Below are 57671 nucleotides of genomic sequence, written 5' to 3'. Positions count from 1 at the left end.
GTTGCCGCCAATGATGGCGACAAACGCCATGATGATCCCGATAAGGCTCAGTACATCCATCAGATACACGCCTCGACCAGGTGCTTGCCAATATCGTCGAGGCCGTACACCGCATCGGCGAGTTCGGCTTTGACGATGGCCATCGGCATGCCGTAGATCACGCAGCTGGCTTCATCCTGAGCCCAGATCGAGCTACCGCCCTGCTTGAGCAGACGCGCACCTTCACGGCCGTCGGCGCCCATGCCGGTCAGTACGACCGCCAGAACTTTGTCACCGTAGGACTTGGCCGCCGAACCGAAGGTGATGTCCACGCACGGCTTGTAGTTCAGACGCTCGTCGCCCGGCAGGATTTTCACCGCGCCACGGCCATCGATCATCATTTGCTTGCCACCCGGCGCCAGCAACGCCAGGCCCGGACGCAGGATGTCGCCATCCTCGGCTTCCTTGACGCTGATGCGGCAGAGCTTGTCGAGACGTTCGGCGAACGCCTTGGTGAACGCCGCCGGCATGTGCTGGATCAACACGATCGGGGCCGGGAAATTGGCCGGCAATTGCGTCAATACGCGCTGCAGGGCAACCGGGCCGCCGGTGGAAGTGCCAATGGCAACCAGTTTGTAGGCTTTGCGTTTCGGTGCCGGCGACGACGGAGCGTGCGCAGGTGCACGGGCCGGGATCGGTGCCGGACGTGCAGGCGCGCTGCTGCCATAACTGCTGACACTGGGAGGTGCAGGGGTCGGGGCTGGCGTCGAGACCGGCGCCGGTGCCGGCGCGCTGTAGGCGCTGACCCGACGGTTACTGCGCGAAATGCTGAGAATCTTCTCGCACAGCAGTTGCTTGACCTTCTCGGGATTGCGCGAGATGTCTTCGAAATTCTTCGGCAGGAAATCCACCGCGCCGGCGTCCAGCGCATCCAGGGTGACCCGGGCGCCTTCGTGCGTCAGCGAGGAGAACATCAACACCGGTGTCGGGCAGCGCTGCATGATGTGCCGCACTGCCGTGATGCCATCCATCATCGGCATCTCGTAGTCCATGGTGATCACGTCCGGCTTGAGGGCCAGCGCCTGATCGATCGCCTCTTTTCCGTTGGTCGCCGTACCGACGACCTGGATATTCGAATCCGCTGAAAGAATTTCCGAGACGCGGCGGCGGAAAAACCCCGAATCGTCCACCACCAGGACCTTGACTACCATAAACACTCCGTTAGGCGGGGGCGAGGCTCAGTCGCCCCGCTCCCCCAGAATCAAATACGCCGTGCGGCGTAACGCTTGAGCATGCTCGGAACATCGAGAATCAGCGCAATACGGCCGTCACCGGTGATGGTGGCGCCGGACATGCCCGGGGTTCCCTGGAGCATTTTGCCCAATGGCTTGATGACCACTTCTTCCTGGCCGACCAGTTGATCGACAACGAAGCCGATCCGCTGGGTGCCTACCGAAAGGATCACCACATGGCCTTCGCGCTGCTCTTCGTGAGCGGCGGAGCTGACCAGCCAGCGTTTGAGGTAGAACAGTGGCAGCGCCTTGTCCCGCACGATCACCACTTCCTGGCCGTCCACCACGTTGGTGCGCGACAGGTCGAGGTGGAAGATCTCGTTGACGTTCACCAGCGGGAACGCGAACGCCTGGTTGCCGAGCATGACCATCAGCGTCGGCATGATCGCCAGGGTCAACGGCACCTTGATGACGATCTTCGAGCCTTTGCCCTTGGTCGAGTAGATGTTGATGGTGCCGTTGAGCTGGGCGATCTTGGTTTTCACCACGTCCATGCCCACGCCACGACCCGACACGTCGGAGATCTCGGTTTTGGTCGAGAAACCCGGCGCGAAGATCAGGTTGAAGCAGTCAGACTCGCTGAGTCGGTCCGCCGCATCCTTGTCCATCAAACCTTTCTTGACCGCGATGCCACGCAACACGTCGGCATCCATGCCCTTGCCGTCATCGGAGATGGACAGCAGGATGTGGTCGCCTTCCTGTTCAGCGGACAGGATCACTTTGCCGCTACGCGGTTTGCCCATCGCTTCACGATCAGCCGGCTCTTCAATACCGTGGTCGACCGAGTTGCGCACCAAGTGGACCAGCGGGTCGGCCAGTGCCTCGACAAGGTTTTTGTCGAGGTCGGTTTCTTCGCCGACCAGCTCCAGGTTGATCTCTTTCTTGAGCTGGCGAGCCAGATCTCGAACCAGACGCGGGAAGCGCCCGAAGACTTTCTTGATCGGTTGCATCCGGGTCTTCATGACCGCGGTTTGCAAGTCAGCCGTGACCACGTCGAGGTTCGACACGGCCTTGGACATGGCCTCATCGGCGCTGTTGGCCCCCAGGCGAACCAGGCGGTTACGCACCAGTACCAGCTCGCCAACCATGTTCATGATTTCGTCGAGACGCGCGGTATCGACCCGCACGGTGGTCTCGGCTTCGCTGGCCGGTTTTTCCGCCGGTGGTGCAGCCGGTGCACGGGCTGGCGCCGGTGCAGCGGCGGCAGCAGGCTTCGGCGCTTCGGCTTTTGGCTCGGGCGCTTTGGCCACTGGTGCCGGGGCTTTGGCGACAGGTGCCGCTACCGAAGAAGCGGCGGAACCGGTGCCGACTTCAGTGAACTTGCCTTTACCGTGCAATTCGTCGAGCAGCGATTCGAACTCGTGATCCGAGATCAGATCGCTGCCGGCCGCTTTAGCGGCAGGTGCAGCGGCGACCGGGGCCGAAGCAATGGCCGATTCCAGCGCGTCCACCGCAAAGTTGCCCTTGCCGTGCAGCTGATCGAGCAGTGCTTCGAATTCGTCGTCGGTAATGTCGGAACTGTCGCCTGCCGCTTTCGGGGCAGCCGGTGCGGCGGGTGCAGCAGGTGCTGCCACCGCGTCGACGGCGAACTGACCTTTGCCGTGCAATTGATCGAGCAACGACTCGAATTCTGCATCGGTGATTTCGTCGCTGGCCGCGGCATCGCCGGCAGGCAGCGGAGCAACCACAGGCGCCTCGGCCTGAGCCTTGACGGCGTTCAGCGAGTCCAGCAGTTGTTCGAATTCGTTATCGGTGATGTCGCCTGATTCGGCTTCGGCAGCCGGTGCTTCCACCACTTCAGCCACAGGTGCGGCTTCATCGGCGGTTTGCGGCTCGGCCAGACGGGCCAGGGCCGCAAGCAATTCAGGCGTGGCAGCCGTGATCGGGCTGCGTTCGCGGACTTCGCTGAACATGCTGTTCACCGCGTCCAGCGCTTCGAGAACCACGTCCATCAATTCCGAGTCGACGCGACGTTCACCCTTGCGCAGGATGTCGAACACGTTCTCGGCGATGTGACAGCACTCCACCAGCTCGTTGAGCTGGAGGAAGCCGGCGCCCCCTTTTACAGTGTGAAAACCGCGAAAAATTGCATTGAGCAAGTCCGCATCATCCGGTCGGCTTTCAAGCTCGACCAGCTGTTCGGACAGTTGCTCTAGAATCTCGCCGGCCTCAACCAGGAAATCCTGAAGGATCTCTTCATCGGCGCCGAAGCTCATTAAGGGTGTGCTCCTACAGGTCTAAAAACCTAAAATACCTAAAATTCTAAAACCCTAGGCTGGATAGCAAATCGTCCACATCGTCCTGACCGGACACAACGTCTTCTCTTTTATCGGCATGAATCTGCGGACCTTCACCCTGAGAGAGATGTTTTTGCGGATCTTTTTCAGCAAGCATCGCTTCACGGTCATGTTCGATGCCCGCAAAGCGGTCCACCTGACTGGCCATAAGCACGAGCTTGAGCAGGTTGCTTTCAACTTCGGTGACCAATTGGGTCACACGCTTGATCACTTGACCTGTGAGGTCCTGATAATCCTGAGCGAGCAGAATGTCGTTGAGGTTGCTCGACACCGCGCGGTTGTCCGCGCTGCTGCGTGTCAGGAAACCGTCGACACGCCGTGCCAGCTCGCGAAACTCTTCAGCCCCGACTTCGCGACGCATGAACCGTCCCCAGTCCGTGCTCAGCGCCTGGGCTTCATCGCTCAGGCTATTGACCAACGGCGTAGAGTTTTCGACCAGGTCCATGGTGCGGTTGGCTGCGGCCTCTGTCAGCTTGACAACGTAGCCCAGACGCTCGGTGGCATCTGTGATCTGGGACACTTCCTCGGCTTGCGGCATGTGCGGGTCAATCTGGAAATTGACGATCGCGCTATGCAGCTCGCGAGTGAGCTTGCCCACTTCCTGATACAGGCCGCGGTCACGGGTCTGATTGAGCTCATGGATCAATTGCACAGCGTCGCCGAACTTGCCTTTTTCAAGGCTTTCGACCAGTTCGACCGCGTGTTTTTTCAGGGTCGACTCAAAATCGCCCTGTGAAGATTCGTTGTGGTCCATAGCTCCCCCGTGGCGCAGTTTCTCAACCGATGCGTTCGAAAATCTTCTCGATTTTTTCTTTCAACGCCTGGGCCGTGAAGGGTTTGACCACATAGCCGTTAACACCGGCCTGGGCCGCTTCGATGATCTGCTCGCGCTTGGCTTCAGCGGTTACCATCAGCACCGGCAGGTGCTTGAGCTTTTCATCGGCGCGCACGTGACGCAGCAGATCGATACCGGTCATGCCAGGCATGTTCCAGTCCGTTACCAGAAAGTCGATGCTTCCGCTGTTGAGAACCGGAATGGCAGTAACGCCATCGTCAGCCTCGACCGTGTTGGTGAACCCAAGGTCACGCAACAGGTTTTTTATGATCCGCCGCATCGTTGAGAAGTCATCAACGATGAGGATTTTCATGTTCTTGTCCAATTCGACCTCCAAGCAGTCTTAAACGCGCCCAGCACCTGGACGCGCCATTTCAATCAATCCGGCAAAGCACTCAATGACTGTCTGGAGCACAACAGATCGAGACCGGCGCAGTTCAACACCACACCAGCCACGTTCGCAGTGTCCCCACACTGCCTTCAGCGCGCTCGCCACTCCCCCAAACGCCCCCGCAAACGGGCCGCGCACTGGCTGTGTAACTGGCTGACTCGAGATTCGCTGACCCCCAGGACCTCACCGATTTCCTTGAGATTCAACTCTTCGTCGTAGTACAGCGCCAACACCAGTCGCTCACGCTCCGGCAAATTGGCAATCGCGTCCGCCAGCGCCGCCTGGAAGCGTTCATCTTCCAGATCGCGTGACGGCTCGAGATGAGCGCTCGCGCCATCCTCGTGCAGCCCTTCGTGTTCGCCGTCCTGCAACAGATCGTCGAAACTGAATAACCGGCTGCCCAGGGTGTCGTTCAAAATCCCGTAGTAATCATCGAGACTCAATTGGAGTTCGGCCGCAACTTCGTGATCTTTAGCGTCACGGCCGGTTTTAGCTTCAATCGAGCGAATTGCGTCGCTGACCATGCGGGTATTGCGGTGGACCGAACGTGGCGCCCAGTCCCCCTTGCGGACTTCATCGAGCATCGCGCCGCGGATTCGAATGCCCGCGTACGTCTCGAAACTCGCGCCTTTGCTGGCGTCGTATTTGGTCGATACTTCAAGCAGGCCGATCATGCCGGCCTGGATCAGGTCTTCGACCTGGACACTGGCTGGCAGTCGCGCCAGCAAGTGGTAGGCAATGCGTTTGACCAGTGGCGCGTAACGCTCGATCAGCTCGTACTGCGCGTCACGTGCCGATTTCTTGTATAGGTTGTAACCGCTGGCTGTCATAGCACGGGTCCTGCCGTTTGTTGCACGAGGCGCTCGACGAAAAACTCCAGGTGCCCACGCGGGTTGGCAGGCAGCGGCCAGGTATCGACCTTTTGTGCGATGGCCTTGAAGGCCAGGGAGCACTTGGAACGCGGGAAAGCTTCATAGACCGCGCGCTGCTTCTGAACGGCCTTGCGCACGCTTTCGTCGTACGGCACCGCACCGACGTATTGTAAGGCGACGTCGAGGAAGCGATCCGTGACCTTGGTCAACTTGGCAAACAGGTTGCGACCTTCCTGCGGGCTCTGGGCCATGTTGGCCAGGACGCGGAAACGGTTCATGCCGTAGTCGCGGTTCAGCAGTTTGATCAGTGCGTAGGCGTCGGTGATCGAGGTCGGTTCGTCGCAAACCACCAGCAAGACTTCCTGCGCGGCGCGAACGAAACTGACTACCGAGTCACCGATGCCCGCAGCGGTGTCGATCACCAGGACGTCGAGGTTGTCGCCGATATCGCTGAACGCCTGGATCAGGCCGGCGTGTTGTGCCGGGCTCAGATGCACCATGCTCTGAGTGCCGGACGCGGCCGGGACGATGCGGATGCCGCCTGGCCCCTGCAACAACACGTCGCGCAGCTCACAGCGGCCTTCGATGACGTCGGCCAGGGTGCGTTTGGGTGTCAGTCCCAGCAGGACGTCGACGTTCGCCAGACCCAGATCGGCGTCCAGCAGCATGACGCGCCGGCCTAGCTCAGCTAGAGCCAGGGACAAGTTCACTGACACGTTAGTCTTCCCGACGCCACCTTTGCCGCCGGTCACCGCGATCACCTGTACGGGATGCATGCTGCCCATGTTATTTCTTTACCTTGTCTTGCATAGACGGAGGCCACATTACTGGCTGCGCGTTCACAAACGGAACAATGCATGGCAGACCATCGATGTAGGTACAAAAACTGTTCATTAATACCTCAGCCAACCTGCTTGGTCGGGCTGTGGTAAATATCAGCGAACATGTCAGCCATGGCTTCTTCGCTGGGTTCTTCCTGCATTTGCACGCTGACGGCACGGCTGACCAACTGATGACGACGCGGCAGATGCAAATCATCCGGAATCCGCGGCCCATCGGTCAGGTAAGCCACCGGCAACTCATGACTGATTGCCAGGCTCAGCACCTCGCCCAGGCTTGCCGTTTCATCCAGTTTAGTCAGGATGCAGCCAGCGAGCCCGCAGCGCTTGTAACTGTGATAAGCGGCGGTTAGAACCTGTTTCTGGCTGGTGGTTGCCAGAACCAGATAATTTTTTGATTTGATGCCTCGACCGGCCAGGCTTTCGAGCTGCATACGCAGTGCCGGATCGCTGGCCTGAAGACCCGCGGTATCGATCAGCACCACACGCTTGCGCAGCAATGGGTCCAGCGCCTGCACCAGGGACTGGCCCGGGTCGACGTGGGTGACCGACACGTTGAGGATCCGGCCCAGGGTCTTGAGTTGTTCCTGAGCGCCGATGCGGTAGCTGTCCATGCTCACCAGCGCGATGTTCTGCGCGCCGTACTTGAGCACGTAACGGGCCGCGAGCTTGGCCAGCGTGGTGGTCTTGCCCATGCCGGCAGGGCCGACCATGGCAATCACGCCGCCCTCTTCCAGTGGCTCGACTTCCGGTGTGGCGATCATCCGCGCCAGGTGCGCCAGCAACATGCGCCAGGCCTGACGGGGCTCTTCAATGTCGGTAATCATTTCCAGCAGATCGCGGGACAACGGGCCGGACAGGCCGATGCGTTGCAGGCGACGCCAAAGGTTGGCCTGGGCCGGACGACTGCCTTGCAGCTGGTTCCAGGCCAGGGAGCCGAGTTGTACTTCCATCAGTTCGCGCAGGCTGTTGAGTTCGAAACGCATCGAATCGAAAGCCCGCGGGTCGACACCGCCGGAGGCTGGCGCAGGGGCCGGCGCAGCACGACGGGGTTCAGTGTAAGTCGGTTCGATCAGCGGTTCGGCGGCGGTGAGTGGCAGACCGGCGAACAACTGGCGATTGGTGGACTTGTCGCTCTCGCCCTCGCTACGCAGGCTCAGTTCGGCCTGGGCGGTCACGATCCGCGACTGGGTCTTGCGCAGCTCGTCCTCGAGTTCCATGTTCGGAACACGCGGGGCCAGCGCCGACAGTTTGTAATCGAGGGCAGCCGTCAGCTCGACACCACCGGCGATCCGGCGGTTGCCAATGATGGCGGCATCAGCGCCCAGCTCATCACGAACCAGTTTCATGGCCTGACGCATATCGGCGGCGAAAAAACGCTTAACTTGCATAAACCACTACCTCAGCCGTTGGGCCCTACTGTCGCAACGATGGTCACTTGCTTGTTGTCAGGGATTTCCTGGTAAGCCAACACATGCAAACCCGGGACTGCCAGTCGGCCAAATCGCGACAGCATCGCGCGAACCGGACCGGCCACCAGCAGAATCACCGGTTGACCTTGCATTTCCTGACGCTGCGCCGCTTCGATCAACGAGCGTTGCAGTTTTTCAGCCATGCTTGGCTCCAGCAGAACGCCCTCTTCCGAGCCTTGTCCTGCCTTCTGAAGACTATTGAGCAATATTTGTTCCAACCTTGGCTCAAGAGTGATAACTGGCAGCTCCGACTCAGTCCCCACAATGCTTTGGACGATTGCACGGGATACGCCGACGCGTACGGCGGCCACCAGCGCGGCAGTATCTTGACTCTTGGCCGCATTGTTCGCGATCGCCTCGGCGATGCTGCGAATGTCCCGTACGGGCACCTGCTCGGCCAGCAACGCCTGGAGCACCTTGAGCAGCTGCGACAACGACACCACGCCCGGCACCAGCTCCTCGGCCAGTTTAGGCGAGCTTTTGGCCAGCAACTGCATGAGTTGCTGTACTTCTTCGTGGCCGATCAGCTCACTGGAGTGCTTGTACAAAATCTGGTTCAAGTGGGTTGCCACCACTGTACTGGCATCGACCACGGTATAACCGAGGGATTGCGCCTGCGCACGCTGGCTGATTTCGATCCAGACCGCTTCCAGCCCGAAAGCCGGATCTTTGGCGGTGATGCCGTTGAGCGAACCGTAGACCTGACCCGGGTTGATCGCCAGTTCCCGATCCGGATAAATCTCCGCTTCGGCCAGGATTACCCCCATCAGGGTCAGGCGATAGGCACTTGGCGCGAGGTCGAGGTTGTCACGGATATGCACAGTCGGCATCAGGAAACCCAGGTCCTGGGACAGCTTCTTGCGCACGCCTTTGATACGCGCCAGCAACTGACCACCCTGGTTGCGATCCACCAGCGGAATCAGGCGATATCCGACTTCCAGGCCAATCATGTCGATCGGCGTCACATCGTCCCAGCCAAGCTCCTTGGTTTCCTGAGCGCGAGCCGGCGATGGCAGCAGCTCCTGCTGACGCTTGACCTCTTGCAAGGCCTGAACCTTGACGATGTTCTGCTTCTTCCAGAACAGGTACGCGCCGCCGGCCGCAAGGGCCGCCATGCTCAGAAAGGAGAAGTGTGGCATGCCGGGCACCAGGCCCATGACCGCCATCAAACCCGCCGCCACGGCCAGCGCCTTGGGCGAGGCGAACATCTGGCGATTGATCTGTTTGCCCATGTCTTCCGAACCGGAAGCACGGGTCACCATGATCGCGGCGGCTGTCGATAACAACAGTGATGGCAATTGCGCCACCAAACCGTCACCGATGGTCAACAGCGCGTAAACCTTGCCAGCATCGCCGAAGGTCATGCCGTGCTGGAAAATACCGACCGCCATGCCGCCGATCAGGTTGATGAACAGAATCAGCAAACCGGCGATGGCGTCACCGCGTACGAATTTGCTGGCACCGTCCATGGAACCGTAAAACTCGGCCTCCTGGGCCACTTCCATCCGGCGCATTTTGGCCTGGTTCTGATCGATCAGACCGGCGTTCAAGTCGGCGTCGATCGCCATTTGTTTACCGGGCATCGCATCGAGGGTGAAACGCGCGCTCACCTCGGAAATCCGCCCGGCACCCTTGGTCACCACGACGAAGTTGATGATCATCAAAATCGCGAAGACCACGATACCGACCACGTAGTTACCACCGATCACCACCTCACCGAACGCCTGGATCACCTTACCGGCGGCGGCATGGCCGTCCTGACCGTGGAGCATCACCACTCGTGTGGAGGCCACGTTCAGCGCCAGTCGCAACAGCGTTGCCACCAGCAGAATGGTCGGGAACACCGCGAAATCCAGCGGCCGAAGGGCGTAGACGCAGACCAGCAACACGACAATCGACAGCGCAATGTTGAATGTGAAGAACACGTCCAGCAGGAACGGCGGCACCGGCAGCATCATCATGGCCAGCATGACCAGCAGCAACAACGGCACACCCAGATTGCCCCGACTCAGGTCGGCGACGTTTGTGCGGGCACTGTTGATAAACTGAGAGCGATCCACCGGTATTCCCCGTTCCTTTAAAGCAAACTTTTGACGCCCGAAGCAGACGCAGAGCGGCTACTGCAAGAAGCCTTCCAACTTTTGCAGGGGTTTGGAACAGAGGGGTTTATCGAGGGGATTTGTGTTGTTTGCGCTGACGCCTTCGCGGGCAAGCCTTGCTCCTACAAGATCGTGTCATGCGCAACTCGCGGACGACGTGACCTGTAGGAGCAAGGCTTGCCCGCGAAGGCGTCGGTACGGCTAGCACAAAAATCAGGAATCGCGCCGCAAATCCGGTGGAATCGGCAAATCATCCTTGAGCGGCTCGGGACGCTTGCCCTTGCCGGCTCGGTGCTGGCGGATCTGGTAGACATAGGCCAGCACCTGGGCGACGGCAAGGTACAGCCCGCCCGGAATTTCCTGCTCCAGCTCCGTGGAGTAGTAGATCGAACGCGCCAGGGCTGGCGACTCCAGCAGCAACACTTCATTGGCCACGGCGATTTCGCGGATTTTCAAGGCCACGAAGTCGCTACCCTTGGCCAGCAGCACCGGAGCACCACCTTTTTCCGCATCGTACTTGAGGGCCACGGCGTAGTGAGTCGGGTTGGTAATGACCACGTCGGCCTCGGGAATCGCTGCCATCATCCGCCGCTGGGACATTTCGCGCTGCAACTGGCGAATCCGCTGCTTGACCTCTGGTTTCCCCTCCTGATCCTTGTGCTCGTCGCGCACTTCCTGCTTGGTCATCAGCAGTTTTTTATGGCTCTGGTAAAGCTGCACCGGGACATCCACTGCCGCGATCAGAATCAGCCCGCACGCCATCCACAATGTGCTCCAGCCCACCAGCTGAACGCTGTGGATGATCGCCTGCTCCAACGGCTCATGGGCAATGCGCAACAAGTCGTCGATGTCCGCGCGCAGGACGGACAATGCAACAAACAAAATCAGCAGAAATTTAGCCAGCGCCTTGAGCAGTTCGATCAAAGCCGTGCTGGAGAACATCCGCTTGAGCCCCGCCGCCGGGTTCATCCGGCTGAATTTGGGCGCCAGGCTCTTGCCGGCAAACAACCAGCCACCCAGGGAAATCGGCCCCAGAAACGCCGCCAGCAGAAGCAACAGCAATATCGGCTGCACTGCCAGAAGGGCGATCTTTCCCGAATGCATCAGGTACTGACCCATTTGCCCCGGATCAAGCAACACATCCCGCGGCAGGGAGAAGTTCAGACGCATGATTTCCAGCAGATCCACAGCCAGACCGCCGCCATAGATCAACAATCCCCCGGCACCCGCCATCATGGTTGCCAGGGTATTGAGCTCTTTGGAGCGGGCGATCTCGCCCTTGTCCCTGGAGTCTTTTTTGCGCTTCTCCGTGGGGTCTTCTGTTTTGTCCTGACCGCTCTCGCTCTCGGCCATGGCTAGCGCGCCTGCGCCATGTCACGTAACAGCTGCAGGGCCTCGGTGGCCAAGGGCTGATACTGATTGAGAATGTCGCCGAGACCGACCCAGAAAATCACCAGACCCAGCACCAGGGTCAGGGGGAAACCGATGGAAAAAATGTTCAACTGCGGCGCCGCCCGCGTCATCACGCCGAAGGCGATGTTAACCACCAACAACGCCGTGATCGCCGGCATGACCAGGAGCATCGCCGCGCCCAGCACCCAACCCAGCTTGTTGGCCAGTTCCCAGAAGTGGTTGATCAGCATCGCACTGCCGACGGGCATCGTGGTGAAACTCTCCGTCAGCACTTCGAACACCACCAGATGCCCATTCATGCCGAGAAACAGCAGGGTCACGAGCATCGTCAGGAATTGCCCGATGACCGCCGCCGACACGCCGTTGGTAGGGTCGACCATCGAGGCGAAACCCATCCCCATCTGTACCGAAATGATCTGCCCGGCGACGACAAACGCCTGGAAAAACAGCTGGAGCGAGAGCCCCATCAAGGCGCCGATAATGATCTGTTCAGCGATCAGCAGCAGCCCGCTCAGGTCCAGCGCATGAACCTGCGGCATCGGTGGCAGGCCGGGCACGACAACCACTGTGATTGCCAGGGCGAAATACAATCGCACGCGGGTCGGCACCAGAGTCGTGCCAAAGATCGGCATGGTCATCAGGACGGCGCCGATGCGAAACAGCGGCAATATGAACGAAGCAACCCAGGTACTGATCTGGGTGTCGGTCAGCTGCAGCAGTGACATGGCTTAGCCAATGACCCGAGGAATATTGCCGTACAACTGCAGGATGTATTCCATGAAGGTCTGCACCATCCACGGACCGGCGACGATCAACGTCACCAGCATCACCAGCAGGCGCGGCAGGAAGCTCAGGGTCTGTTCGTTGATCTGGGTGGCGGCCTGGAACATCGCCACCAACAGACCCACGAGCAAACTCGGAATCACCAACACGGCGACCATCATGGTGGTCAGCCAGAGCGCTTCCCGGAAGATGTCTACCGCGACTTCCGGCGTCATGGCGAGACACCGCCGAAGCTGCTCGCCAACGTACCGATGATCAGCGCCCAACCATCTACCAGCACGAACAGCATGATCTTGAACGGCAGGGAAATGATCAGCGGCGAGAGCATCATCATACCCATGGCCATCAGCACACTGGCCACCACCAGGTCGATGATCAGGAACGGAATGAAGATCATGAAGCCGATCTGGAACGCGGTTTTCAATTCAGAGGTGACGAAGGCCGGCACCAGAATGGTCAGCGGCGCCTGATCCGGCGTCGCGATGTCGGTGCGCTTGGACAGGCGCATGAACAGCTCAAGATCGCTGCTGCGCGTCTGGGCCAGCATGAAGTCCTTGATCGGCACCTGGGCCTTGGCCACGGCATCCTGGGCGGTGAGTTTTTCCGCCAGATACGGTTGCAAGGCATCCTGGTTAACCCGGTCGAACACCGGCGCCATGATGAACATCGTCAGAAACAGTGCCATGCCGGTAAGGATCTGGTTCGACGGCGTCTGCTGCAGGCCCAAAGCCTGACGCAGGATCGAGAAGACGATGATGATCCGGGTGAAACTGGTCATCAGCATGACAAACGCCGGAATGAAACTCAGCGCGGTCATGATCAGCAGGATCTGCAGGCTGACCGAGTATTCCTGAGCACCCTGGGCATTGGTGCCCAGGGTGATCGCCGGGATCGACAACGGGTCGGCGGCGAAGGCCAGCGGCGCGGCCAGCATCAGGGCCAGCGTCAAGATGATGCGTAGCGCACCCATTACTTCTTATCCTTCTGATCCTTGCCCATTAGCTCCATCAGGCGCTGGGCAAACTCCGGGGTCGCTTTCTCGGTGACCGGCACTTGCACCGGCTCCTTGAGCACATGCAAAGCGGTGATGGTACCGGGACTCAACCCGAGCAGAATCTGCTCGTTGCCAACCTGCACCAGCATCAAACGGTCACGCGGGCCCAGCGCGCGGGAGCCGATCAGTTCGATCACCTGTCCCTTGCCGGCCGGCCCGGCCTGCTGGACCCGGCGCAACAGCCAGGCAAGGAAGAAGATCAACCCCAACACCAGCAACAAACCGAGCACCAGCTGCGTCAATTGTCCCGCCACACCACTGCTGACAGCAGGTGCCGCGGCAGCAGTCGCCACCGGCTCGGCCGCCAGAACACTGAACGGCAAGGCCAGCACTAACCCCAGAACCTTTTTCACTCAGCGCAGCTTCTTGATACGTTCGCTTGGGCTGATCACGTCGGTCAGGCGAATGCCGAACTTCTCGTTGACCACCACCACCTCACCGTGAGCGATGAGCGTGCCGTTGACCAGCACATCCAGCGGCTCACCGGCCAGACGATCGAGCTCGATCACCGAACCCTGGTTGAGTTGCAGCAGGTTGCGGATGTTGATGTCGGTGCTGCCCACTTCCATGGAAATCGACACCGGGATGTCGAGGATCACGTCGAGGTTCGGACCGTCCAGCGTGACTGGATCGTTGTTTTTCGGCACGCTGCCGAACTCTTCCATCGGCAGACGGTTGGACGGCGAGCTGGCAGCGTCGGCGGCCAGCAAGGCGTCGATGTCGTCCTGCCCGGCGTCGCCGGTTTCTTCCAGGGCCGCAGCCCATTCATCGGCCAGCGCCTGGTCGTCCTGGGTATTCATGTCGTTAGCCATCATGTGTCCTCGGCGGGCAACCCTTGAACGGGCTGCCGTCAGTTAATAGCGAATGGGGAGCAGCGCCGCTTAACGGCGCTCGATCGGCTCGATCACTTGCAACGCGAGGTTGCCTTTGTGCGAGCCCATCTTGACCTTGAATGCAGGCACGCCATTGGCGCGCATGATCATTTCTTCCGGCATCTCGACCGGGATAATGTCCCCCGGCTGCATGTGCAGGATGTCGCGCAGGCGCAACTGGCGACGGGCAACCGTGGCACCGATCGGCACGTCAACGTCCAGCACGTCCTGGCGCAGGGCATTGACCCAGCGCTCGTCCTGATCGTCGAGGTCCGACTGGAAGCCGGCGTCGAGCATTTCGCGCACCGGCTCGATCATCGAGTACGGCATGGTCACGTGCAGATCGCCGCCACCGCCATCGAGTTCGATGTGGAACGTCGACACGACAATGGCTTCGCTCGGGCCGACGATGTTGGCCATGGCCGGGTTCACTTCCGAGTTGATGTACTCGAAGTTCACTTCCATGATCGCCTGCCAGGCTTCCTTCAGATCGACGAAGGCCTGCTCCAGCACCATGCGCACCACACGCAGTTCGGTGGGGGTGAATTCACGCCCCTCGATCTTCGCGTGACGGCCGTCGCCGCCGAAGAAGTTGTCCACCAGTTTGAACACCAGCTTGGCGTCGAGGATGAACAGCGCGGTGCCGCGCAGCGGTTTGATCTTGACCAGGTTGAGGCTGGTCGGCACGTACAGCGAGTGCACGTATTCGCCGAACTTCATCACCTGCACGCCACCGACGGCAACGTCCGCCGAGCGGCGCAGCATGTTGAACATGCTGATGCGGGTGTAGCGGGCGAAACGCTCGTTGATCATTTCCAGGGTAGGCATGCGTCCGCGGACAATGCGATCCTGGCTGGTCAGGTCGTAGCTTTTGACGCTGCCGGGCTCGGCAGCGGTATCGGTCTGTACCAGACCGTCATCGACGCCATGCAACAGCGCATCGATTTCATCCTGGGACAGCAGGTCCTGCACGGCCATGTCGTGTTCCTACTGCAGTACGAAATTAGTGAAAAGCAACTGTTCGATGACCACTTTGCCGAGCTCTTTCTGCGCCACTTCCTGGACGCTCGCGGTCGCCTTCTGACGCAACATTTCCTGACCGACAGGCGACGCCAGGGTCGCGAAGTCCTGCCCGGAGAACAGCATGACCAGGTTATTGCGGATTACCGGCATGTGGACTTTGAGCGCTTCCAGATCGGCCTGGTTGCGGCCCTGCATGGTGATGCTCACCTGCATGTAGCGCTGACGGCCGTTCTGGTTGTAATTGGCCACGAAGGCCGGCGCCATGGGCTCGAAAATCGCTGGCTGCTTGCCGACCGGGGCGACTTCAGCCGCGGCGGCAGGTTTGCTCTGGGCGCTGTGCATGAAGAACCAGGTCGCCCCCACGGACAAGCCGATCGCCAGCAGCAGGGCCACCACGATCACAATGATCAGCTTGATTTTGCCTTTGGTTGCGGGGTCTTTTACTGCTGCTTCGCTCTTCGCCATGCCAATAATCCGTCACTATTCGGGTTTTCACAGTCGCACGGCAAGGCAAGAGCAAGTGTTATGCCAGAAGTGTCGGGAGGTATTGGAGACAGCGAATGATCGGTGAACACCGCACTTGTAGGAGCAAGGCTTGCCTTGCTCCTACAGCGTTTTGCGTTGGGTCAGGCGTAGTAGTCGACCGCGCTGGAACCGATGACGCTCGTCGTGCCGGCCGCCACTTCGGCAACAGTCGGCGCGAGTTCTTCGTCCATGCCGTCGAGACGACCGCCGCTGGCGTTGGTGCGTCCGCCCTGACTTTGTCGAGCCTGGTCCTGACCTTGCTGAGAACCGCGAGACTGGTCGGAGACGTTGACGTCAACCTGCCCCATGCCCTGCTGCGCGAACATGTCTCGCAAGCGATGCATCTGGCCATCCAGCGCTTCGCGAACGCTTGGGTGCGCACTCATGAAGGTCACCTGGGTCTGCTGGTCCGGCACCATGTTCACCCGAATATCGAGGCGACCCAGTTCGGCAGGCTGTAACTGGATATCAGCCGCCTTGAGGTTGGCACTGGACAGGTACATGACCCGGTTCACCACCTCTTCGGTCCAGCCGCTCTGATGCATGGCAATCGGCTGATTCACCGGCACGGCATTAGCGGTTTTCGGCGTGGCAGCCTGGGTCAGTGCAGCCAGACGGTTGGCGAAATCATCGACGCGGGTATCGCTGGTGGCAGACTTCAAATCCTTGAGGCCGTCATCGATCAGCCCACTAAAGGCTTTCTCGCCACCCTGACTGGTGCTGTCCTTGTCGGCCTGCACATCGAGCATTCCAGCCATGCCGGCGGCAAAGTTCTGCGCCGAGGTAGGCTCGCCATCAGCCTGGGTCTGGGCCGGCGTCGGCGTCGGTGCTGCCTTGGGCTGTGCCTGGCTGGCAGCTGAAATATGGCCGCCCTGCTCCATGGCCATGCGCACAGCCGGGAGAGCATCGAGCGGATCGGCCTCGGGATCGAAATCGCTATCCGCCGCCGCAACAGGAACCTGCGCCGTCGTCGTCGTCGTCACTGCTGGAGCGACAGGCATTTCCACTGGTGGTTGCTCAGCGACCACCACGGGCGGCGCCTCCACAACAGGGGCCGTCACAACGGGTTGCAACTCTGGCAGCAATGAAGGATCAAGGGCCGGATCGGCCGGGACAGTGTCGGCCACTGGCGTTTCGACGGCATCCTCGTTGGCGGCCTTGTCGTCGCTCGGCGCCGGTTTATCGGCGGGCAAGGATTTGCCGCTATCGGCAACCGTCGGTTCCGGGGCGGCAGGCTTGTCGTTGCCGACGTCCTTTTTGCCGGGGCTGTCCGGGGTTTTATCGCGCACCGGTTTTGCCGGCGCATCGGTGGCCGCAGAGGGCTTGCTCTGGGCCTGAGTGGCGTAAACCTGAGCGAAGCTGGACGCCTTGTCCCCGGGCTCAGCGGACAGCGCCGGTGTATTGGCGGAGGCGGCTTGAGTCTTGGCCTGAGCGGCGGCCTGAAGAAGAATATTGGGGGTAACGGGCATGAAACGGTCTCCGCTGCACTGGGATCGTAGGTACAGTTGCGCTGATACCTGCAAGGCTTGAGCCAGTTTTTCTCAAGCGGCGTTAAAAACGCCGGACGGTCGCACCGTCAGCGAGAGAGCGCTGGCGCTCTGCTTCGTAGAGGGGACGGATAATGGCGAATTCGCCATCGATTTCTCCGACCAGTTTCTCGATGCCGCTGAGGGGCATCTGCTTGCTGCGCTGCTCGAGTTCATGGCACAGCTCGGCGAGGCGTATGGCGCCCATGTTGCTGCAACTGCCCTTGAAACTGTGCGCCGTGGCACCGAGCGTCTCGGCATCGCCAGCCTTGTGCAACTGACTCAAGCGCTCTTCGGAATCGGCGAGGAAGGTATCCAGCAAAATTGAATACTCATCCTCCATGACCTCTTGCAACGCGCTCAGCACGTCGCGGTCCAGATGTGTGTCAGCCACTTGCTCACTCCTTGATCAAGAATGCGCGGATTATGCCAGAGCCTCCCAGAAAAATTCCACGCGGGCACTTCGACCTTCGTCGGACCAGTTGGCGTTGCGGCTCAACTGGCGGATCAGACTGACACCACGTCCCGACAGACGGATGCCATCAACCGGGCGCGCCATTACCCGCTCGACATCAAAACCTTTGCCACTGTCTTCGACCCGAATCGTCAGGCAACCGCCGTCGTCCTTTGGCGCGACCTGCAAATGCACCCGAACATAGCCGTCCTGAAGCTCATCCAGACGCGCATTGCGTTGCTGATAATAGCGGGTAAAACCCGAAGCATCGCGCTTGAGGCTCGAATCCAGACCCAGCACGCCGTGCTCCAGCGCATTGGAATACAGCTCCGCGAGCACACTGTAGAGCGCCCCGCTCTGCGCGCGCAAACCATGGACCTCCAACAGCAACTGCAAAAGATACGGCAGCGGATTGAAGCGTTTCAGGGTGGCGGCGCGGAACTCAAAACTCACCGACCAGTCCAGCGGGCAGGACTGGCCGCTATCGGAATAGACGGGCGCCGGCGGACTCAGTTGCTCCGCTTCAAGCAAGCTGACTTCGACCATGCTGACATCGTCGCGGGCCTCGCCACGAAAATCCCGCAGCGCCTGCTCGATCTCTTCGAAAAGCTGGTCAGGCTGACGGTTGGCCGCAAACACCTGCTGTAACCGCTCGACACCAAACAACTGCTCACGGGCGTCGCAGGTGTCGATGACCCCATCGGACAACAGGAACACCCGATCGCCGACAGCCATCGGAAAGACTTCAGTGCGGTCATCGAAAGTCTGCGGACTGAGCACACCGAGCGGCAAATGCCGGGCCGTCAGCGGCGTGCGCTCGCCGCTCGCAATGTTGTGCAGATAACCGTCCGGCATTCCGCCGTTCCAGACTTCCACCGAGCGTCGCTGAAAGCTCAGGCACAGCATCGTTGCACAACAGAACATGTCCACCGGCAGGATGCGCTTGAGCTTGGCGTTCATCTCGCGCAGGGTTTCCGACAGGCCGTAGCCCTTGGCGGTCATGCCGTAGAAGACTTCAGCCAGCGGCATGGCCCCGACGGCGGCCGGCAAACCATGGCCGGTGAAATCGCCGAGCAGCACGTGCATGTCGCCGGCCGGGGTGAATGCCGCCAGCAAAAGGTCGCCATTGAACAGCGCATAGGGCGATTGCAAGTAGCGGATATTGGGGGCGTTCAGGCAGCCGGAATGGGCAACCTTATCGAAAACGGCCTTGGCCACACGCTGTTCGTTGAGCAGGTAATCGTGATGCCTGGAGATCTGGTCACGCTGCTCCAGCACGGTGGCCTGCAGCCGCCGCAAGCGGTCCATCGCCTTGATTTTGGCGGCGAGGATCACCTGGTTGTAGGGCTTTGCCAGAAAGTCGTCGCCGCCAGCCTCAAGACAGCGGGCCAGCGCCTCGCTTTCGGTCAGCGAGGTCAGAAAGATGATCGGCACCAGGGTTTCCCCAGCCAACGCCTTGATCTGCCGCGCCGCCTCGAAACCATCCATCACCGGCATCATGGCGTCCATCAAGACCAGTTGCGGTCGTTGCTGGCGAAACGCTTCGACCGCTTCAGCGCCATTGGCCGCCGTCAGTACTTCATGGCCTTGGCGGCGAACGATACTCGACAGCAGCATGCGATCGGCCGCGCTGTCTTCAGCGATCAGTATCGTCAGCGGTTCGAACAACGATTGCATGGCCGTCACGCCACGTCGAAGATCTGTTCGAAGTTGGAGATGGCGAGAATCTTGCGCACATCGGCGTTGGCGTGGGTCAACGTGATCTCGGCGTTCTCTCCACCGGCGTGATCACGCAGCAGCAACAACATGCCGAGTGCTGAACTGTCGAGGTAAGTGGCGTCCTTCAGGTTCACTTCAAAGGACTCGGGTTTTGGCTCAAGGTTTTCGTAGGATTCACGAAATTCCTGATGCTTGGCGAAATCGAATCGTCCTCTGATCGATATCGTCAGTTTTTGTCCATCCTGGGAGACTTCTGTAACGACTGACATTGAACGGCTTCCTTGTCATGGGCGAACGTACGTGTACAAGGTTTAGCACTTGGCGGGAATGGGGGCAAGGCTGGAAATTTGTGGAATATTGAAGGACGCCTTCGCGGGCAAGCCTCGCTCATACAGGTTTTGTGTCGTTCGCCGATTAGAGGAGTGACACAAAACCTGTAGGAGCGAGGCCTGCCCGCGAAGAACGATAACGCGGTTTCACTGACTCAATACGGACTTTCGCGCGGCAACCGCTGCGACAACTCGTCCAGCAGCTTCTGCTCGCGCTTGTCTTCCAGTTGCCGCGCCTCGTCCGCGTAGCGCTGAACCAGCTTGCGCAAGCCTTCGACCCGGGCAAACGCCTGCTGCCAGGTGTCCCGCGCCTTGTGCAGGTTGTTCTGATGCCACGCCAGGCTTTGCCGCTGCTGATCGATGGCGACGCCCAATTGCGCAAGAAAGCCCTGATACCCCAGCAACCACTGGCCCGAAACGCCGCTACTGCCGCGAATGATCCACTGTTCCTGGTAGTCGAGACGAAAGGCTTCAAGGTCAGCAAGCTTGCTTTCAGCCAGGCGAACCTGCCCCTGAAAATGGCCCAATCGCTGGACGGCGGTTTTCTCAGCCTTCTCGGCCATATCGACCACCGGCGCCAGACGCCCTGCCCGACTCTGGGCCATGATCGATTAGCCGCCAGCCGCGGGCGCGAAGATCGAACCGAGATAGGATTCGCTTTCGCCCAGGCTGATCTTGTCGTTAAGCCCTTGACGCAGGTATTTGACCAGCTGCGGCTGCAGGGAAATCGCCAGGTCGGTTTCCCGGTCACCGCCGGCGACGTAGGCGCCCACGCTGATCAAGTCCCGACTCTGTTGATAGCGCGACCACAGCTGCTTGAAATACTGCGCGCGGGCCATGTGTTCCGGCGACACCACCGACGGCATGACCCGGCTGATGGACGCTTCGATATCGATGGCCGGGTAATGCCCCTCTTCGGCCAGACGCCGGGACAGGACGATGTGCCCGTCGAGTACGCCCCGAGCCGCATCGGCGATCGGATCCTGCTGGTCATCACCTTCGGACAGCACGGTGTAGAACGCCGTGATCGAACCGCCGCCCTTTTCGGCGTTACCGGCCCTTTCCACCAGTTTCGGCAACTTGGCGAACACCGATGGCGGATAACCCTTGGTCGCCGGTGGTTCGCCGATGGCCAAGGCTATTTCCCGCTGGGCCTGGGCGAAACGGGTCAGGGAGTCCATGAGCAACAGGACGTTCTTGCCCTTGTCGCGGAAATACTCGGCAATCCGCGTGCAATACATCGCGGCGCGCAGACGCATCAGTGGCGCGTCATCCGCCGGGGACGCCACGACCACTGAACGCTTGAGGCCTTCTTCACCGAGGATGTGCTCGATGAATTCCTTAACTTCTCGACCCCGCTCACCGATCAGCCCGACGACAATAATGTCGGCCTCGGTGAAGCGGGTCATCATGCCCAGCAGCACACTCTTGCCGACGCCGGTACCGGCGAACAGCCCGAGCCGCTGCCCGCGACCGACCGTCAACAAACCATTGATGGAACGAATGCCCACGTCCAGCGGCTCGCTGATCGGGTGACGCTTGAGCGGGTTGATGGTCGGGCCGTCCATCGGCACCCAGTCTTCAGCCTTCATCCCGCCTTTGCCGTCCAGCGCACGACCGGCGCCATCCAGCACCCGCCCGAGCATGCTCATGCCCATCGGCAAGCGACCGGTGTCAGCCAAAGGCACCACGCGAGCGCCGGGCGCGATGCCGGCAACGCTGCCGACCGGCATCAGGAAGACTTTACTGCCGGAGAAACCCATGACTTCAGCTTCGACCTGCACCGGGTGATAACTGTCGTCGTTGATCACCATGCAGCGACTGCCCATGGCCGCGCGCAAACCCTCGGCCTCAAGAGTGAGGCCGACCATGCGCAACAGGCGGCCTTCAAGGATCGGCGCGCCGGCCAGCTCCGTGGCCTCGGCGTAACCGCCCAGGCGTTTGGCGAAGCTGGTGCGGTCAAGGCGCATCGGGATCTTCCGGTTCGGCTGCGACGGCAGACTTGGCGTCGATCGGCAGTTCCAGGCTCAGGTCCGGCGCGGCCGGGTGCAAGGCCTGTTCGTGCAACTGATCGAACAGCTTGTCCATGACCCTGGCGATCCGGGTTTCGACCGTGGCGTCGATGCGACTGTGCTCAGTCTCGACCCGGCAACCGCCAGGCAACAACGCTTCGTCCTCGACGATGCGCCAGGTTTCTTCATGGCGCTCGCGCAGGGCTTTGACCTGTTCGAAATCCTGCGGATTGATGTACAGCCGCACATTGCCCACGCCCAGCGGCAACAGCTTGAGGGCGTCGCGCATGACGTGTTCGATCTGAGTCGAGTCGATGGCCAGTTCGCGCTGAATCACCTGTTTGGTGATGTGCTGAACAAGGTCGACCAGCGACTTTTCGATTTGCGTGTCCTGCTCGGCGATAGGCTCGAACAGGTTGGCCATCAGTTGCTCAAGTGCCGCGACTTTCGGTGTAAGGACTGCTTCGGCTTCCTGACGAACCTTGAGCGTGGTGCTGTGAAACCCTTCTTTCTCGCCCGTCGCGAAGCCTTCGTTGTAGGCCTCCTGGCGAATGCTTTCGAGCTCTTCGAGGGTCAGTGGCTGGACTTCTTCCAGCGGCACTTCTTCCATTTCCGGTGGCTCGGGCTCAGGTTCAGGCTCGGGCTCCGGTACGTGCGGGTCGAAACTGGGCAGCGACCAGACATCGAAACCACCGACGTCCTTGGCACGGATCAGGTCGGTCTGGGACTCATCATGTTTGGACGACATAGTGACCTTAGATCATCTCTTCGCCGCCCTTCCCGCCGAGAACGATTTCTCCGGCTTCGGCCATACGGCGAGCAATGGTGAGGATTTCTTTCTGCGCAGTTTCCACGTCGCTGACGCGTACCGGGCCTTTGGCCTCGAGATCGTCGCGCAACAGTTCGGCCGCCCGTTTGGACATGTTCTTGAAGATCTTTTCCTTGACGCCTTCGTCCGAGCCCTTGAGCGCCAGCACCAGCACATCGGAGGACACTTCGCGCAGCAACGCCTGAATGCCACGGTCGTCGACATCGGACAGGTTGTTGAACACGAACATGAGGTCTTCGATCTGACCGGACAGGTCTTCGTCGACTTCGCGGATCGAGTCCATCAGCTGGCCTTCGATCGAGCTGTCGAGGAAGTTCATGATGTCGGCCGCACGCTTGATGCCACCCAGGGTGGTGCGCGAGGCATTCGAGTTGCCGGAGAACTGCTTCTCGAGAATCTGGTTGAGTTCTTTCAGGGCCGCTGGCTGCACGGTGTTCAGCGAGGAGACCCGCAGAATGATGTCCAGACGCACCTTGTGGTCGAAGTTGCCCAGCACTTCGCCGGCCTGGTCCGGGTCGAGATACGCCACGACGATCGCCTGGATCTGCGGGTGCTCGTAACGGATCACGTCGGCGACGGCGCGCGGTTCCATCCACTTCAGGCTGTCGAGGCCACTGGTGTTTCCGCCCAGCAGGATGCGGTCGATCAGACCGTTGGCCTTGTCTTCGCCCAGGGCCTGGGTGAGCATTTTGCGCACATAGTCGTCGGAGCCGACGCCCAGGCTGGTCTGGTCGCCGACGATGTCGACGAACTCGCTCATCACCTGTTCGACTTGCTCGCGGTGCACATTACCCATCTGCGCCATGGCCACACCCACACGCTGGACCTCTTTGGGCCCCATGTGGCGCAGCACTTGCGCGGCATCGGTAGACCCCAGGGACAGCAGCAAAATCGCGGCTTTGTCGACCCGGGACAGTTTGGCGGCAACGGCTCGGTTATCACTCATCTGCGTTAATCCACTCTTTCACGACCTGGGCCACACGACCCGGGTCTTCTGCCACCAGACTCTTGATTGCGTTCAACTGTGCGTCATAGCCTTCGCTCGGGCTCGGCAGCAGGATGCTGGTCGGGCCTCCGAGGCTGACGCGGTCGTTGGCCAGTTCGCCGTCCAGGCCGCCCATGCCACCAAGCTCTACGTCGCTGCCCAGGCCCAGTTGCTTGCCTTTGCCACCATTGGTGATGTTGTTGAGCACCGGACGCAGCACACCGAACACCAGTATCAGGATGAACAACACACCCAGCACTTGTTTGACGATGTCCCAGAACCATGGCTGGGAGTAGAACGGAATATCGGCAATCACTTCACCGCGCTCGGCGGAGAACGGCATGTTGATCACGCTGACACTGTCGCCACGGCTGGCGTCGAAGCCGACGGCGTCCTGTACCAGACGGGTGAAGCGCGCGAGCTCATCGGCGCTCCACGGTGCACGGGTGGTTTCACCGTTGGCTGCGTTGATCTTGACCTGATCGTCCACCACCACCGACACCGACAGGCGATTCAACCGACCCTGCTGTTGCTTGGTGTGACTGATGGAACGGTCGAGTTCAAAGTTCTTGGTGGATTGTTGACGCTTGTCCGCCGGGTACGGCGCCAGCATCGGCTGGCCGGTGGCCGGGTCCATGATTTGCTGACCGTTGGCATCCAGCAGTGGCTGGCCTGGCTGCACCATACCGGCCTGCGCGGTGGCGCCACCGGTGGTTTGCGGTGCCGAAGCTGGCGACGGTGGCTGGTTGCTCAGCGCACCCGGAACACCTTGCGGGCCATTGCTGGCGGTACGTTGTTCGTTGACCGACTGCTCGCTGCGAAGCGCCGGCTGGTCCGGATTGAACTGCTCGGAGGTAGACTCGACGGCACTGAAGTCCACGTCGGCGGAGACTTCGGCTTTATAGCGGTCGTTGCCCAGCACCGGTTGCAGGATGTTATGCACACGCTGGGTGAGCATGCTTTCCATGCGACGGCTGTAGTCGAATTGCTTGCCGGCCATGGTCAGTTCGGAGTTCTCCGCCTGATCCGAAAGCAGATTGCCCTTCTGGTCGACGACGGTGATCTGCGATTTGCTGAGTTCAGGAACGCTGGTCGCGACCAGGTTGATGATCGCCAGCACCTGACCCGGCTCCAGCGAGCGACCGGAGTACAGCTCAACCAGAACCGAAGCGCTTGGCTTGCGCTCGTCACGCACGAATACCGAACTCTTCGGAATCGCCAGGTGCACACGGGCACCCTTGACGTTGTTCAGGCTGGAAATGGTCCGGGCCAGTTCGCCTTCGAGGCCGCGACGATAACGGGTCGCTTCCATGAACTGGCTGGTGCCGAGGCCCTGGTCCTTGTCGAGGATCTCGAAACCGATGTTGCCGTCGCTGGGAGTGACACCAGCGCCCGCAAGCTTGAGTCGCGCACGGGACAGGTCATCGGCCTTGACCAGCAAGGCACCGGAATTCGGTTCAACGGTGTAGGGAATGTCAGCGGAAGCCAGGGTATCCATGACTTGCTTGGCGTCCATACCGGCAAGGCTGCCGTACAGAGGCCGGTAGTCCGGCTGCTGGGACCACAACACCACGGCGAAGCCAATCGCCACGCTCGCAGCCAGGCCGACCAACAGGCCCACCTGACGCAACATGGTCATCTCGGAGAGGTTTTCCAGGAAGGACAAGCCGAACAGCGGCGGTTTGCCGTCTATCGGAGTGGCCTTGGCCGGAACATTATCGGCGACTGCTTCTGCCATGACTCAATCTCGTCCTTAAACCGGCATCTGCATGATGTCTTGGTAAGCCTGAACCAGCTTGTTACGCACTTGGGTCAACGCCTGGAAAGACACGCTGGCCTTCTGCGAGGAAATCATCACGTCGGTCAGGTCCACGCCGCTTTTGCCGATCTCGAAGGCATTGGCCAATTGACCGGCAGCCTGCTGGGTGTCGTTCACTTTATTGACGGCCTGACCGAGCATGTCGGAAAAGCTGCTGCCATTCAGTTCAGGGACGGCGGCAGTCGATTTAGGCGCAGACATGGCATCCATTTGCATGGAACGCATATCCAGCATCAATCGATTAAATTCAATACCTTGGCTCATGGTCTACTCTCATTGGCGACCCGCAATTTTTTGACACTCACTCGGCGGGTAGTGAGGTGTTAGCAACAAGGGTGCCAGCTCCGTGGCCGCTCTGAACAAAAGCCTTCCTGGCCTTGCCAACTAATCAGGTGGCGTACAAATAAGCTTCCACATCCATTCCGGCATCGCGCATTTGCGCCAGCTTGTAGCGCAGCGTCCGCGGACTGATTCCCAGACGCTCGGCCGCTTCTTTGCGGCGCCCACGCTCGGAGCGCAGGGTGTCGATGATCATCTGGAATTCGCGGCGACGCAGATCATCGCCCAGCGCCCCCGCCGACTCGGCTTCGACCTCCACCGCTCGCACCGGCACTGGCGCCAATGCCGGCAACGGCGCACAGGCAACCGGTCCGGCGAGGCAGAAATCCTGAGGCTGGATCAAACCGCCCTGCTGCAGAATCAACGCACGCTGAATCGCGTTGTCCAGCTCTCGCACGTTTCCAGGCCATGGGTAACCGATCAGGCACGCCTGCGCCTCGGGCGACAGTCTCGCCGCGGCATGCTTCATTTTATTGACGTGTTTGGCGAGCAGGCGCTCGGCCAGCGGCAGGATATCGGCGGTGCGCTCGCGCAATGGTCGCCAGGCCAGTGGAAATACCGACAGCCGATAATAGAGGTCCTCACGAAAACGCCCCGCCGCCACTTCACCCGCCAGGTCACGGTTGGTGGTCGCGACCACGCGGATATCCAGCGTGATGGGCTTGCGCGCCCCCACTCGCTCGACTTCGCGCTCCTGCAACACGCGCAGCAACTTGGCCTGAAGACCGAGGGGCATTTCGGAAATTTCATCCAGCAGGATGGTGCCGCCGTCGGCTTGCTCGAACTTGCCGGCCTGCGCCGCGATGGCGCCGGTGAACGAGCCCTTCTCGTGGCCGAACAGCGTCGCTTCGAGCATGTTGTCGGGAATCGCCGCGCAGTTGATCGCAATGAACGGCTGACTGGCGCGATGCGAGTGCTGATGGATGTAGCGCGCCAGCACTTCTTTACCGGTCCCGGACTCGCCGGAAATCAATACCGTGGAATCGCTGCGGGCTACCCGTGCAGCCAATTCGAGCAATTGCGCACTGGCCGGCTCAAACGCTACAGGCCCTTCGCTGTCGGGAGCACCCAGACTGCCCAGCGCATGACGTGCCACCAGATCCAGCAACGCCTTGGGTTCGAACGGCTTGACCAGATAATCCACCGCACCCTGGCGCATCGCATCGACCGCGCGCTCCACGGCGCCGTGAGCCGTCATCAGCAAGACGGGTAATTGTGGCTGACGAGTCCGCAACAAGCCGAGCAGTTGATGGCCGTCCATGCCCGGCATGTTGACGTCGCTAAGCACCAGGTTGAAGGGCTCGGCACCGACCGCCTCGAGCGCCTCCTCCGCCGAACCGACAGCCTTGTAGTCGTGCCCCGCGAGCAACAGCGTATCCCCCAGTGCCTCGCGCAACGCGCGGTCATCCTCGACCAGTAAAACCTTGATTGCCATGTCCTTCACTCCGCTCCCTGAGCGCTGCGCTTCTCATCAGAAAAAAGCGGCAGAATCACCTGCGCGCAAGTGCCGCGCCCCAGCCGCGAGCGCAGCTGCAATTCTCCCTGATGAGCACGCGCCACGGCCTTGACCACGGTCAGACCGAGGCCCGTTCCAGTGGTCTTGGTGGTAAAGAAAGGCTCACCGAGACGTGCCAACACTTTCGCATCGATACCGCTGCCACTGTCGCTGACCGAGACCCGCAGGTTGTTGTCACGACTGTAGAGATGAACTTTCAAACGGACGTCGCCGGCACTCGCCTGAATGGCGTTCTCGATCAGGTTCAAAATCGCTCCGACCAGAGTGTCGCGATTGCACAGCAACTCTCCCGCGTGGCTGTCGCACTGCCAGCGAATCGGCAGGTCCTGCACGTGGGTCAATGCGGCCGATTGCAAGGACTGCATGAGCATCTTCGGCGTGACACGATCGGTCAGCGGCAGCTCGCCGCGCGCGAACACCAGCATGTCACGCACTTGATGTTCCAGCTCATGCAGACGCTCTTTCAGGCGGCCGGCGAAACGCTGCTGCGTGGCGACCGGCAACACTTGCTCGGTCAGATGACTGGCGTAGAGCAATGCCGCGGACAAGGGCGTGCGGATTTGATGGGCCAGCGACGCAACCATGCGGCCGAGTGACGACAGGCGTTCGTGGCGGGCCAGCTGATCTTGCAGATGTCGGGTTTCGGTCAGGTCGTTGAGCAGCACCAACTGGCCGGGCTCGGCATCCAGCGAGCGAGTGGCGATCGACAGGCGCCGACCGTCCTTGAGCGAGATTTCATGACCGTCGTCTTCACGCGGCGCAAAGCAACGGGCAATCACATGACGCCACAGCTCGCCTTCGAGGGGCAAACCGAGCAGTTCACAGGCAGCGGGGTTGGCTTCGCGCACGATGCCCTGGGCATCAATGACGATGACGCCACCCGGCAAGAGATCGAGGAGGTTTTGCAGACGGTTGGCCAGGCGTTCTTTTTCCGCCAACTCCTGCATGCGTTGTGCGCTGACCACCGCCAGCTCACCCTTGAGTTCGGTGACCCGGGCTTCGAGCATGCTGTAGGAGTCGGTCAACTGGCTCGACATCTGATTGAACAGCGCGAACGCCTGCTCAAGGCCAAGCCGGCTTGCCTGCTCTACGGACGACGGGCGCCCCGAAGCGTCAGGGACAGGAGACATCTGGGCGGCGTGGGGCATTGTGCTCTCTCGCGTGGCTGACCGTCAGTTAAACGGAACGTTGCGAGGGATGTAGCAATACCCGTGCCTAAAAAAAACCGCCTACAAATGAACGACTTGAAAAACAGGCGTCAATCATCCGCCTGTTCATCCCCGTCGCGACGGCTCATGCCGTACTTTCGCATCTTCTCCACCAGCGTGGTGCGGCGAATCCGCAGCCGTTCGGCCGCCCGCGCCACGATGCCATTGGCATCATCCAGCGCCTGCTGGATCAGACCTTGTTCCAGACCACCGAGGTAGTCTTTCAGGTCCAGGCCTTCCGGCGGCAGCATGGCGTTGGCGGTAAAGTCCGGCGTATGACCGTTGATGGCTACACGCTCTTCCAGATCGCTGCGCAGGCTGTCGACCAGTTGCTCGTCTTCGTCGTCGACGTAGCGGAATTTCTTCGGTAGCTCGACGACGCCGATGACCCCGTACGGGTGCATGATCGCCATGCGTTCCACCAGGTTGGCCAGCTCGCGGACGTTGCCCGGCCAGCCGTGACGGCACAGCGACATGATCGCCGCGGAGTTGAAACGGATCGAACCACGCTTCTCGTGTTCCATGCGCGAGATCAGTTCGTTCATCAGCAACGGAATGTCTTCGACGCGCTCGCGCAGCGGTGCCATCTCGATCGGGAACACGTTCAGGCGGTAGTACAAGTCTTCGCGGAAGGTGCCGATCTCGATCATGCTTTCGAGATTCTTGTGGGTCGCCGCAATGATGCGCACATCGACGCTCTGGGTCTTGTTGCTGCCCACGCGCTCGAAGGTGCGTTCCTGCAACACGCGCAGCAACTTGACCTGCATCGGCAGCGGCATGTCGCCGATTTCATCGAGAAACAGAGTGCCGCCGTTGGCCAGTTCAAAGCGCCCGGCACGACTGGTGATGGCCCCGGTGAAGGCGCCCTTCTCGTGACCGAACAGTTCGCTTTCCAGCAACTCGGCCGGGATCGCCCCGCAGTTGACCGGAACGAACGGTGCATCACGACGCTTGGAGTGATAGTGCAGGTTACGCGCGACCACTTCCTTGCCGGTGCCGGACTCGCCGAGGATCAGCACACTGGCGTCGGTGTCGGCGACTTGCTGCATCATCTGGCGGACGTGTTGAATCGCCCGGCTGGTGCCGACAAGACTGCGGAAAAGATTGGGTTCACGGTGACGACCGCGCTCGCGAGCCTGGTCATACATCTCGCGATAAACCTGGGCACGGTGCAGCGAATCGAGCAGCTTGCTGTAGCTGGGCGGCATTTCGAGGGTCGAAAGCACTCGGCGACGCTGGTCTTCCGGCAGGTCAACGGAAGAATTATCGCCCATTAACAAAACCGGAAGGAACTCATCCCAGGTAGAGAGTGTCTTTAACAAGCCCGGAAGTGCGCCAGGAGCATTGACCGTCCCGATGAGGACACAGATCACTTCACGACTTGATGACAAAGAGCCGACAGCCTGCTGCCAGTCATGGCTACCGCAGGGTAAATTTTCTTCGCCAAGAAAATTTAAAATCACCGCCAAATCGCGGCGGCGGACGCTATCGTCATCAATCAGCAGAATTTTGGTTTCACGCCACATGCAATAGCAACTTCCCTAGTCAACTCAATGCCCGAAATGAGGGGGCAAGCTAGACGCTTGCAGACACGTTATGCCTGTAGACGCCTGAAATCTGCAACCAGCCACTAGTTAAGTCAAAAAACCGTGCACAGTCAAATTTATGGCGCACCCGGTCTATATTAACTGAGGATTAATTAACCAAACAGATGGTAAACCTTTGCTGCGTTCTGTGCTTGATGGATCTGCGACATCTCATCGACTATTGCTTGTCTTTCCCCCGTCGCCGCCTCAAGAAGCTGTTTATAGACCCCCAGCAACTCCTCAAGGTTGTCGCGCAACGCGGCCTCGTCCACCGAAGCTTCACTCAAGACATCTTCCATGCAGGAACGGCAAGCCAGGTCCAATTCACCAATGGCTTCCCAGTTTCGCTCAGCCAGGGCACCGACCAGGCCTTCACGGGTTTCTTCGATTCGCTGCAAAACAAGACTCATGGTGATCTCCTTAAAACTGCGGACCCGGCGCAGCGATAGCATCCCAGCCGTCCTTGACGGTGCGAAGCAGATCGGCGACTTCGTCGAGAATCTTTGGATCGGTTTTGACGTTGGCTTCTGTCAGGCGCTTCATCATGTAGGTGTACAATTTGTCCAGCTCGCCCACGGACTCGACAGAATTCTCCAGGTCCAGACCTTCACGCAAGCCACCGATGATGCCGATGGCCTTGCCGATGAAAATCCCTTTGTTGGGGATATCCTTGCGCTCCATGGCACCCTTGGCCTGAGCGATGCGATCCAGACCGCCCTCCATGAGCATTTGCACCAAGCGATGGGGGCTGGCTTCGGAAGTCTGGGCCTGAGCGCCAATCTTCTGGTACTGCCGAAGGGCTAACATCGGGTTCATGTTGTACCTCATCCAAACTTTGTGATTCGTATAGCCAGTGTATCGACACGGCGTCAAAAAACTTTAGATTGAAACAAAAAAAGCCCGACAGGCGGAATCCGCTGCCGGGCTTTTGGCGCTTACGCGCTATCAGGCGTTTTTCTGTGCGTTCATCGCCTCGAACATCGAGGTGATGTTGTTCCCCGTTGCCTTGAGCTTGCCGACGAGGAGGTCCATGTCGTTATACTTTTTGGTCAGCACGGCTGTCAGCGTCTCGATCCGACGATCCAGCGCCTCCTGCTGGCTGGCCAGGTTGGTTTTGACCTTTGCCAGGTTGGTGGAACGCGCATCGAGGATGCCTTCGCTACCCGTGACGGTGTACGGAGTAAGCGCCGTATTCATTCGTTCCAGCAGCCCCTTGGCCGCATCACCGGTCGCCGTTGGATCTCCCAGGAACAGCTTCTGGATCTCGCCACCCAGCTTCTGCGTATCCATCGCCGTAGAGAACTTGGCGCTGTCAAAATCGAGCGCACCGGTTTTCTGGTTGGTGGTAATACCCAGCTGCGAAAGCACGGTCAGCTTGTCGCCCGCACCGGTACTGGCCAACGGCTCACGGATCGACGCCAGGATGCCCCGACCCAGCGGGTCACCGGTCAATGCCGCAGGAATGGTTGGCTTGCCATCTTTATCCAGGGACGGCTTGGTCAGCGTATTGATGCTGGTTACAACCTGGTTGTAAGCATCGACAAAGGCCTGGATCGATTTTTTCAGACCGTCACTGTTCGGCCCGACCGTCACAGTGGATGTCGCCCCGCCGCCCGCCACCAGATTCAGTGTCAGGCCGGAAATGGCGCTATCCACGGTGTTGGATTTACTGGTAATCGCCAGCCCGTCAACCGTGAAGCTGGCGTCCGCTGCGAGTTCGCCGATGGCACCGGCCGAGGTCGCCGTAGGCGTGGCGCCCATTTTCTGGCCCGTAGTAATTGTCAGGCCGGGAATACCACTGAGTGTGATATCGGAACCTGCGCCGGTAACGGTGGACCCCATCACCAAACGAGAACCGAAGGAGTCAGTGACAATGTTGGCACTGAAACCATTGGCACCTTGCTGGGTGTTGATCGCATCCCGCACCGATTGCAGGGTGGCGCCCGTGGGAATGTCGACAGGACGGGAAATGCCATTTTGAGTGATAGTAAGCGTACCACTCGGAATGGCACTGCTAGGGCCGCCGGCAAACGCGGCAGTCGCCACTTTCGACGAGGTCGCAAGGGAGTTGACCTTGACGGTATAAGTACCGTTGACCGCCGTGTTGCTGGCAACAGAAGTCAGTACTTTGGGATCGGAACTCGTGGCGGTGTAACCCAGGAACTGCGGGGTCGTGGTATTACCAAGGTTTTTGATCGCGGTCTGGAAATTCGCGAGGACACTCTTGAGGGTCCCGATACCGGAAATCTGCGAGGTATTGGTAGTCGTCTGTCGGTTGATCTGACTTTGCTTGGCCGCTTTGTCAGCATCAACCAAGGCTTTGACGATAGCAGTGGTGTCGAGGCCGGAGCCTAGACCCAGACCCGGTAGAATTGGACTTGCCATGTAGGACTCCCTTCAGTGTGTCGCCGGCCTTTTGACCATTACAACGCCCAAAAGAACATAGCAACAAAATTCGTGCCAGCTGTCAGACTTTAGCGCTGAACAACAGGCTGCTTGCATCATTCAAACTATTGGCCAGCTTCAGGACTTCTTCGTTGGGGATCTGGCGAACCACTTCACCCGAGTCGCTGGCAATCACTTTGACAATTACTTTGCCTGAAGGCTCATCGATCGAGAACTCCAGATTGCGCTTGACCGATTGAACGAACTTTTCAATTTCCTGAACGGCCATCTTCAGTTTGTCCTGCTCGGTGACTGCGTCTTTTGGTTCATCCTTGACCGTAGCCACCGTGGCAGCATCGGCTCGAGGCTTTTCCACCGGCTTGTCAGCAACAGTCGTCGCCGGCTTCGCAGCTGGATAAGACAAGTTCAGCTTCGCGCTCATATCCATGTCCATCACCTCTTAAACTAAAAAAGCGAGAGAGCGCGCGTGCGCACTCCCCCGCCAAAACTCATCCAGCTATTACTGAAGCAGTTTCAGTACAGCGGATGGCAGTTGGTTGGCCTGAGCCAGAACTGCGGTGGAAGCTTGTTGCAGAGTTTGTTGCTTGGTCAGCTGTGCAGTTTCAGCAGCGAAGTCGGTATCTTGTACGCGGCTCAGTGCAGCACTGGCGTTTTCGTTGATGTTTTGCAGGTTGGAGATGGTGGTTGCAAAACGGTTTTGAGCAGCACCGAGGTCAGCGCGAGTGGCGTTGATTTTGGCCAGGGCGTTGTCGATGGCCGAGATAGCCGAGGCAACTGCCGAGTGGTTGGCTGCGTTGGAGGTACCGGAGATGGTAGTACCGGTCATGGCCAGGGCGCTGGAGTCGAAGCTCGAAGCCAGGGTCAGGGTGATCTGGTTGTCGGAAGTAGTACCCGCACCAACCTGGAATTCCATCGCGCCAGCGGTACCGTCGATCAGTGCCTTGCCGTTCAGGTTGGTGGACTGAGCAATACGGGTCAGTTCAGCGATCGACTGTTGGTATTCTTTGTCCAGAGCGGTACGGTCAGCAGTGCCGTTGGAGTCGTTGCGCGATTGCAGAGCGATTTCACGCATACGTTGCAGAATGTTGGTCGACTCTTGCAGAGCGCCTTCAGCGGTCTGAGCGATCGAAACACCGTCGTTGGCGTTTTTGATAGCCATGGTCTGACCACGGATTTGCGAGGTCATGCGGGTAGCGATCTGCAGGCCGGCGGCGTCGTCTTTGGCGCTGTTGATTTTCAGGCCGGAAGACAGGCGAGTCATCGAAGTCGACAGAGCATCAGAAGCCTTGTTCAGGTTCTTCTGAACACCCAGCGATGTAGTGTTAGTGTTTACTGTTAAAGCCATGACGAATTCCTCGTTGGTTGGGTACTGCGGCTTCCGGCCCTGGCAACCGCCGGGTTGGCCTAGAGAACCTTCGTAATAGTTATCGTCGCGAATGCAGGTTGCTTTAGGGGATTTTGAAAAATATTTGCCATCACACTGCCACCCCTCATGAAACAAGGGCTTGGCGGCAGTTCAATACAAAAAAGTGACGTCAGGGAAGTGCCGGTAACGGGACAGCGAGGACTCGCCTGTACCGGCACAAGATCGAAAGCCTTAGCCGGCGGTTGCCGCATTCAGCAATTCGGACAGCTCATGGTCGAGATAATCAGCCAGCGCCAACCAGTCCTGCGCCTCCTGACAACCCAGCATGTCGGTGAGCAACGCCGTCCAGCGGGATTGAATCTCGACACTCGCACGCTCCATTTCGAGTTGCACATCGCTGCACACCTGAACCATCAGCAGCGCCGCTTCGACGTCTCGCCCCAGACGGAACAAACCTGAACACTGCTGCGCCTGGGCAGCCAAGGGGAGTTGAGTCATCGTGCGAGCTCCGGATGGAACGTCGTGCCGACGATCATCGCCCCTGCCCGACTGCTGTTATAGAAAGCGACCCCAGGATTCCCGGCGATGTATCGTTCCAGCTCGCACAAGTAACTGCGGAAATTGAGCTGCGTCTTGACCCGCTGACCGTGGCCGTCGAGCACCCAATGCCTGGCTGCGCCCATTTGCGGTCCAAGATCACCGTCATTCCAGCCAGCGTGGGTCTTGTTGTTCGGGAAAGCAAAGTCAGCACCAAACAGAGTGATCTGGCTGGCGCCCATTTTCACCGCGAGGTCCACAGCCGGGTGAATCACACTGCCACCAACAAAAAGTTGGGCTTTGGGAAATTGCTGGCGCAGTTCGCTGTAGATCGGACTTGCGGAATAGGCCACGTAACGCTTGCCCTGCCAGGCCCTCACGACCACTGGATCGACCATCGGCATGTAGACCAGCGTGATATCGCCGGTGCCATCGGACGGCAAATGTCGCATCGAGATGCGTTGATCAATCGTGACCACCACATCCGGCTTGATGCCCTGCTCGATCAACGGCCGGTAGGCAGTATCCACACAAATCAACAAGGGCCGCTGAGCGCGCTCGCGCACTGCACGCAGCGTGTCGAAGTGCTGTTCCAGGCTCGGCCCGGTGGCGATGACAAACACCTCCCTGCCAGAACACGTGGCAAACAGCTCGGCAGCATCGGCGTCGGCGCGAACACGCTCGATACACGCCTGCAAACGCTCGGCAATCTCGGGGTTGTCCGGATCGAATCTACGATTATTAAAGGCCAGGTGGGTTTCGCTGATCAGCCGGTCGCGGATCTTGGCGTTGTAGTCGTCCGCCAGTACCAGTTCTGAAGGCAGCGCGAAATACGGCAACTGGATTTCCGCCAGATCACCGGCGTACCACAGTTCGACTCGCGGATCGCTGAGCCACTGCTGCTGATCGAGCAGTTGCAGCACCAGGGCAAATACAGCGCCATTGAGAATATGCACGTACAACCGTTCAAGCCCGCTGCACTCCAGCAATTGCAGCTGCAAATCACCAAGCCCGGTGCCATAGACATGCACCACCGGACTGTCGATGGGCAGGCTATCAGCCTGCAGCGCGGCTTCGCGGGTGCGGTCATGGCGACTGGTCAACTGAATGCCATTGATGCTCAACGTCGAGCCAAGGCCTTCCACCCGATCAGCTTGCAAGGCTGCGCTGTCTTCAACTGACAGTCGCTGCCAGACCTTGGGCCAGCGTTGCTGAATCAACTCGCCATTGCGCTCAAAGAACTCGCTCATGGAGCCTCGCTTATCGTTTGGGCAAAAAAATAGCGCTCAAGGTTACACCTTGAACGCTTTTTTTGTGCCTGGCTTTCTTTGATTAAAGAGCCGAGGTTCAGGGACGATAGATAATCGCCGATCCCCATGACAGACCCACGCCAAAACCGCTCAACGCAACGCGTTTCCAGCTCGAGTCCAGGACGTGCTTTTCCAGCAGCAACGGAATACTCGACGACACGGTGTTGCCGGTCTCGACCATGTCCTTGATGAACTTCTCGGGTTCGCCCTCGAAACGTCGTGCCACGGCATCGACAATCGCTGCACTGCCCTGATGGATGCAAAAGGCATCGATATCGTCAGCCGTCAGTTGCGAGTCGGCCAGCAGTTCATGCAAATGTGCCGGAACCTTGAGCAACGCGAAGTTGAACACCTGGCGGCCGTTCATGAAAAACACGCCATCGGTGACCTTCAGGTGCGGCGCGCCGGAACCGTCGGTGCCAAACTTGGCCTTGCCCAACAGCCATGGCGCGTTCTCGCCCATCCAGGTCGCGGTGGCGGCATCGCCAAACAGCATGGTGGTGTTGCGGTCTTCCGGGTCGACGATCTTCGAATACGGATCGGCAGTGATCAGCAGGCCATTCTTGAGACCTGCGGCCTCCATGAAGCCTTTGATCGCGTAAATGCCGTAGACGTAACCGGAACAGCCCAGGGAAATATCGAACGCCGCCACGGTGGTCGGCAGGCCCAGTTTGTCCTGAACGATTGCAGCGGTGTGCGGCAGGCCTTCTTCGTCGCCGTTCTGAGTGACGACGATCAGCACGTCGATGTCTTCACGTTTCAAGTCGGGATTGTTGGCGAACAGCGCATTGGCTGCTTCGACACACAGGTCCGAAGTCTCCTGCCCGGCGTCTTTGCGCGGCAGGAAGGCTGAACCGATCTTGCCGAGGATGAACTCTTCATCCTTCTCGAATTTTGCACCTTGTGCGTAATTGTCCACGCCGGCTACAGGAACGTAGCTCGCAATGCTTTTTATGCCAATCATTACGGCTTCCCAATAATAAACAGCCCAATACCACCGCTCGTAATGATTCGAGGGGCGCCGACAAACAGAGAAAAACGTCGCCCCATCGAGGCGACAGCGGGAAGAATAAAAGGCTATCACTGGGCCAGAAACAGGCCAGGCGCCACCTTCCCTATTAATACAATACAGTGAAGATGCGCGTTATGACTCGCAGGTCACGCTATTTTGCCGAATCAGCGCCACAAGAGGTTATTCGACCAACGACCAGTCCAGCGGCGTTCCGCGTTTGATGGCCTGACGGGCGCGACGGCCCGGAAGGGTTTCCGCGTGTTTTGGGGCCAACCCAAGGCCCGGACGAATGGCTAGCAGATTCCCGACGGTGCAGGGCTCGCCGGCAGCGATGCCGTGAGTCACGTAGAGCGAACGGCGGTACACCAGCGATTTGCGCCAGGCGTCCGTGCGCCGTATTGCACCTGCCCCAAGTATGAGGCCCGCATCAAATGAGGGCCCTTCTACTTGATTCGTCCGCTTATGCGAGCAATTGCGCCCAGTTCACACTGCACGCTTCACCCAGGGTAAAGCCCTTGCCGGTCAGGGCCAGGTTCTGGTTGTAAGCCTCGTCGTGGGCAAAGCGCGCTTGCCACTTATCGCGCAAGGCCGCCACTGCATGCGGATCGTTCGGCAAGGTGCCCGGGTGTGCAATCTGCACCTGCGGCGTCCACACCGTCAGCAAACCGGCATCGGCGGCTTTCAGGCAGAGATCGACATCGGCGTACACCTCATCGAAATGCTCGCGATCCAGCCCACCGAGGGCATCGAAGACTTCCTTGCGAATCATCAGGCACGCACCGGAAACGGCCGAGTAATTCTGTTCGACAACCAGTCGGCGCATGTAGCCCGGTGCATCCTTTTTCTCGCCGGTGAATGGCGAAGCAATCCCACCATTGAGCCCCAGAACCAGGCCGGCACCGCTCACATTGCCCTCGCGATCCACCAGTTTGGCGCCGACCACCCCGACTTCGGGGCGCTGGGCCTGATTGAGTAAAGCCTCGATCCAGTTCGCGTTGACCACTTCGGCGTCCGCCGCCAGCAGCACCAGGTATTCACCTTGAGCCTGCTCGACGGCCAGGTTGATCAGCGCCGAAGTGCTCAGTCGCTGCGCAGCCTTGACCAGACGAATCCGGCCTCGCCCGTTTTGCTCCAGGCTGTCGAGCCAGGCGAGAAGCTCGGCGGACTGGCTGTGGTTATCGGCAATGACGATTTCGTTGTTTTGATAGCGCGTGCGCTGCAAGACGCTGACCAGGCCGCGCTGCAAGTGCTCGAGATTGTCCTGGCTGTGGATGACGATCGACACCTTCGGGCGACCGACATGACGGTAGTCGATACGGTAACCACCCGACGCCTCGCCGCTGACCTGCGCTTGATAACCGCGGGTCGCCAGATGACGAACCAGCGTCTGACGTTCGTGTTCGTTGGGCGCCAGCTCGGGTGCTGCGGTGATCAGCAATGGCTCTGCCAAATGGGCAAGACCGGCCAGCCCACCGGCTTCGATCAGACGCAGCAGCAGGTCAAACTCGAGCGCCGAAGTGAACTCGCGGGCAAAACCACCGACCTCCACCAACGCTTCGCGACGGATCAGCCAGTGCCGCGCGATAAGGGCCGGCATGCTCTGCAACAGGTCGAGGTTGAAGGCTGGCCGGAAGACATCGACCAGCGTGCCATTGGCCTTGCGATGAATCTCGTCCATCGCCACCGCACGGCAACCTTCGGCGTTCTGCAATTCGATACTGGCACGCAAGAAACCTGCAGCGGTGAACTCGTCGCCCGCTTCGGCCAGCAACAGCCAGTCCGAGGTCGACTGGCGAGCAATCTGGTTCAGCCTGTCGACGTAATTGGCCGGGGTGACCTTGACGAAATGCAACGTGTTTTGTGCCGTGGTGACCGCCGGCAAGTCACCCGTGGTGAAGACCACCACTTTGAATGCCCGGAACGCACTCTCCATGAGGCTATCCAGGGTGACCTGGAGCTTGTCCATGTCAGCGTCCAGATCAAGCAGCAGAATGCCGAACTGAGGACCACCTTCGTTGGCAGCCAGGTGCTGGTTGATTTTTCTCACCGCGGTGTCGTTCGGTTGACGGGCCTGCAACCAGTTCCGCACACGCCCTGACGGCATCGTGTCGAGCAACTGGCGACTGTCAAAAGTGGGCAAGCTGTCCAGACGCTGAATCCAGTCGGTCAACACTTGGGCATCGGCGGCTTCATCCATATCCAGCAGTTGCTGCACCAGTTTTTGCACCACCCGACGGTTGAAGGCCCCCATCTGAACGGCTTCAAGCAAACGGTTCTGTATCGTCTCCGGGGTGTCATTGGAGTAGGTGCGCTGCAAGGTTTCCTGCTTGAGCAACGCGCCTTCCATTTCTTCAAGCTGCAAGCGCCCGGCCGGCATCGCATGAAGCAGAAACTCGCACTGCATCAGTTGCTCGAAGAAGGTGCTGTTATAGAACGGCATTTCAACGTATTGATCAGCACCGAAGACGCGCTTCGGTCCCACTGTCGGATCCTTCCAGTAAGACTCGAAAATCGGCTCGATGGTCAGTGCGTTGCGGGTCGTCAAACTCTCGGCCAAAGCGGCGAAGCTTTGCAGGGCGACTTGCGCGGTCTGTTGCTCATCGAGGCCGCTGACGCCGGTCGGCAGCGATGCCAGAAAACCGGCAAAGCGCTCGCGCTCGGCGACAGATCGGGCGTCCTTGAAACTCAAGGTCGTCATGATTTCGGTGTTGTGATCCGAGGAGCCATAATTGACCTCGCGCACCACGTAGGGCGTCGGGAGTATCCGCGCCTTGGCCCGTGCCAGCATGTAGTAGACATGGCCGATTTCCTGCCACTGGAAGCTCGTGCCTTCCGGCATCGCGTCATACCAGTCACGCAGCAACGAGGTCCGCTGGACCGCATAGAACGGCGGAATGTACTGGCTCATGTAATCGATGACACGATCCTGACCGCGCTCGGCGTTGTAGTCCTCGTGCACTTTCTTGTCACGACGGTAGTACTGCACGTAGGTGGCGTGGGTCAGGTACATCAGGCAATAGCCATGGCACATGCCGTAGTCGGGATTGGCTTCGAGGAAGTTCACCGACTCGGTGAGGGCACCGTGCAACAGGAAATCATCGTCGGAAGCGAAGACCATGTACGGCGTGGTGACCTGTTCGACGCCGTACACCAGTTTGGCCTGAATACCCCAGTAGCCAAACTGCGGCAAATGCCGATAGTCGATGGTGTCCGCGACCGCCGCCGCGCCATCCAGAGCGATGGCCGATGAATCGAGCACCAGAATCTTGCAAGGCAGCGTTCTGTAGAACTGCAATGCCCTGCGCAAGAACGCCGGGCGATTGTGAGTAATCAGCACCACAGTGAACAGCTCACTCAGGGACCGCGTGTTTTCCGAACCGTAATTGCCTTGCATACCCTTCCCCACCACAGACCGATTGCCCGTTGAACGCTTGAATAAAGTTGTCGCTTAACGCACTCGGCGCAGGTAGCCATCTGGCGCGACAGTGATCAGCAGCTTGCTGTGAATCGCCTGGTCGATTTCGAAATCGCGGTTTTCTTCGAGGTAGGCCCAGACTGCGGTTTTCGGGTTGTCGCCCTTGCCCCATGGACGATCCGGGAACGCATCTTCCGGCATGTCTTCGACCACGGTGTCCATGACCACGCAATAGCTGCCCACCGAGACCATCGGTGCATACAGGCGCAGCTCTTCGAGGACATGCTCGTGAGTGTGGTTGGAGTCCAGGACCACCAGCACTTTCTTGCCCTGGATGCGCTCGCGTACCTGGTCGACGATGGCGGTGTCGATGCTCGAGCCCTGAATCATCTGGATGCGTTTGCTCATCGGGTGAGTTTCGATCGCTTCGCGGTTGTGCGGGCGAATGTCGATGTCGACGCCCAGCACTTCACCATGGCCCATCAGTTCCAGGATCGACGCATAAAACACCAGCGAACCGCCGTGGGCGATACCGGTTTCAACGATCACGTCCGGACGCAGGTTCCAGATGATTTCCTGCATGGCGACCATGTCCTGAGGAAACTGAATGATCGGCCGGCCCATCCAGCTGAAGTTATAGGTGTACTTGTGTTTGGCCGTGGTGCTGACCCAGCCCAGCGACTCGGCTTGCAGCGCTTTGTCCTGCTTCAGGCCTTCGATGTTGTCTTTGACTTCTTCGCGAAACTGCTCATGGGGATTCATTGAAACGCTCCAGAAAAATGGGGAAACGGGTTACTTGAAAACCCTACCGTCGGGGTAAGGCACCGCGTTGGTCTTGATGATCCTGGCGGGGTTGCCCGCCACGACTGAAAAGTCCGGAATATCCTTGGTCACCACAGCACCGGCACCGATGGTGACCCAGCGGCCGATGCGCAAGCGCGGAAGAATGGTGGCGTTGGTGCCGATAAACGTGCCATCGCCGATTTCCACGCAACCGGCGATACACACGCCTGGCGCCAGGAACACCGAGTGGCCGATTTGCCCTTCATGCCCCACCACGCTGCCGGCGCTGATGCTGGTGTTGTCACCCAGCGTCACTTCGGCCTGCATGATCACGCCTTCCTGCAGGTAACTGCCCTGCCCCATGCGGATCATGGTCAGGTCGATGCCGGGATGGATGAACTGGCCCAGGGTGGCACCGGCTTCGACCAACTCGCGGGTGGTCTCGTAGCGCAGTCGGGTGCTGCCGGTGATCAGGTTGACGAAACGTGCGTCCGGCCCTTTGAGTTCACTGACCAGCGCCGAACCGCCAATGACCGGCACACCAAAAAACGGTGAGCCGTGTTTGTTCGGGTCATTGTCCAGAAACGCGAACTCGACGTTCGGCGTGCTGCGTTTCACCGCGTGCAACATGCGCACCGCTTCCGGGTTGGCCGCACCCAACAAGTACACCTTCACAGCGATTGCCTTTGGGCGAGCAAGCCGCGCACAACATCCACCACTCGAGCCTGATCGGCGTCGGTCATGTCGTGATAACTCGGCAGGTTGAACGCGCGCTCCGGCAAGGCAAACGCCACCGGTGTCTCGACAACGTGCTCGCTGAACATGGGCAACGACGACAGCGGCCAGAAGAACACCCGGGCGTCGATATCGGCGGCCTGGAAAGCGGCGATCATTTCGTCGCGATGAATCCCGGTCTCGGCATCGAACACCACGGTCGGCATCCAGTAACCGTTACGGGCGTGTGCAGGTTCGGGGTTCAGCGAAACACCCGGCAGCGAGGCCAGGGCACGGGCGTAATTGGCGAAAATCGTCCGCTTGCGTTCGATCAGCTCCTCGATTCGCTCGACCTGGGCGCAGCCGACGGCGGCCTGCAGGTTGCTCATCTTGTATTTGAAGCCGATGAACTCGGGCCAGAATTGTTTGGTACTGCCCGCTACGCGACCATGGTTGGACAAGGTCAGGACACGCTCGTACAAGGCTTTGTCCGAGGTGACGAATATCCCGCCCTCCCCGGTGGTCATGGTTTTGGTGCCATGAAAGGAAAACGCACCGAACGCCCCCATCGAGCCAGCCGCCTTGCCACGCCACTGCGAGCCGATGGCTTCGGCGGCATCTTCGATGACCGGGATCCCGTGTTCGCGACCGATCGCCAGCAATGCATCCATGTCGCACAGGTTGCCGTAAAGATGAACCGCGAGAATGGCTTTGGTCTTCGGGGTGATTGCTTGCCTGACGAGCTGCGGATCCAGGCACCAGCTATCCGCCAGAACATCGACAAACACCGGTGTAGCGCCCAGATAGGTAATCGGTGCGGCCGAAGCGACCCAGTTGGTGTTGCCCAGGATCACTTCGTCACCCGCGCCAATGCCCAGCGCCGCCATGCCCATGTGCAGCGCGCCGGTGCAGCTGGAGGTCGCGATGGCATAGGTCGCCCCGAGGTGCTCGGCAAACCCGTGCTCGAAACGCGTCAGGTATTCGTAGCAACGCGCACCCCAACCGTTCTGAACGGCATCCAGGGCATACCGGGCTTCCAGTTCGCCAATACTCGGTTTGGTGTAATGAATTCTGCTCATTGAATACTCAACTCCGGAACGGCGACGACAAACTGTGCGCCCCACGCTTTGACCGAGGCGAATTGCTGGGTGATTTCAGGCAACAGGTTCCAGGGCAGAACCAGAATGTAGTCAGGTCGTTCGAGGGCGATACACTCGGGCGACACCACCGGAATCCGGCTGCCAGGCAAGAACTTGCCCTGTTTGTGAGGATTGGCGTCGGCCACCCAGGCCAACAGATCGGGTTTGACTCCGGCATAGTTGAGCAACGTGTTGCCCTTCGCTGCGGCGCCGTAACCGACCACACGCTTGCCATCGGCTTTGGCCTGCAACAGAAAGCGCAGCAGGTCGTGCTTGATGCCCTCGGCGGCCGGCGCCAGGGTGGCGTAGTACTCAGGGGTTTTTACGCCGGCGGCGAGTTCGGCCTGCAATTGTTGTGCGACTGCTGGCTGCACTTCGCGACGAAGCCCGTCGACACGTTGCACGAACACCCGCAACGAACCGCCATGGGTCGACAGCTGACTGACGTCGAACACTTCCAGGCCATTGCGTTCGCACAACGTCTGCACGGCGGTCAGGGACAGGTAGGAGTAATGCTCGTGATACAGCGTGTCGAATTGCTGCCCGGCCATCAGCGTCAGCAATTGCGGAAACTCGAAGGTTGCCACGCCGGTGGGCTTGAGCAGGGTTGCGAAACCACCGAGGAAATCATTGATGTCCGGCACGTGGGCCAACACGTTGTTGGCGGCCATCAGGTCTGCCGACCAGCCCTCGCTGACCAATTGCGAAGCGGTGTGACGACCGAAGAATAACTCGCGGATTTCCAGGCCTTTTTCCCGCGCCGCTTGCGCAGTGCTGCGGGTCGGCTCAACGCCCAGACAAGGAATGCCGCGCCCGGCGACGTACTGCAACAGGTAACCGTCATTGGCAGCAATTTCCACCACACGGCTGTCTGCGGTCAGGTCGAAGCGCTCAACCATCTCGGCGACGTAGCGATCGGCATGGGCCAGCCAGGTGCTGGAGAACGAACTGAAATAAGCGTACTCCGCGTCGAACAGGCTGTCGGCACTGGTGTAATCCTCGGTTTGCACCAACCAGCACTGCTGACACACCGCGACTTTCAGTGGCACCCACTGCTCGGCCTGTTCCAGCTGGTCGGCACGGACGTAGGCATTCGACGGCGGCGACGTGCCCAGGTCAATCAGCGGCAGGGTTAGCGGCGTCGCGCAACCACGACAGTTCATAGACGCACTCCAGCGAAATATTGATCGAGCAAGGGATGGCTGGCGTCCCTGGCCGACAGATTATTGACAGGCAACGGCCAGGCAATCGCCAGCCGTGGATCGTTCACCGACAAGCCGCCTTCGTGCTCAGGCGCGTAGTCGGCGCTGTGCAGGTAAAGCAATTCGGCGTCGTCGGTCAGGGTCTGGAAGCCGTGGGCGAACCCGGCCGGAATCAGCAGGCTGCGACCGTCGCCGGCCCGAAGGTGTTCGGCGTGCCAGTGCAGGAACGTCTCGGAGTCGGGGCGCAGGTCCACCGCCACATCCCAGACTTCACCGCGCAGGCAGGTGATCAATTTGGCTTCCGGCACGTTGGCGTTCTGATAATGCAGACCCCGTACGCTGCCTCGCTCGCGGGTGCAGGAGTGATTGATCTGGCGGATATGAAACGGCTGGCCGAAGGCACTCAGGCTGCCTTCGCAGAACAGTCGGGCGAAGTGCCCGCGATCGTCTTCGAAGCGCTTGTGCTGCACGCTGAACAAGCCGTTCAGCGGCAGCGCTTTCAACAGGAATTCGCTCACAGCGCGCCTCGGTACAGGTTCAACTGGCCCAACGTGACTGCACGCATGTCGTCGCCGTTTTGCCAGGCCAGGTGCCAATCGAGGGTCTGGGTCAGGCACTGCTGCAACGACCAGCGCGGTTGCCAGGCCAACAGTTGACGGGCGCGACTGCTGTCCAGGCGCAACAGCCCTGCTTCGTGCAACTCACTCGGTTCGATACGCAATCCACGCGATTGTGGCCAGCGACCGGCGAGCAGTTCGACCACTTCGCCGACGCTGCACATGTCCGCTTCGCTCGGGCCGAAGTTCCACGCGCCGGCAAACTCGGCCCCCTGTTCATAGAGACCGGCGGCAAGTTGCAGATAACCTGCCAAAGGTTCAAGCGCGTGCTGCCATGGGCGTACGGCCTGCGGGTAGCGCAAGGTCACCGGCTCGTCCGCCGACCAGGCCTTGAGCACGTCAGGGATCAGGCGCTCAGGCGCGAAGTCGCCACCGCCCAGCACGTTGCCCGCGCGCGCCGTGGCCAGGGCCAGGCCATGCTCGGCATAACGCTCGGCGGGGAAGAACGAAGCGGCGTAGGACTGCGCCAACAGTTCGCAGCAAGCCTTGCTGCTGCTGTAAGGATCGTGGCCGCCGAGGGCTTCGTTTTCGCGGTACGGCCATAGCCATTCCTGGTTGGCGTAAACCTTGTCGGTGGTGACCAGCACGCAGGCGCGAACGCCGCCGACCTGGCGGATGGCTTCGAGCAGATTAAGGGTGCCCATGACGTTGCTGGAGTATGTCCCCAGCGGATCGCGATAGCCTTCGCGCACCAACGGTTGAGCGGCCAGGTGCAGGACGATTTCCGGTCGGGTTTCGGCAATCAATTCCAGCAACGCGCCCAGGTCGCGCAGGTCGCCGCGCTGATCATTGATACCCTCGTGAACACGCGCCAGTTCGAACAGGCTCGGCTCGGTCGAAGGATCAAGGGAAAATCCGCTGACCTCGGCACCCAGGCTTTGCAGCCACAGGGTCAGCCAACTGCCTTTGAAACCGGTGTGACCGGTGACCAGAACCCGCTTGCCGCGCCAGAACTCGGGGCTCAATCCCATTGCTTCCATGGGGCCTCCCCGCTCTGCCACAACGCTTCGAGGTGATTCTTGTCTCGCAAGGTGTCCATCGGCTGCCAGAAACCGTCGTGCTGGTACGCCATGAGTTCACCGCGCTCGGCCAGGCCGTCCAGTGGACCGGACTCCCACGAAGTCTCGTCGCCTTCGATCAACGGCAACACCTTGGGCGACAGGACAAAGAAGCCGCCATTGATCCAGCCGCCATCGCCACGGGGCTTTTCGGTGAAACCAAGGACGCTGTCACCGTCGCGATTCAGCGCACCGTACCGGCCGGGTGGCTGCACCGCCGTGACGGTGGCGAGCTTGCCGTGGGTCAGGTGGAAATCCACCAGTGCACCGATATTCAGATCGGACACGCCGTCGCCATAGGTGAAACAGAACGCGTCTTCGTTTTCCAGGTAACGGCTGGCACGACGCAAACGGCCGCCGGTCATGGTGTCTTCACCGGTATCGATGAGCGTGACACGCCATGGCTCGCTGTAGTTCTGGTGAACGTCCATGCGGTTGTTGCACATGTCAAAGGTGACGTCGGAGGTATGCAGGAAGTAGTTGGCGAAGAAGTCCTTGATCGCGTAGCCCTTGTAGCCCAGGCAAATCACGAAATCATGAATTCCGTGAGCGGAGTACTGCTTCATGATGTGCCAGAGAATTGGCTTGCCGCCGATTTCAATCATCGGCTTGGGTTTGAGGTGCGACTCCTCACTGATGCGCGTGCCCAGGCCACCCGCCAAAATAACTGCCTTCATCGTCTCCCCTCTTGTTCGTCACAGGGCTCAGCCAAGCTGTATCAAGCTTTTGCAGGCCTTCTGGATAAAACCTTCAATGCCGTTCAGGGCGCTTCTGGATTCACCGGAAGTGCTCGTTTTATGGCGATATCGGGGGGGCTTGCAGGAAACGCGCCAGCTCTTTTGGTGTGGCGGGTGGGCGCTTATGCGGAAAAAACCAGGTGTTAGGGGCCTGATGGTTTTTACTTGGTTGGGGTGGGGTACATATCCGTTTCTGCGGTAACGGCCACTTATGGTTCCGCTCTTACAGCGGGTCACTTGGAAGAGCCCCAAGTAACCAAGGGCTTTTGCCCCTTTCGTTCGGTGGCTCGCCTAGGCTCGCCATGCCCTCGCTCCGGTCCTGCTCCGTGGGCCCGCCGCCATCGGCCATCCGGGGCGGCTAACCCGGCATCCATGCCGGGTTGCCCACTGCGCAGAACCGGAACGAAGCCTCACGAGGGGGCGACCACCGCCACAGCATCGCGAGGCGGCCTTCGGGCCGACCTGGCTCTTCATGTGTTCGCATTTCCCTGTAGGAGCTGGCTTGCCAGCGATGGACGTTAACGATGATGCGTGCTGCCTGGATGAACGCATCGCCTGGACGTTTTTCGCGAGCAAGCTCGCTCCTACAGGGGATTGTTGGCGGGCATGACATGGGTGTTCACCCCAATGATTCTGACGGACTTCAGGTCGGCTATCAGGCCGCCTCGCTTTGGTTTTTGATCTTGATCTGCCCCGTCGGAAGGCCGAGCGGAGGTTCTGCGCAGTGGGCAACCCGGCAGGGATGCCGGGTTAGCCGCCCCCGGCCATGGATGGCCGATGGCGGCGGGCCCTCGGAGCAGGACCGGAGCGAGGGCATGGCGAGCCTAAGCGAGCCACCGTACGTCAGGGGCGCTGGGCGCTTGGTTACTTGGCGCTATTCCAAGTAACCCGCCGTAAGGGCGGAACCAATAGCCGCCGTGACCGCTGTAACGGATATGCCCCCGATCGCAATACCCCCCCAAAAAATCAGTTCGGCAACCACCCCTCAGCCCAGTAATTCACGTTATTACCCCGCAACATGTAATCCCGCAGCACTTCCTCACGCAGCGCATCACCCATGCGATAACTCGCGTCCGGATCCGCCAGGTGCATACGAATGGCCTCAAGCCATTCCTCAGTGCTGTTGCTCACCACCTTGGTACACGGCAGGTAACCGCGATAGGCCTCGGTGTCCGTGCAGATCACCGGGTATCCGCAGGCACCGTACTCCAGCAGGCGCAAGTTGCTCTTGCAGTCGTTGAAGATATGGAACTCCAACGGCGCCAATGCCAGATCAAGGTTCAGGCTGGCCAGTTTGGCAGGGTAGCCCTGGAGAACCATGGCTGGATGGAATTCATGTACGTAAGGCCTGAGTGCCGGCGGACACATGCCGAAAAACACCCATTCAACTTCATCCGCCAACAGGCGAACAACGTCGGCAATGATCGCCAGATCCCCATCATGACTGGTCCCCCCACCCCAACCGACCCTCGGTTTGCGGGACGTACGTCGCTGGCTGCTCAGGCCGGTCCACAGGTGCGGAGCGAGCATGTTCGGCACCACGCGAATATCGTCATGCATGCCTTTGAGTGCATCGGCCAGTGGCTGGGTCGACACCACCACCCGGTCGCACAACCCGATCGCACGCCGCACGATTTGTTCAACGCCGACGGTGGCCTTGCGTATGTGAGCATTTTTCTTTGGCACATCGATGACGTAGTCATCAAGCTCGAAGACCCGGAAGGCCCGGGAACTGTTCCGGACCCGCTCCACTTCGTCCACCGCGCCCTGACTGTAGCGACCCTGCAGGATGATAACGTCCGGCGACTGGCGTTCCAGCTCGATGTCCGATGGCGTATGGAAGGAAAGGTTGCCAAGCACTTGCCCCGCAGCCTCCAACTCGAGAAACGGCTGGGAGACGCGGTAATGACCCACGGCACTCTCGTTGATCGGTATCGCCAGAACCCGCGGCAGCATGTGCCGGGCAAACGGATTCCAGTCGTTCTTGAAGCCCGGTTCAAGACTGAAATTATTGGTATTGAGGCTCAGGTTGACGTTGTACGCCGGGTCTCTGGCGATGATCGGCAGCCAGCGCTGATAGAATTGCATGTGCTCAGCCACCAGCGATGACGCCACCGGCCCACTCTCCGTCTCGGCAGCCACGCGGACCGACTCGGCATACGGCGTCCAGACCACCAGATACCCCGTCTGCCTGACACGCAGGCAGAAATCCGCACCGTTGAGCATGTGGGAAAAGGCCTGTTCGTCAAACCCCTGGAGATCATCGAACACCTGCTTGCGGATCAGCAGGCATTCGGTGCTCACCGCGCTCAGGTTCTGCACCGCTTGCTGGCGCTGCATATAACCCGGGGTGGTCACCGCTTCCCCGCGCCAAGGCACGCCGACAGGGCCGCGCATCCCCAGCACCAGCGCCGAACCTTCGATACGCCCCTGCGGGTTGACCATTCGGCCGCCAACAACCCCCACTTCCGGACGCAAGCCGTGATTCAGCAGTTCGCCAAGCCAGTCGCGGTTGACGATCAGGCTGTCCGGGCTGAGCAGCAACACGTATTCGCCGCGAGCCTGAGCAACCGCGAAGTTCTGCGCCGCTGCCGGGTTATCGGGGTAATCGCAGTGCAGCACGCGCAATTTTTCGCCGCCCATTTGCGACATCGCGGCCAGCCAGTCCCGCGCCTCGATCGAGGTGCTGGCATTGTCGACGATCAACAATTCGTAGTGAGCATACGCCGTATGCTCCAGCACACTCTCGATGCAGCGCTGAAGCGGGGCAAGTCGACCCCGGGTCACCACGACAATCGACACCAGCGGTTGAAAGCCATGGTGGTAGTCAATTCGATTGATCAGCGGCACGCTGCCCTGCCGGACTTCGTGTGCAGCACCGATACGGTCAAGGTGCGCGGTCAGTACACGGGGGTTTTGCTCGATCACTTGCGGCAACGCGAGCCATTGCGACAGGCCGAACGAGGATTCGACCAGCACTTGAGCGACATGCTCCACGACATGCGCGCCATGGCTTTCGACGAGGCGCCAGAGCAGATCATGTGGACTGAGCTCGGTGAAATCCGGGTTGAATCCACCGGCGTCCACAAAGCGTTGGCGCTGAATGGCCAGTGTCCGCCCGATGTAGGGATAACTGCGCAACAGGTCCAGATTGAAATCGGATTTGAAGATCGGCTCCACCGACAACTCGTTGCGCAGACCACCTTCATCACTGTAAATGCACAACGCACCGGCACTCTCGACCATGCGCTCGGCCAAAAGCAGCAAGGCCAGTTCATTCAGGCGATCACCTGCCCGCAGGAGATAGAACCAGTCCGCACCGTCCATTTGCATCAAAAGGACATTGAGCTGCTCAAATCCGTCGCCTTGCAGGGTCACACGAATCACGTTACCGGCAAGGGCACTGGCACGATTTTCACCGCCGAGCACCAACACCGTTTCGGCGGCATAGACCTGCCGCTCGATGCTCTCCAGTGTGACGCCCAGCGCTGCATCGTCGCCGTCGGCATCAATCACCACCGGAACAATCCGCGGCTGCCATGCCCACGAGGCAAGGCGCGCAGGCAACAGGCGTTGCTGGGCCGGGTTCAGGGTGCGACAGGCCAACCATTGCTGGTACACATCAGAGAAACTGTCACAGTTTTCACCCACCCGCGAACGTATCAAGGTCGCGGAAAAGCCCAGTGAACGACTCAGGGGCATTTCCTCCCAGGCGTACGGCTCACCGAGGGCGGCGCTGGCCAGATCGATGTAGCGAACATGCCCCGGCGCAGGTGCCGGCTCGCCGCTGCGCACCGCCAGCATCTGGGTCAGCCAGCCAAGCTCGACCGCCACGGCCTGCTCGACCTCCAGTTGATTGCTCATGCGCGCCGGGTGCAAGCGCTCGAAGCTGAGTATCTGCCCCATGACCGCCAGATTGCCGCGACGCAACAGACACACAAACAAGGCGAAATCGAGACGGGCGACAAACCCTTCACCGATCTGGGTCAAGGCAGGCAAATACTCCAGCACCTGATGGGTGCGCATCAGGGCGCCACTCAGATTGCTGAGAAAGTTGACCGCCGTGCTTTCCAGCACATCCAGCAAGTCTTCGCCCTTGAACAGCGTATTCCCCGAGGAAAAGCTGGTGTTCTCCAGTCGCTCGGGCAGCAGCAGGTAATCGCCGTCGCAAAACTGACGCTGGGCAATCACCAGGTTCACATCGTCATATTCGATGAAACCCTGCACCTGACGGGCAATACACTCAGGCAGCAATTGATCGTCATCGCAGAGAAACTTGAGGTACTCCCCGGTTGCCTGCTCGGCGCAGGCAATCAGATTACCCTTGAACCCCAAGTGGCGATCATTGCGCACATAACGCAGGGTCAAGCCTTGCGGCACCGTGCAGGCCTGGACCAGATCGTGGATTTCGTCGCTGCTGCTGTCGTCACAGACAATCACTTCAAGCGATGCATAAGTCTGATTCAGAGCACTTTGCAACGCCGCCTGAAAGTACTGGGCGTTGTAGGCGGGAATGGCGATGCTGACAAGAGGAGCTGGTTTCACGGCGGGGGAACTCTCGAGCGGCGGGCGCTCACTCTGGAACGAGTGGAGCAGCCCTGAACCGCTGAAAAAAGACGGTTTGCACTCGGTGCCTCAACCCTCGCGCCAATAGCGCGAAGGTCTCGACTCAGACTTTGTTGAACAGCCCCAACTGAGCGATTTTGCTGAACGCCAATTGCGAGGCCTGCAGCATGGTTTGCTGCAAAGTCAGGCGGGTCATCACCGTGGCCGGGTCCGAATCACGGATCGACCCCTGGGTCTGCGTGTTGGCCAGCACCAGGCTCTGGTTGATTTCGGTCTGGGTCGTCAACGACGCACCGCGGCCACCCACGGAACTGATGCCGGAGGTCAACTGATCGATGCCACTGGCCAGGTTGCCGACGCCCGAACCAACGGCTTCGTTGAGTTTCTGAATGGCCAGCGGATTGTTGTTGGTCGGCGTCGACAGCGCGGTTTTCAGCTGGCTGACGGTGTCCAGAACGTTCTGCGTCTGGTGCGTGTTGACGACGACAGAGAACTGGTCACCGGCAGACATCGTCGGCGCCCCGCTGAGCGTAAAGGCGACACCCGATGCGGTGGCGACGTTGCCCGCCAGAACGCCGTTGGAAACCGGTTTGCTGTTCGCCGTCAGAGGCGCGGCATACAACTCGAAAGCGGTAGGGCTGGTGAACTTGAGAATCGCCCCGCCTTCCGGAAAGCTGGCATGGTAGGCGGCGCTGCTGGTGATTGCCGTGTTGGTAACCACATCCGTCGACACGTTGCCTGGCGCACGAGACGCGTTGAAGCTGTCCGGCTTGGCCGCCAGGGTGAAGCTGTAGGCATTGGGGGACGGGGGCGCCGGAAACACAGTCGCCGGAACATCACCCGATTTCATGTTGATGTTCAACTTCAGATCAACGCCACGGAAATTGATCGTCTGTGTGCCGGCACCGCCGGTGGAGCTGAACACGCCATTGCCAGAAGCCTCGGACGTGACGTCGTTACCCAGCGAATCCCGGATTTCCAGTTGCGTAGGGCTGAGGAAATTCACAGTGTAGGGCTCGCCACCACGGAATTTGGCGTTGTAGGTCACGTCCGAATTCACCTGACCATTGGAAAGCACCACACGACCGCCATCGACGGCCGGCGTAGGCGAAGTCATACCGGTCTGCGTGCGACTGGTGTTGATCGCCTGCTGGAAAACTGCCCAACCGGTGCTGTTGGTGGCCATCGACTGGGTATCGCCAATCGGCAGGTCCAGCGTGACCTGATCACCGTTGTAGCTGTAGGTGCCGTCGGTATTGCGCGTGAACGGAACGGTGTCGCCCTTGGAGCCGGCGAAAATGTACTTGCCGTTTTCGTCCTTGGTGTTCATCAGGCTCAACAGCTGCTCTTCAATCTGACCCAGCTCCGACGCGTTCGCCTGGCGGTCGGCATCGGTATAGCCGGCGTTGCCGGCACCCAGGGCCAGTTCCTTGGCGCGTTGCAGCACGTTGCCGATGCTGGTCATCACCGCTTCAGTCTGGCCAAGCGTGGCTTTGATCGTCGTCATGTTGTTCGAGAACTGATCGAGCATCGAGGCCTGCTGACCCAATTGCAGCAGACGCGAGGCGCCGACCGGATCATCAGCGGCCGTGTTGACGCGAACCAGGCTGCTCGCCTCTTCGCTGCTCTTGACCACGTTGGCGAAGTTCTTTTGGTAGTTCGCAGCCGAGGACTCGTAAAACTGGGCGGTAGAAATGCGCATGGGCTACGACTCCTTAAAGACTGTTGATCAGTGTGCTGAAGGTTTCCTGCGCAGCCTTGATGATCTGCGAAGACGCGGTGTAGTACTGCTGATACTTGACCAGGTTGCCGGTTTCCTCATCGAGGTCGACACCCGAGAGCGAGTCGCGCGCGCCCTTGGCATTCGCCAGGATGGCGTCGGTCGCCGCGCTGTCGAGCTTGCCCTGTGCCGCCTTGGAACCCACGCCCTCGACCAGTTTGCCGTAAGCGTCGTTCAGGGAAATACCTTTGCTGGCCGAACCGGTGTCCACGGTCTGCGCGGTCTGCAAGCCGGCCAGTGCGGTGCCGTTACGGTTGTCCAGGCTGCCCGGCTGGGTGAGCGAGACGTTGATCGCCGCGCCGTTGCTCGGGGCACCGGCGATGGTCATGTTGAAGGCCGCGGTGTACTGAGTGGCAGGCGCAGGCGGGATCGGCGCACCCGTGGCATCCGTGAGCGGAATGCTCAGGTTCAGGGTGTTGGTCTCACCTGGCTTGATGGTGCCGCTGCTGATCACCCCACCCTTGGCATCCAGAAACTGGTAGGCCTGGCTGGTGCCGCTGGCGGACACCGCACCAAACACAACCTTGGTCGGCGTGGAGTTTTTCAGGCCGTTCTGCATCGCGGTGGTGGTCGCCGTGTCGTAGATGTCGAACTTGGTGGTCAGGGTCGGTTGACCGCTGGCCGGGATCGACAGGGTGCCGCTACCACTGCCGCTCGCCGCAATAGCTGCACCCAACGGTGCCGCAATGGCCAGACGCTTGGAGTCGGTCATCTCGGTCTTGATGTTCGCCGCCGCATCGCGGGTCGGGGTGATCTTGAAGGTGTCGCCCGCCGTGGCAGCCGCCGCGTTGAACTTCAGCTCGAAGCCATCGATGACCGGTGCCGTTGCCGGCGGTGCCGTGCTGAAGGTCCCCATGGGCGTGTTGTCCGGCAGGCGCTGAACGGTGTAGTCGGTAGCCGTGGTGAACGTGACCTTGTAATCGTTGATGGTCAGCTTGCCAGAGTCCTTGATGCTCACATCGAAGTTGCCGGCGCCCACGTTGCTGGTGGCGGCGACGCTGCGTTCAGAGATCAGCTTGGCCGAATTGATGTTGGTGAACAGGTTCGAACCGAAGGCACCGTTCTTGTCGATGCCTTGGGCCTGAAGGCTGTTCATCTGATCGGCGACAACCAGCGCCACACGCCCCAGTTCGTTCATGGCCGGGTCCAGCACGGTGCTGCGATAACGCAGCAGACCGCCGATTTCACCGCCGGTCATGATCGACGTGATGTCGATGGTGCTCGAGCCGCGATTGAGCTGCAGCGCCAGACGGCCCGGATCTTCTTTGCTTGGCACCGTCTCAAGTTTGTTGGACGTGTTGCCTATGACCAGCGGCTGACCGCTGCCCAGGTAAATGTCGAGGCTGCCTTCACGCTCCACCACTTGCGCACCGGTGAAGGTCGACAGTTGGCGCACGGTTTCGTTACGCGCGTCGAGCAGGTCGTTCGGCATGCCGCCGGAGCTGGAAACCTCGGAGATCTTCTGGTTCAACTGCGCCACAGTAGCGGCCAGCTTGTTGACCTGATCTGCCATGTTCGTCAGGTTGCCGTTGATGTTGGCATTCTGTTGGTTCAGCTGCGTGGAGACCGAGTTGAAACGGTTGCTCAAGGCCTGGGCATCGCTGAGCAGCAATTGGCGGGAGGCATCATCACCCGGCTTGGCGTTGACGTTCTGCACCGAGGCAAAAAACTTGGTCAGGGCGCCGTTCAGGCCGGTGCTGGTGTCAGAGAGCAATTTGTCCAGCGGCGTGACCTGATTCAGGTAGGCGGCCGAATCGCTGTTGAGCGAAGTGGTGGTCTGCAACTGCGCATCGAGATAGCTGTTGTACACGCGACGCACATCGGCCAGCGTCGTGCCGGTGCCGATGTACACGTTGCCGAAATGCTGCGAGGCCTTGGTGCCCTGCACTGTTTGCTGGCGGGAGTACCCGGCGGTGTCGACGTTGGCAATGTTGTTGCCGGTGGTCATCAACGAGGATTGGCCAGCGGCCAGACCCGACATCCCGATATTGAGCAAACTCATGATTCAGACCTTAATCCTTGTGCCTATAAAGGCGTGGTGGAAACGCCCGCCGCAGCGTAGTTCTGGTAACTCGTCATCTGCTTGGCTATCTGCGAAATCTTGCTCGCGTAGTCCGGGTCGGTTGCGTAACCGGCCTTTTGCAACTCGCGTACAAACTGTTCTGGGTTATCGGCCGACTTCACGACATCTTGATAGCGATTGTTGGTTTGCAACAAAGTCACAAGGTCATGGAAACTGTCCTTGTAAGAGTCGTAGGAACGGAACTCGGCCGTCTCCTTGACCATCGCGCCATTCCTGAATTCGCTGGTGATCGCCCGCGCCGAATTGCCCTGCCAGCTGCTGCTGGCCTTGATACCGAACAGGTTGTGGCTGCTGCTGCCATCCTGTGCGCGCATGACCGATTTGCCCCAACCGGTTTCCAGCGCCGCCTGGGCCACGAGGTAACGCGGATCGACCCCGATACGCTCGGCGGCTTCCTTGGCCATCGGCAGCATGGTATTGACGAATTCATCGGCGGAGCTGAAGGCTTTCTTCGCTGGCGCCAGGGGAATTTGCGCCATGGCACGACCATGAATCTGCAGCCCTCCGTTCGATGCTGCCTGGGCATTCGCCAGCCAATCACCGTTGTACAACGGCCCTGAACCGGTAAGCGTGGTGCGCTCCGGCAATGGCGTCTTGTTGACTGTCGTGGCCGCAGTCGTGGCCGAAGGCACCAGACCTGCCAGCAAGCGGTCAGCCAGTTTCGGTGGCAACGCCAGACGTCGCTGATTGATCAGCGCCATGTCATTGCGGTGCGTACCGTCGCCTTCTGCCTGCGGTGCACGGACCGAGCGCGATGCCCACAACGGACGCTCGCCATTGAGGCGCGACAACGGTCCGTTGACGGCGACCGTGCCGGCGGCAATTGGCGTTTCCACGGCGGCTTTCGCGGCCGCTTGCTTGGCCGCCGATGCGGCAGCTGCTTCGCCCGGCGCCAGCGGTTTGTTCTTCGACATCTGACGCATCAGCACGTCCGCCAGGCCAATACCACCACCTTGGCGGGACATGGAAACGGCCAGTTGCTGGTCGTACATTTCCTGGTACTGCTTGGCCGCCGGGGTGTTGAGTGGATTGTCCTCACCCAGGGTGTCGGTAGCCTTGCGCATGGACTTGAGCATTTCACCGAGGAAAAGCGACTCGAACTCCTGCGCCACTTTGCGCATGTTCCCGTCGCTGTTCTTGTCACCGACCTTGAGCTGGTTCAGCCGATTCAGGTCCGAATAGGAGCCCGAATCGTTGCTACTGACACCCAAACCGCCCTTGCGCATATCCATGGTCGCCGTCCTCAGATCACGATCAGATCGGCTTGCAACGCGCCGGCCTGCTTCAGTGCTTCGAGGATGGCCATCAAGTCACCCGGTGCCGCGCCGACCTGGTTCACCGCACGCACGATCTCGTCGAGGGTGGTGCCCGGACCGAACTTGAACATCGGCTTGGCTTCCTGTTGCGCATTGACCCGCGAGCGCGGCACGACGGCTGTCTGACCATTGGACAGAGGGCCGGGCTGGCTGACGATCGGGTCTTCGGTGATGGTCACGGTCAGGCTGCCGTGGGTCACGGCGGCCGGGGAAACCTTGACGTTCTGGCCGATAACGATGGTGCCGGTACGCGAGTTGATGATGACTTTCGCCACCGCCTGGCCTGGATCGACTTCGAGGTTTTCGAGGATCGACAGGTAGTCGACCCGCTGGCTCGGATCCAGTGGCGCGGTGACGCGAATCGAACCGCCGTCGATGGCCTGTGCGACGCCAGGGCCGAGCATGTCGTTGATCTTGTCGACGATGCGCTTGGCGGTGGTGAAGTCGGAACGGTTGAGGTTCAGGGTCAGGCTGTTGCCTTGGTTGAAACCGCTCGGCACCGAACGCTCCACCGATGCACCACCGGGGATGCGACCGGCCGACGGAACGTTGACGGTGATCTTCGAACCGTCGCGACCTTCGGCGTCAAAACCGCCGACCACCAGGTTACCCTGGGCGACCGCGTACACGTTGCCATCGATGCCCTTGAGCGGCGTCAACAGCAAGGTGCCGCCCCGCAGGCTCTTGGAGTTACCGATGGACGCCACGGTGATGTCCACCTGCTGACCCGGCTTGGCGAACGCCGGCAAGTCGGCACTGATCGATACCGCCGCGACGTTCTTCAGCTGCACGTTGCCTGAACCGGCCGGCACCTTGATGCCGAACTGCGAGAGCATGTTGTTGAAGGTCTGCAGGGTGAACGGGGTTTGCGTCGTCTGGTCACCGGTGCCGTTAAGCCCGACCACCAGGCCGTAACCGATCAATTGGTTGGAACGCACGCCGGAAATACTGGCAATGTCCTTCAGCCGCTCGGCTTGAGCGTTGAAGGCTGCCGACAACATCAGGGCCGCAACGATGAGACTTCTGAAATTCAACGTAGCCACCTAGAAAGGGAACAGCGGGCTGAGGAAGAAACGGTCGAACCAGCCTGGCTGACTCGCATCGGCAAACGAACCGGTGCCCGAGTAGGTGATGCGTGCATCGGCAATGCGGGTCGACGACACCGTGTTGTCGGTGGCGATGTCGTCGGCCCGGACCAGGCCGGCGATCCGTACCAGTTCATCACCGGTATTGAGGGTCATCCACTTCTCGCCGCGCACGGCGATGATGCCGTTGGGCAACACGTCGGCGACGGTCACGGTGATCGAACCGGTCAGGCTGTTGCCCTGCCCGGCCTTGCTGTCGCCCTTGGTGGCGCGGTCACCGCTGTAGCCGGCGTCCAGCGTCAGATCACCATCGCTGAGCGGGTTATTCGTGTTGGGTATCGTGCCGAACAGCGAGGACAAACCGATGCTGGCCTTGCTGTTCTTGCCGATTTGCGAGTTGGCGTTCTTGCTGGCCTGGGTCTTCTCGTTCAGGGTGATGGTGATGATGTCACCGACCCGGAACGCCTTGCGGTCGCT

Annotated in this window: 52 protein-coding genes and 1 pseudogene (2 of these 53 cut by a window edge); all 53 read right to left on the bottom strand. The window is 60.0% G+C overall.

Going from position 1 to position 57671, the window contains the following annotated elements; all coding sequences use genetic code 11:
• A protein-coding gene (locus KJF94_RS04770) for a flagellar motor protein (protein ID WP_017337198.1) crosses the window boundary here: on the bottom strand, positions 1–60 show its start. 681 nt of this gene lie to the left of the window's left edge; only the first 60 of its 741 coding nucleotides appear in the window; its start codon is at positions 58–60; the stop codon falls past the left edge of the window.
• Positions 60–1190 (bottom strand): protein-glutamate methylesterase/protein-glutamine glutaminase, encoded by a 1131-nt coding sequence (locus KJF94_RS04765; RefSeq protein ID WP_214381550.1) that lies wholly within the window; start codon positions 1188–1190, stop codon positions 60–62. Before KJF94_RS04765 ends, KJF94_RS04770 begins: the two co-directional genes overlap by 1 nt.
• Positions 1191–1240: 50 nt before the next feature.
• Positions 1241–3487 carry a chemotaxis protein CheA gene (locus KJF94_RS04760; RefSeq protein WP_214381548.1) on the bottom strand — a complete coding sequence of 749 codons (2247 nt, stop codon included), beginning with the start codon at positions 3485–3487 and terminating at the stop codon, positions 1241–1243.
• 46 nt (positions 3488–3533) lie between these two features.
• The gene (locus tag KJF94_RS04755) at positions 3534–4322 is read right to left on the bottom strand and encodes a protein phosphatase CheZ (protein ID WP_214381546.1); all 789 of its coding nucleotides are present in this window, start codon (positions 4320–4322) and stop codon (positions 3534–3536) included.
• A gap of 22 nt (positions 4323–4344) precedes the next feature.
• A complete protein-coding gene (locus KJF94_RS04750) occupies positions 4345–4716 on the bottom strand; it encodes a chemotaxis response regulator CheY (protein WP_064378627.1) in 372 nt (123 codons plus the stop codon).
• 167 nt (positions 4717–4883) lie between these two features.
• The gene (gene fliA / locus KJF94_RS04745; RefSeq protein ID WP_007894214.1) at positions 4884–5624 is read right to left on the bottom strand and encodes an RNA polymerase sigma factor FliA; all 741 of its coding nucleotides are present in this window, start codon (positions 5622–5624) and stop codon (positions 4884–4886) included.
• A complete protein-coding gene (gene fleN / locus KJF94_RS04740; RefSeq protein ID WP_008001746.1) occupies positions 5621–6451 on the bottom strand; it encodes a flagellar synthesis regulator FleN in 831 nt (276 codons plus the stop codon). The genes fliA and fleN overlap by 4 nt, the downstream gene beginning before the upstream one ends.
• Before the next feature lie 116 nt (positions 6452–6567).
• Positions 6568–7896, bottom strand: coding sequence for a flagellar biosynthesis GTPase FlhF (flhF, locus tag KJF94_RS04735; protein WP_214381544.1), 1329 nt, complete (start codon positions 7894–7896; stop codon positions 6568–6570).
• 11 nt (positions 7897–7907) lie between these two features.
• A complete protein-coding gene (flhA, locus tag KJF94_RS04730) occupies positions 7908–10037 on the bottom strand; it encodes a flagellar biosynthesis protein FlhA (protein WP_214381542.1) in 2130 nt (709 codons plus the stop codon).
• Positions 10038–10289: 252 nt separating this feature from the next.
• Complete coding sequence (gene flhB, locus KJF94_RS04725; protein WP_214381540.1) at positions 10290–11429, bottom strand: flagellar biosynthesis protein FlhB; 1140 nt, start codon at positions 11427–11429, stop codon at positions 10290–10292.
• Between the two features lie 2 nt (positions 11430–11431).
• On the bottom strand, positions 11432–12214 hold the full coding sequence (gene fliR, locus KJF94_RS04720; protein ID WP_214381538.1) for a flagellar biosynthetic protein FliR: 783 nt from the start codon (positions 12212–12214) through the stop codon (positions 11432–11434).
• A 3-nt stretch (positions 12215–12217) separates the two neighbouring features.
• Positions 12218–12487 carry a flagellar biosynthesis protein FliQ gene (gene fliQ / locus KJF94_RS04715; RefSeq protein ID WP_214381536.1) on the bottom strand — a complete coding sequence of 90 codons (270 nt, stop codon included), beginning with the start codon at positions 12485–12487 and terminating at the stop codon, positions 12218–12220.
• On the bottom strand, positions 12484–13242 hold the full coding sequence (gene fliP / locus KJF94_RS04710; RefSeq protein ID WP_214381534.1) for a flagellar type III secretion system pore protein FliP: 759 nt from the start codon (positions 13240–13242) through the stop codon (positions 12484–12486). Before fliP ends, fliQ begins: the two co-directional genes overlap by 4 nt.
• Positions 13242–13679 carry a flagellar biosynthetic protein FliO gene (gene fliO / locus KJF94_RS04705; protein WP_214381532.1) on the bottom strand — a complete coding sequence of 146 codons (438 nt, stop codon included), beginning with the start codon at positions 13677–13679 and terminating at the stop codon, positions 13242–13244. Before fliO ends, fliP begins: the two co-directional genes overlap by 1 nt.
• A complete protein-coding gene (fliN, locus tag KJF94_RS04700) occupies positions 13680–14138 on the bottom strand; it encodes a flagellar motor switch protein FliN (RefSeq protein WP_008151080.1) in 459 nt (152 codons plus the stop codon). It abuts the gene before it with no gap.
• A gap of 69 nt (positions 14139–14207) precedes the next feature.
• Positions 14208–15176: a flagellar motor switch protein FliM gene (gene fliM, locus KJF94_RS04695; RefSeq protein ID WP_008024584.1), complete on the bottom strand. Its 969-nt coding sequence runs from the start codon at positions 15174–15176 to the stop codon at positions 14208–14210.
• A 9-nt stretch (positions 15177–15185) separates the two neighbouring features.
• Positions 15186–15686, bottom strand: coding sequence for a flagellar basal body-associated protein FliL (fliL, locus tag KJF94_RS04690; RefSeq protein ID WP_214381530.1), 501 nt, complete (start codon positions 15684–15686; stop codon positions 15186–15188).
• 161 nt (positions 15687–15847) lie between these two features.
• On the bottom strand, positions 15848–17215 hold the full coding sequence (locus tag KJF94_RS04685) for a flagellar hook-length control protein FliK (RefSeq protein ID WP_214381528.1): 1368 nt from the start codon (positions 17213–17215) through the stop codon (positions 15848–15850).
• Positions 17216–17297: 82 nt separating this feature from the next.
• Positions 17298–17666 carry an Hpt domain-containing protein gene (locus tag KJF94_RS04680; RefSeq protein ID WP_214381526.1) on the bottom strand — a complete coding sequence of 123 codons (369 nt, stop codon included), beginning with the start codon at positions 17664–17666 and terminating at the stop codon, positions 17298–17300.
• 30 nt (positions 17667–17696) lie between these two features.
• Positions 17697–19403: an ATP-binding SpoIIE family protein phosphatase gene (locus KJF94_RS04675; RefSeq protein ID WP_214381524.1), complete on the bottom strand. Its 1707-nt coding sequence runs from the start codon at positions 19401–19403 to the stop codon at positions 17697–17699.
• Between the two features lie 5 nt (positions 19404–19408).
• Complete coding sequence (locus KJF94_RS04670) at positions 19409–19714, bottom strand: STAS domain-containing protein (protein WP_214381522.1); 306 nt, start codon at positions 19712–19714, stop codon at positions 19409–19411.
• 215 nt (positions 19715–19929) lie between these two features.
• Positions 19930–20379, bottom strand: a complete 450-nt coding sequence (gene fliJ / locus KJF94_RS04665; RefSeq protein ID WP_214381520.1) for a flagellar export protein FliJ — start codon at positions 20377–20379, stop codon at positions 19930–19932.
• Positions 20380–20385: 6 nt separating this feature from the next.
• The gene (gene fliI, locus KJF94_RS04660; protein ID WP_214381518.1) at positions 20386–21744 is read right to left on the bottom strand and encodes a flagellar protein export ATPase FliI; all 1359 of its coding nucleotides are present in this window, start codon (positions 21742–21744) and stop codon (positions 20386–20388) included.
• The gene (gene fliH, locus KJF94_RS04655) at positions 21734–22534 is read right to left on the bottom strand and encodes a flagellar assembly protein FliH (RefSeq protein WP_214381516.1); all 801 of its coding nucleotides are present in this window, start codon (positions 22532–22534) and stop codon (positions 21734–21736) included. The genes fliI and fliH overlap by 11 nt, the downstream gene beginning before the upstream one ends.
• Positions 22535–22541: 7 nt before the next feature.
• Positions 22542–23561, bottom strand: coding sequence for a flagellar motor switch protein FliG (gene fliG, locus KJF94_RS04650; RefSeq protein WP_008006649.1), 1020 nt, complete (start codon positions 23559–23561; stop codon positions 22542–22544).
• Positions 23554–25338: a flagellar basal-body MS-ring/collar protein FliF gene (gene fliF, locus KJF94_RS04645; protein ID WP_017337180.1), complete on the bottom strand. Its 1785-nt coding sequence runs from the start codon at positions 25336–25338 to the stop codon at positions 23554–23556. Before fliF ends, fliG begins: the two co-directional genes overlap by 8 nt.
• A 15-nt stretch (positions 25339–25353) precedes the next feature.
• The gene (gene fliE / locus KJF94_RS04640; protein WP_214381514.1) at positions 25354–25683 is read right to left on the bottom strand and encodes a flagellar hook-basal body complex protein FliE; all 330 of its coding nucleotides are present in this window, start codon (positions 25681–25683) and stop codon (positions 25354–25356) included.
• A 124-nt stretch (positions 25684–25807) separates the two neighbouring features.
• On the bottom strand, positions 25808–27193 hold the full coding sequence (locus KJF94_RS04635) for a sigma-54-dependent transcriptional regulator (RefSeq protein ID WP_214381512.1): 1386 nt from the start codon (positions 27191–27193) through the stop codon (positions 25808–25810).
• A 5-nt stretch (positions 27194–27198) separates the two neighbouring features.
• Positions 27199–28422, bottom strand: coding sequence for a sensor histidine kinase (locus KJF94_RS04630; RefSeq protein ID WP_375379861.1), 1224 nt, complete (start codon positions 28420–28422; stop codon positions 27199–27201).
• 110 nt (positions 28423–28532) lie between these two features.
• Positions 28533–30008 (bottom strand): sigma-54 dependent transcriptional regulator, encoded by a 1476-nt coding sequence (locus KJF94_RS04625; RefSeq protein ID WP_008044600.1) that lies wholly within the window; start codon positions 30006–30008, stop codon positions 28533–28535.
• A gap of 173 nt (positions 30009–30181) precedes the next feature.
• Positions 30182–30478, bottom strand: coding sequence for a flagellar protein FliT (gene fliT, locus KJF94_RS04620; RefSeq protein WP_017337176.1), 297 nt, complete (start codon positions 30476–30478; stop codon positions 30182–30184).
• 10 nt (positions 30479–30488) lie between these two features.
• Positions 30489–30884, bottom strand: a complete 396-nt coding sequence (gene fliS / locus KJF94_RS04615) for a flagellar export chaperone FliS (protein WP_008035229.1) — start codon at positions 30882–30884, stop codon at positions 30489–30491.
• A 129-nt stretch (positions 30885–31013) separates the two neighbouring features.
• Positions 31014–32453, bottom strand: coding sequence for a flagellar filament capping protein FliD (gene fliD / locus KJF94_RS04610; protein WP_214381510.1), 1440 nt, complete (start codon positions 32451–32453; stop codon positions 31014–31016).
• An 82-nt stretch (positions 32454–32535) separates the two neighbouring features.
• Positions 32536–32901, bottom strand: coding sequence for a flagellar protein FlaG (locus KJF94_RS04605; protein ID WP_214381508.1), 366 nt, complete (start codon positions 32899–32901; stop codon positions 32536–32538).
• A 72-nt stretch (positions 32902–32973) separates the two neighbouring features.
• Positions 32974–33819, bottom strand: coding sequence for a flagellin domain-containing protein (locus KJF94_RS04600; protein WP_214381506.1), 846 nt, complete (start codon positions 33817–33819; stop codon positions 32974–32976).
• Between the two features lie 252 nt (positions 33820–34071).
• Entirely contained in the window at positions 34072–34338 is a 267-nt protein-coding gene (locus KJF94_RS04595; protein WP_214381504.1) for a hypothetical protein, read from the bottom strand.
• Positions 34335–35627, bottom strand: coding sequence for a motility associated factor glycosyltransferase family protein (locus KJF94_RS04590; RefSeq protein WP_214381502.1), 1293 nt, complete (start codon positions 35625–35627; stop codon positions 34335–34337). Before KJF94_RS04590 ends, KJF94_RS04595 begins: the two co-directional genes overlap by 4 nt.
• A 97-nt stretch (positions 35628–35724) precedes the next feature.
• Positions 35725–36651, bottom strand: coding sequence for a ketoacyl-ACP synthase III (locus KJF94_RS04585; RefSeq protein WP_145315128.1), 927 nt, complete (start codon positions 36649–36651; stop codon positions 35725–35727).
• A 228-nt stretch (positions 36652–36879) separates the two neighbouring features.
• Positions 36880–37112 (bottom strand): annotated as a pseudogene (locus tag KJF94_RS04580) (SAF domain-containing protein); the annotation flags it as partial.
• Between the two features lie 47 nt (positions 37113–37159).
• On the bottom strand, positions 37160–40093 hold the full coding sequence (locus KJF94_RS04575) for a TIGR00180 family glycosyltransferase (RefSeq protein ID WP_214381500.1): 2934 nt from the start codon (positions 40091–40093) through the stop codon (positions 37160–37162).
• Positions 40094–40147: 54 nt separating this feature from the next.
• Positions 40148–40876 (bottom strand): cephalosporin hydroxylase family protein, encoded by a 729-nt coding sequence (locus KJF94_RS04570; RefSeq protein ID WP_214381498.1) that lies wholly within the window; start codon positions 40874–40876, stop codon positions 40148–40150.
• Positions 40877–40906: 30 nt separating this feature from the next.
• The gene (locus KJF94_RS04565) at positions 40907–41572 is read right to left on the bottom strand and encodes an acetyltransferase (RefSeq protein ID WP_214381496.1); all 666 of its coding nucleotides are present in this window, start codon (positions 41570–41572) and stop codon (positions 40907–40909) included.
• The gene (locus KJF94_RS04560; RefSeq protein WP_214381494.1) at positions 41569–42690 is read right to left on the bottom strand and encodes a DegT/DnrJ/EryC1/StrS family aminotransferase; all 1122 of its coding nucleotides are present in this window, start codon (positions 42688–42690) and stop codon (positions 41569–41571) included. Before KJF94_RS04560 ends, KJF94_RS04565 begins: the two co-directional genes overlap by 4 nt.
• Positions 42687–43913: a class I SAM-dependent methyltransferase gene (locus KJF94_RS04555; protein WP_214381492.1), complete on the bottom strand. Its 1227-nt coding sequence runs from the start codon at positions 43911–43913 to the stop codon at positions 42687–42689. The genes KJF94_RS04560 and KJF94_RS04555 overlap by 4 nt, the downstream gene beginning before the upstream one ends.
• Complete coding sequence (locus KJF94_RS04550; protein WP_214381490.1) at positions 43910–44470, bottom strand: dTDP-4-dehydrorhamnose 3,5-epimerase family protein; 561 nt, start codon at positions 44468–44470, stop codon at positions 43910–43912. The genes KJF94_RS04555 and KJF94_RS04550 overlap by 4 nt, the downstream gene beginning before the upstream one ends.
• Positions 44467–45549, bottom strand: coding sequence for a CDP-glucose 4,6-dehydratase (rfbG, locus tag KJF94_RS04545; protein WP_214381488.1), 1083 nt, complete (start codon positions 45547–45549; stop codon positions 44467–44469). Before rfbG ends, KJF94_RS04550 begins: the two co-directional genes overlap by 4 nt.
• On the bottom strand, positions 45531–46304 hold the full coding sequence (gene rfbF, locus KJF94_RS04540) for a glucose-1-phosphate cytidylyltransferase (RefSeq protein WP_214381486.1): 774 nt from the start codon (positions 46302–46304) through the stop codon (positions 45531–45533). Before rfbF ends, rfbG begins: the two co-directional genes overlap by 19 nt.
• 1026 nt (positions 46305–47330) lie before the next feature.
• Entirely contained in the window at positions 47331–50909 is a 3579-nt protein-coding gene (locus KJF94_RS04535) for a glycosyltransferase (protein ID WP_214381484.1), read from the bottom strand.
• A gap of 124 nt (positions 50910–51033) precedes the next feature.
• The gene (locus KJF94_RS04530) at positions 51034–52632 is read right to left on the bottom strand and encodes a flagellar hook-associated protein 3 (protein WP_214381482.1); all 1599 of its coding nucleotides are present in this window, start codon (positions 52630–52632) and stop codon (positions 51034–51036) included.
• Between the two features lie 13 nt (positions 52633–52645).
• Positions 52646–54712 carry a flagellar hook-associated protein FlgK gene (gene flgK / locus KJF94_RS04525; RefSeq protein ID WP_214381480.1) on the bottom strand — a complete coding sequence of 689 codons (2067 nt, stop codon included), beginning with the start codon at positions 54710–54712 and terminating at the stop codon, positions 52646–52648.
• 23 nt (positions 54713–54735) lie between these two features.
• Positions 54736–56025 (bottom strand): flagellar assembly peptidoglycan hydrolase FlgJ, encoded by a 1290-nt coding sequence (gene flgJ / locus KJF94_RS04520; RefSeq protein ID WP_214381478.1) that lies wholly within the window; start codon positions 56023–56025, stop codon positions 54736–54738.
• An 11-nt stretch (positions 56026–56036) separates the two neighbouring features.
• Positions 56037–57110, bottom strand: coding sequence for a flagellar basal body P-ring protein FlgI (locus KJF94_RS04515; protein ID WP_214384720.1), 1074 nt, complete (start codon positions 57108–57110; stop codon positions 56037–56039).
• 42 nt (positions 57111–57152) lie between these two features.
• On the bottom strand, positions 57153–57671 hold the 3' portion of the coding sequence (gene flgH / locus KJF94_RS04510; RefSeq protein WP_214381476.1) for a flagellar basal body L-ring protein FlgH. It continues 177 nt past the right edge of the window; only the last 519 of its 696 coding nucleotides appear in the window; its start codon lies off the right edge, out of view; it ends in the stop codon at positions 57153–57155.

Source organism: Pseudomonas hormoni (assembly GCF_018502625.1).
Taxonomy (GTDB): domain Bacteria; phylum Pseudomonadota; class Gammaproteobacteria; order Pseudomonadales; family Pseudomonadaceae; genus Aquipseudomonas; species Aquipseudomonas hormoni.
This window is presented reverse-complemented; position numbering and strand designations above follow the sequence as displayed.

Coding starts and splice junctions, on each gene's coding strand:
- KJF94_RS04570 (WP_214381498.1), bottom strand. CDS start 40,876: ATGAATCCCCATGAGCAGTTTCGCGAAGAAGTCAAAGACAACATCGAA.
- KJF94_RS04515 (WP_214384720.1), bottom strand. CDS start 57,110: ATGTTGTCGGCAGCCTTCAACGCTCAAGCCGAGCGGCTGAAGGACATT.
- KJF94_RS04600 (WP_214381506.1), bottom strand. CDS start 33,819: ATGGCTTTAACAGTAAACACTAACACTACATCGCTGGGTGTTCAGAAG.
- KJF94_RS04585 (WP_145315128.1), bottom strand. CDS start 36,651: ATGATTGGCATAAAAAGCATTGCGAGCTACGTTCCTGTAGCCGGCGTG.
- fliS (WP_008035229.1), bottom strand. CDS start 30,884: ATGAACCCGATGTTAGCCCTTCGGCAGTACCAGAAGATTGGCGCTCAG.
- KJF94_RS04760 (WP_214381548.1), bottom strand. CDS start 3,487: ATGAGCTTCGGCGCCGATGAAGAGATCCTTCAGGATTTCCTGGTTGAG.
- fliF (WP_017337180.1), bottom strand. CDS start 25,338: ATGGCAGAAGCAGTCGCCGATAATGTTCCGGCCAAGGCCACTCCGATA.
- KJF94_RS04750 (WP_064378627.1), bottom strand. CDS start 4,716: ATGAAAATCCTCATCGTTGATGACTTCTCAACGATGCGGCGGATCATA.
- fliR (WP_214381538.1), bottom strand. CDS start 12,214: ATGTCACTGCTGCAGCTGACCGACACCCAGATCAGTACCTGGGTTGCT.
- fliL (WP_214381530.1), bottom strand. CDS start 15,686: ATGGCGAAGAGCGAAGCAGCAGTAAAAGACCCCGCAACCAAAGGCAAA.
- fliE (WP_214381514.1), bottom strand. CDS start 25,683: ATGAGCCAAGGTATTGAATTTAATCGATTGATGCTGGATATGCGTTCC.
- rfbF (WP_214381486.1), bottom strand. CDS start 46,304: ATGAAGGCAGTTATTTTGGCGGGTGGCCTGGGCACGCGCATCAGTGAG.
- KJF94_RS04675 (WP_214381524.1), bottom strand. CDS start 19,403: ATGCAATCGTTGTTCGAACCGCTGACGATACTGATCGCTGAAGACAGC.
- fliA (WP_007894214.1), bottom strand. CDS start 5,624: ATGACAGCCAGCGGTTACAACCTATACAAGAAATCGGCACGTGACGCG.
- KJF94_RS04625 (WP_008044600.1), bottom strand. CDS start 30,008: ATGTGGCGTGAAACCAAAATTCTGCTGATTGATGACGATAGCGTCCGC.
- KJF94_RS04630 (WP_375379861.1), bottom strand. CDS start 28,422: ATGCCCCACGCCGCCCAGATGTCTCCTGTCCCTGACGCTTCGGGGCGC.
- fliQ (WP_214381536.1), bottom strand. CDS start 12,487: ATGACGCCGGAAGTCGCGGTAGACATCTTCCGGGAAGCGCTCTGGCTG.
- rfbG (WP_214381488.1), bottom strand. CDS start 45,549: ATGGAAGCAATGGGATTGAGCCCCGAGTTCTGGCGCGGCAAGCGGGTT.
- KJF94_RS04685 (WP_214381528.1), bottom strand. CDS start 17,215: ATGCCCGTTACCCCCAATATTCTTCTTCAGGCCGCCGCTCAGGCCAAG.
- KJF94_RS04560 (WP_214381494.1), bottom strand. CDS start 42,690: ATGAGCAGAATTCATTACACCAAACCGAGTATTGGCGAACTGGAAGCC.
- flhB (WP_214381540.1), bottom strand. CDS start 11,429: ATGGCCGAGAGCGAGAGCGGTCAGGACAAAACAGAAGACCCCACGGAG.
- flgJ (WP_214381478.1), bottom strand. CDS start 56,025: ATGGATATGCGCAAGGGCGGTTTGGGTGTCAGTAGCAACGATTCGGGC.
- flgK (WP_214381480.1), bottom strand. CDS start 54,712: ATGAGTTTGCTCAATATCGGGATGTCGGGTCTGGCCGCTGGCCAATCC.
- fliJ (WP_214381520.1), bottom strand. CDS start 20,379: ATGGCCCAGAGTCGGGCAGGGCGTCTGGCGCCGGTGGTCGATATGGCC.
- fliI (WP_214381518.1), bottom strand. CDS start 21,744: ATGCGCCTTGACCGCACCAGCTTCGCCAAACGCCTGGGCGGTTACGCC.
- KJF94_RS04530 (WP_214381482.1), bottom strand. CDS start 52,632: ATGCGCATTTCTACCGCCCAGTTTTACGAGTCCTCGGCTGCGAACTAC.
- KJF94_RS04635 (WP_214381512.1), bottom strand. CDS start 27,193: ATGGCAATCAAGGTTTTACTGGTCGAGGATGACCGCGCGTTGCGCGAG.
- KJF94_RS04605 (WP_214381508.1), bottom strand. CDS start 32,901: ATGGATATGAGCGCGAAGCTGAACTTGTCTTATCCAGCTGCGAAGCCG.
- fleN (WP_008001746.1), bottom strand. CDS start 6,451: ATGGGCAGCATGCATCCCGTACAGGTGATCGCGGTGACCGGCGGCAAA.
- fliH (WP_214381516.1), bottom strand. CDS start 22,534: ATGTCGTCCAAACATGATGAGTCCCAGACCGACCTGATCCGTGCCAAG.
- fliD (WP_214381510.1), bottom strand. CDS start 32,453: ATGGCAAGTCCAATTCTACCGGGTCTGGGTCTAGGCTCCGGCCTCGAC.
- fliM (WP_008024584.1), bottom strand. CDS start 15,176: ATGGCCGTGCAGGACCTGCTGTCCCAGGATGAAATCGATGCGCTGTTG.
- KJF94_RS04765 (WP_214381550.1), bottom strand. CDS start 1,190: ATGGTAGTCAAGGTCCTGGTGGTGGACGATTCGGGGTTTTTCCGCCGC.
- KJF94_RS04755 (WP_214381546.1), bottom strand. CDS start 4,322: ATGGACCACAACGAATCTTCACAGGGCGATTTTGAGTCGACCCTGAAA.
- KJF94_RS04595 (WP_214381504.1), bottom strand. CDS start 34,338: ATGACTCAACTCCCCTTGGCTGCCCAGGCGCAGCAGTGTTCAGGTTTG.
- KJF94_RS04670 (WP_214381522.1), bottom strand. CDS start 19,714: ATGTCAGTCGTTACAGAAGTCTCCCAGGATGGACAAAAACTGACGATA.
- fliP (WP_214381534.1), bottom strand. CDS start 13,242: ATGGGTGCGCTACGCATCATCTTGACGCTGGCCCTGATGCTGGCCGCG.
- fliT (WP_017337176.1), bottom strand. CDS start 30,478: ATGAGTCTTGTTTTGCAGCGAATCGAAGAAACCCGTGAAGGCCTGGTC.
- flhF (WP_214381544.1), bottom strand. CDS start 7,896: ATGCAAGTTAAGCGTTTTTTCGCCGCCGATATGCGTCAGGCCATGAAA.
- KJF94_RS04575 (WP_214381500.1), bottom strand. CDS start 40,093: ATGCAAGGCAATTACGGTTCGGAAAACACGCGGTCCCTGAGTGAGCTG.
- KJF94_RS04590 (WP_214381502.1), bottom strand. CDS start 35,627: ATGAGCGAGTTCTTTGAGCGCAATGGCGAGTTGATTCAGCAACGCTGG.
- fliG (WP_008006649.1), bottom strand. CDS start 23,561: ATGAGTGATAACCGAGCCGTTGCCGCCAAACTGTCCCGGGTCGACAAA.
- KJF94_RS04555 (WP_214381492.1), bottom strand. CDS start 43,913: ATGAACTGTCGTGGTTGCGCGACGCCGCTAACCCTGCCGCTGATTGAC.
- fliN (WP_008151080.1), bottom strand. CDS start 14,138: ATGGCTAACGACATGAATACCCAGGACGACCAGGCGCTGGCCGATGAA.